At 37.6% G+C, this 57,671-nt stretch carries 53 protein-coding genes (2 of these 53 cut by a window edge); 21 read left to right on the top strand and 32 right to left on the bottom strand.

Annotated features, from left to right (window positions below):
- Together I2F31_RS03320 and I2F31_RS03315 are read left to right on the top strand one after the other, a co-directional pair.
- On the top strand, nucleotides 1-529 hold the 3' end of the coding sequence (locus tag I2F31_RS03320) for an amino acid permease (protein ID WP_195767806.1). The gene continues 935 nt to the left of window position 1, outside the view; only the last 529 of its 1,464 coding nucleotides appear in the window; its start codon lies off the left edge, out of view; it ends in the stop codon at nucleotides 527-529.
- Nucleotides 530-987: 458 nt separating this feature from the next.
- A complete protein-coding gene (locus I2F31_RS03315) occupies nucleotides 988-1,458 on the top strand; it encodes an Lrp/AsnC family transcriptional regulator (protein WP_195767807.1) in 471 nt (156 codons plus the stop codon).
- Nucleotides 1,459-1,501: 43 nt separating this feature from the next.
- Here I2F31_RS03315 and dapC read toward each other — a convergent pair whose 3' ends face one another.
- From dapC to purT, 3 genes are read right to left on the bottom strand one after another with little or no spacing between them, the layout of a single operon-like run.
- Nucleotides 1,502-2,671 carry a succinyldiaminopimelate transaminase gene (gene dapC / locus I2F31_RS03310; protein ID WP_195773466.1) on the bottom strand — a complete coding sequence of 390 codons (1,170 nt, stop codon included), beginning with the start codon at nucleotides 2,669-2,671 and terminating at the stop codon, nucleotides 1,502-1,504.
- A 16-nt stretch (nucleotides 2,672-2,687) separates the two neighbouring features.
- Nucleotides 2,688-5,351, bottom strand: a complete 2,664-nt coding sequence (gene glnD, locus I2F31_RS03305) for a [protein-PII] uridylyltransferase (RefSeq protein ID WP_195773433.1) — start codon at nucleotides 5,349-5,351, stop codon at nucleotides 2,688-2,690.
- Between the two features lie 22 nt (nucleotides 5,352-5,373).
- Nucleotides 5,374-6,576 carry a formate-dependent phosphoribosylglycinamide formyltransferase gene (purT, locus tag I2F31_RS03300; RefSeq protein WP_195767809.1) on the bottom strand — a complete coding sequence of 401 codons (1,203 nt, stop codon included), beginning with the start codon at nucleotides 6,574-6,576 and terminating at the stop codon, nucleotides 5,374-5,376.
- 194 nt (nucleotides 6,577-6,770) lie between these two features.
- On the opposite strand from purT, the gene I2F31_RS03295 reads away from it, so the two are divergent.
- On the top strand, nucleotides 6,771-7,229 hold the full coding sequence (locus I2F31_RS03295; RefSeq protein ID WP_228285042.1) for a hypothetical protein: 459 nt from the start codon (nucleotides 6,771-6,773) through the stop codon (nucleotides 7,227-7,229).
- A 48-nt stretch (nucleotides 7,230-7,277) separates the two neighbouring features.
- Here I2F31_RS03295 and I2F31_RS03290 read toward each other — a convergent pair whose 3' ends face one another.
- From I2F31_RS03290 to brnQ, 3 genes are all read right to left on the bottom strand, one after another.
- Nucleotides 7,278-7,577, bottom strand: coding sequence for a hypothetical protein (locus I2F31_RS03290; protein WP_195767811.1), 300 nt, complete (start codon nucleotides 7,575-7,577; stop codon nucleotides 7,278-7,280).
- A gap of 139 nt (nucleotides 7,578-7,716) precedes the next feature.
- Nucleotides 7,717-7,935, bottom strand: coding sequence for a hypothetical protein (locus tag I2F31_RS03285; protein ID WP_195767812.1), 219 nt, complete (start codon nucleotides 7,933-7,935; stop codon nucleotides 7,717-7,719).
- 282 nt (nucleotides 7,936-8,217) lie between these two features.
- On the bottom strand, nucleotides 8,218-9,513 hold the full coding sequence (gene brnQ, locus I2F31_RS03280; protein ID WP_195767813.1) for a branched-chain amino acid transport system II carrier protein: 1,296 nt from the start codon (nucleotides 9,511-9,513) through the stop codon (nucleotides 8,218-8,220).
- A gap of 224 nt (nucleotides 9,514-9,737) precedes the next feature.
- On the opposite strand from brnQ, the gene map reads away from it, so the two are divergent.
- Nucleotides 9,738-10,532, top strand: a complete 795-nt coding sequence (gene map / locus I2F31_RS03275) for a type I methionyl aminopeptidase (RefSeq protein ID WP_195773431.1) — start codon at nucleotides 9,738-9,740, stop codon at nucleotides 10,530-10,532.
- Nucleotides 10,533-10,688: 156 nt separating this feature from the next.
- The gene (locus I2F31_RS03270; RefSeq protein ID WP_195767815.1) at nucleotides 10,689-11,237 is read left to right on the top strand and encodes a DUF1440 domain-containing protein; all 549 of its coding nucleotides are present in this window, start codon (nucleotides 10,689-10,691) and stop codon (nucleotides 11,235-11,237) included.
- 52 nt (nucleotides 11,238-11,289) lie between these two features.
- Here I2F31_RS03270 and ychF read toward each other — a convergent pair whose 3' ends face one another.
- Entirely contained in the window at nucleotides 11,290-12,381 is a 1,092-nt protein-coding gene (gene ychF / locus I2F31_RS03265; protein WP_195767816.1) for a redox-regulated ATPase YchF, read from the bottom strand.
- Between the two features lie 161 nt (nucleotides 12,382-12,542).
- On the opposite strand from ychF, the gene I2F31_RS03260 reads away from it, so the two are divergent.
- Entirely contained in the window at nucleotides 12,543-13,304 is a 762-nt protein-coding gene (locus I2F31_RS03260) for a glutathione S-transferase (RefSeq protein WP_195767817.1), read from the top strand.
- A gap of 207 nt (nucleotides 13,305-13,511) precedes the next feature.
- Here I2F31_RS03260 and I2F31_RS03255 read toward each other — a convergent pair whose 3' ends face one another.
- Both I2F31_RS03255 and I2F31_RS03250 read right to left on the bottom strand, forming a co-directional pair.
- A complete protein-coding gene (locus tag I2F31_RS03255) occupies nucleotides 13,512-14,510 on the bottom strand; it encodes a sulfate ABC transporter substrate-binding protein (RefSeq protein ID WP_195767818.1) in 999 nt (332 codons plus the stop codon).
- A 210-nt stretch (nucleotides 14,511-14,720) separates the two neighbouring features.
- Nucleotides 14,721-15,887, bottom strand: coding sequence for a cysteine desulfurase family protein (locus I2F31_RS03250; RefSeq protein ID WP_195767819.1), 1,167 nt, complete (start codon nucleotides 15,885-15,887; stop codon nucleotides 14,721-14,723).
- 300 nt (nucleotides 15,888-16,187) lie between these two features.
- Between I2F31_RS03250 and I2F31_RS03245 the strand changes: the two genes are divergently transcribed.
- A complete protein-coding gene (locus I2F31_RS03245; RefSeq protein ID WP_195773430.1) occupies nucleotides 16,188-17,612 on the top strand; it encodes an FAD-dependent oxidoreductase in 1,425 nt (474 codons plus the stop codon).
- Between the two features lie 127 nt (nucleotides 17,613-17,739).
- The gene (locus I2F31_RS03240; protein WP_195767821.1) at nucleotides 17,740-18,012 is read left to right on the top strand and encodes a TIGR03643 family protein; all 273 of its coding nucleotides are present in this window, start codon (nucleotides 17,740-17,742) and stop codon (nucleotides 18,010-18,012) included.
- An 829-nt stretch (nucleotides 18,013-18,841) separates the two neighbouring features.
- On the opposite strand, the gene I2F31_RS03230 is transcribed toward I2F31_RS03240, so the two are convergent.
- The 6 genes from I2F31_RS03230 to I2F31_RS03205 form a co-directional block, all read right to left on the bottom strand.
- Entirely contained in the window at nucleotides 18,842-20,077 is a 1,236-nt protein-coding gene (locus I2F31_RS03230) for an NAD(P)/FAD-dependent oxidoreductase (RefSeq protein ID WP_195767822.1), read from the bottom strand.
- Between the two features lie 9 nt (nucleotides 20,078-20,086).
- Entirely contained in the window at nucleotides 20,087-21,097 is a 1,011-nt protein-coding gene (locus I2F31_RS03225; RefSeq protein ID WP_195767823.1) for an Ldh family oxidoreductase, read from the bottom strand.
- Nucleotides 21,098-22,024: a 4-hydroxyproline epimerase gene (locus I2F31_RS03220; RefSeq protein ID WP_195767824.1), complete on the bottom strand. Its 927-nt coding sequence runs from the start codon at nucleotides 22,022-22,024 to the stop codon at nucleotides 21,098-21,100.
- 376 nt (nucleotides 22,025-22,400) lie between these two features.
- The gene (locus I2F31_RS03215; protein WP_195773429.1) at nucleotides 22,401-23,171 is read right to left on the bottom strand and encodes a sulfite exporter TauE/SafE family protein; all 771 of its coding nucleotides are present in this window, start codon (nucleotides 23,169-23,171) and stop codon (nucleotides 22,401-22,403) included.
- A 14-nt stretch (nucleotides 23,172-23,185) separates the two neighbouring features.
- A complete protein-coding gene (locus I2F31_RS03210) occupies nucleotides 23,186-23,890 on the bottom strand; it encodes an MBL fold metallo-hydrolase (protein WP_195773428.1) in 705 nt (234 codons plus the stop codon).
- A gap of 132 nt (nucleotides 23,891-24,022) precedes the next feature.
- Nucleotides 24,023-24,637 (bottom strand): superoxide dismutase, encoded by a 615-nt coding sequence (locus tag I2F31_RS03205; RefSeq protein ID WP_195767827.1) that lies wholly within the window; start codon nucleotides 24,635-24,637, stop codon nucleotides 24,023-24,025.
- Nucleotides 24,638-25,027: 390 nt separating this feature from the next.
- On the opposite strand from I2F31_RS03205, the gene I2F31_RS03200 reads away from it, so the two are divergent.
- From I2F31_RS03200 to I2F31_RS03185, 4 genes are all read left to right on the top strand, one after another.
- On the top strand, nucleotides 25,028-27,226 hold the full coding sequence (locus I2F31_RS03200) for a TonB-dependent siderophore receptor (RefSeq protein WP_195767828.1): 2,199 nt from the start codon (nucleotides 25,028-25,030) through the stop codon (nucleotides 27,224-27,226).
- Between the two features lie 645 nt (nucleotides 27,227-27,871).
- Complete coding sequence (locus I2F31_RS03195; RefSeq protein WP_213014791.1) at nucleotides 27,872-32,008, top strand: bifunctional nitrate reductase/sulfite reductase flavoprotein subunit alpha; 4,137 nt, start codon at nucleotides 27,872-27,874, stop codon at nucleotides 32,006-32,008.
- A gap of 179 nt (nucleotides 32,009-32,187) precedes the next feature.
- On the top strand, nucleotides 32,188-33,558 hold the full coding sequence (locus tag I2F31_RS03190; RefSeq protein WP_195773427.1) for an ABC1 kinase family protein: 1,371 nt from the start codon (nucleotides 32,188-32,190) through the stop codon (nucleotides 33,556-33,558).
- A gap of 299 nt (nucleotides 33,559-33,857) precedes the next feature.
- Nucleotides 33,858-35,147 (top strand): dicarboxylate/amino acid:cation symporter, encoded by a 1,290-nt coding sequence (locus I2F31_RS03185; protein ID WP_195767830.1) that lies wholly within the window; start codon nucleotides 33,858-33,860, stop codon nucleotides 35,145-35,147.
- A gap of 66 nt (nucleotides 35,148-35,213) precedes the next feature.
- Here the strand turns inward: I2F31_RS03185 and I2F31_RS03180 are convergent, their stop codons facing one another.
- Together I2F31_RS03180 and fumC are read right to left on the bottom strand one after the other, a co-directional pair.
- Nucleotides 35,214-35,696 carry a hypothetical protein gene (locus tag I2F31_RS03180; RefSeq protein WP_195767831.1) on the bottom strand — a complete coding sequence of 161 codons (483 nt, stop codon included), beginning with the start codon at nucleotides 35,694-35,696 and terminating at the stop codon, nucleotides 35,214-35,216.
- A gap of 368 nt (nucleotides 35,697-36,064) precedes the next feature.
- Nucleotides 36,065-37,459 (bottom strand): class II fumarate hydratase, encoded by a 1,395-nt coding sequence (gene fumC / locus I2F31_RS03175; RefSeq protein WP_195767832.1) that lies wholly within the window; start codon nucleotides 37,457-37,459, stop codon nucleotides 36,065-36,067.
- A 194-nt stretch (nucleotides 37,460-37,653) separates the two neighbouring features.
- Here fumC and tusD point away from each other — a divergent pair, with 194 nt between their 5' ends.
- Genes tusD through I2F31_RS03155 form a run of 4 tightly spaced genes read left to right on the top strand, consistent with a single transcriptional unit; the run spans nucleotide 37,654 to nucleotide 39,001 of the window.
- Nucleotides 37,654-38,022 carry a sulfurtransferase complex subunit TusD gene (gene tusD, locus I2F31_RS03170; protein ID WP_195767833.1) on the top strand — a complete coding sequence of 123 codons (369 nt, stop codon included), beginning with the start codon at nucleotides 37,654-37,656 and terminating at the stop codon, nucleotides 38,020-38,022.
- Nucleotides 38,023-38,033: 11 nt separating this feature from the next.
- Complete coding sequence (locus I2F31_RS03165) at nucleotides 38,034-38,384, top strand: hypothetical protein (protein ID WP_195767834.1); 351 nt, start codon at nucleotides 38,034-38,036, stop codon at nucleotides 38,382-38,384.
- A 7-nt stretch (nucleotides 38,385-38,391) separates the two neighbouring features.
- Nucleotides 38,392-38,661, top strand: coding sequence for a hypothetical protein (locus I2F31_RS03160; protein ID WP_195767835.1), 270 nt, complete (start codon nucleotides 38,392-38,394; stop codon nucleotides 38,659-38,661).
- A 25-nt stretch (nucleotides 38,662-38,686) separates the two neighbouring features.
- Nucleotides 38,687-39,001 (top strand): TusE/DsrC/DsvC family sulfur relay protein, encoded by a 315-nt coding sequence (locus I2F31_RS03155; RefSeq protein ID WP_195767836.1) that lies wholly within the window; start codon nucleotides 38,687-38,689, stop codon nucleotides 38,999-39,001.
- A 10-nt stretch (nucleotides 39,002-39,011) separates the two neighbouring features.
- Here the strand turns inward: I2F31_RS03155 and I2F31_RS03150 are convergent, their stop codons facing one another.
- On the bottom strand, nucleotides 39,012-39,473 hold the full coding sequence (locus tag I2F31_RS03150; protein ID WP_228285043.1) for a hypothetical protein: 462 nt from the start codon (nucleotides 39,471-39,473) through the stop codon (nucleotides 39,012-39,014).
- Nucleotides 39,474-39,620: 147 nt separating this feature from the next.
- On the opposite strand from I2F31_RS03150, the gene I2F31_RS03145 reads away from it, so the two are divergent.
- The 4 genes from I2F31_RS03145 to accC all read left to right on the top strand — a co-directional run bounded on the left by I2F31_RS03145 (nucleotide 39,621) and on the right by accC (nucleotide 43,514).
- Entirely contained in the window at nucleotides 39,621-41,033 is a 1,413-nt protein-coding gene (locus I2F31_RS03145; protein WP_195767837.1) for a coniferyl aldehyde dehydrogenase, read from the top strand.
- Nucleotides 41,034-41,227: 194 nt separating this feature from the next.
- Nucleotides 41,228-41,665 carry a type II 3-dehydroquinate dehydratase gene (aroQ, locus tag I2F31_RS03140; RefSeq protein WP_195767838.1) on the top strand — a complete coding sequence of 146 codons (438 nt, stop codon included), beginning with the start codon at nucleotides 41,228-41,230 and terminating at the stop codon, nucleotides 41,663-41,665.
- A gap of 34 nt (nucleotides 41,666-41,699) precedes the next feature.
- Nucleotides 41,700-42,131, top strand: coding sequence for an acetyl-CoA carboxylase biotin carboxyl carrier protein (gene accB, locus I2F31_RS03135; protein ID WP_195773426.1), 432 nt, complete (start codon nucleotides 41,700-41,702; stop codon nucleotides 42,129-42,131).
- Nucleotides 42,132-42,146: 15 nt separating this feature from the next.
- A complete protein-coding gene (gene accC / locus I2F31_RS03130) occupies nucleotides 42,147-43,514 on the top strand; it encodes an acetyl-CoA carboxylase biotin carboxylase subunit (RefSeq protein WP_195767840.1) in 1,368 nt (455 codons plus the stop codon).
- Between the two features lie 44 nt (nucleotides 43,515-43,558).
- On the opposite strand, the gene I2F31_RS03125 is transcribed toward accC, so the two are convergent.
- From I2F31_RS03125 to I2F31_RS03100, 6 genes are all read right to left on the bottom strand, one after another.
- Nucleotides 43,559-43,795: a hypothetical protein gene (locus I2F31_RS03125; RefSeq protein WP_195767841.1), complete on the bottom strand. Its 237-nt coding sequence runs from the start codon at nucleotides 43,793-43,795 to the stop codon at nucleotides 43,559-43,561.
- A gap of 173 nt (nucleotides 43,796-43,968) precedes the next feature.
- Nucleotides 43,969-45,054, bottom strand: coding sequence for a chorismate synthase (gene aroC / locus I2F31_RS03120; RefSeq protein ID WP_195767842.1), 1,086 nt, complete (start codon nucleotides 45,052-45,054; stop codon nucleotides 43,969-43,971).
- A gap of 16 nt (nucleotides 45,055-45,070) precedes the next feature.
- Nucleotides 45,071-46,087 (bottom strand): 50S ribosomal protein L3 N(5)-glutamine methyltransferase, encoded by a 1,017-nt coding sequence (gene prmB, locus I2F31_RS03115; RefSeq protein WP_195767843.1) that lies wholly within the window; start codon nucleotides 46,085-46,087, stop codon nucleotides 45,071-45,073.
- Nucleotides 46,088-46,196: 109 nt separating this feature from the next.
- A complete protein-coding gene (locus I2F31_RS03110) occupies nucleotides 46,197-46,517 on the bottom strand; it encodes a hypothetical protein (protein WP_195767844.1) in 321 nt (106 codons plus the stop codon).
- 52 nt (nucleotides 46,518-46,569) lie between these two features.
- A complete protein-coding gene (locus tag I2F31_RS03105) occupies nucleotides 46,570-47,175 on the bottom strand; it encodes an HAD-IB family hydrolase (RefSeq protein ID WP_195767845.1) in 606 nt (201 codons plus the stop codon).
- A complete protein-coding gene (locus I2F31_RS03100; protein ID WP_195767846.1) occupies nucleotides 47,175-48,371 on the bottom strand; it encodes a DUF1615 domain-containing protein in 1,197 nt (398 codons plus the stop codon). Before I2F31_RS03100 ends, I2F31_RS03105 begins: the two co-directional genes overlap by 1 nt.
- Nucleotides 48,372-48,711: 340 nt before the next feature.
- Between I2F31_RS03100 and I2F31_RS03095 the strand changes: the two genes are divergently transcribed.
- Nucleotides 48,712-48,930 carry a hypothetical protein gene (locus I2F31_RS03095; protein ID WP_195773425.1) on the top strand — a complete coding sequence of 73 codons (219 nt, stop codon included), beginning with the start codon at nucleotides 48,712-48,714 and terminating at the stop codon, nucleotides 48,928-48,930.
- Nucleotides 48,931-48,957: 27 nt separating this feature from the next.
- Here the strand turns inward: I2F31_RS03095 and proB are convergent, their stop codons facing one another.
- From proB to I2F31_RS03055, 8 genes are all read right to left on the bottom strand, one after another.
- Complete coding sequence (gene proB / locus I2F31_RS03090; protein ID WP_195773424.1) at nucleotides 48,958-50,097, bottom strand: glutamate 5-kinase; 1,140 nt, start codon at nucleotides 50,095-50,097, stop codon at nucleotides 48,958-48,960.
- A 17-nt stretch (nucleotides 50,098-50,114) separates the two neighbouring features.
- Nucleotides 50,115-51,332, bottom strand: a complete 1,218-nt coding sequence (gene cgtA, locus I2F31_RS03085) for an Obg family GTPase CgtA (protein WP_195773423.1) — start codon at nucleotides 51,330-51,332, stop codon at nucleotides 50,115-50,117.
- A gap of 112 nt (nucleotides 51,333-51,444) precedes the next feature.
- Nucleotides 51,445-52,371, bottom strand: coding sequence for an EamA family transporter RarD (gene rarD, locus I2F31_RS03080; protein ID WP_195773422.1), 927 nt, complete (start codon nucleotides 52,369-52,371; stop codon nucleotides 51,445-51,447).
- A gap of 66 nt (nucleotides 52,372-52,437) precedes the next feature.
- Nucleotides 52,438-52,992, bottom strand: a complete 555-nt coding sequence (locus I2F31_RS03075; protein ID WP_195767851.1) for a lipocalin family protein — start codon at nucleotides 52,990-52,992, stop codon at nucleotides 52,438-52,440.
- Between the two features lie 35 nt (nucleotides 52,993-53,027).
- Nucleotides 53,028-55,043 (bottom strand): excinuclease ABC subunit UvrB, encoded by a 2,016-nt coding sequence (gene uvrB, locus I2F31_RS03070; RefSeq protein WP_195768148.1) that lies wholly within the window; start codon nucleotides 55,041-55,043, stop codon nucleotides 53,028-53,030.
- A gap of 176 nt (nucleotides 55,044-55,219) precedes the next feature.
- Nucleotides 55,220-57,043 carry an ABC transporter ATP-binding protein gene (locus tag I2F31_RS03065; protein WP_195773464.1) on the bottom strand — a complete coding sequence of 608 codons (1,824 nt, stop codon included), beginning with the start codon at nucleotides 57,041-57,043 and terminating at the stop codon, nucleotides 55,220-55,222.
- A 131-nt stretch (nucleotides 57,044-57,174) separates the two neighbouring features.
- Complete coding sequence (locus I2F31_RS03060; RefSeq protein ID WP_195767852.1) at nucleotides 57,175-57,594, bottom strand: ExbD/TolR family protein; 420 nt, start codon at nucleotides 57,592-57,594, stop codon at nucleotides 57,175-57,177.
- Nucleotides 57,595-57,616: 22 nt separating this feature from the next.
- On the bottom strand, nucleotides 57,617-57,671 hold the 3' end of the coding sequence (locus I2F31_RS03055) for an ExbD/TolR family protein (RefSeq protein ID WP_195767853.1). The gene runs 371 nt beyond the window's last position; 55 of the gene's 426 nt are visible here — the last part of the coding sequence; its start codon lies off the right edge, out of view; it ends in the stop codon at nucleotides 57,617-57,619.

The following is a 57,671-nucleotide window of genomic DNA, read 5'->3' as shown; positions in this document are numbered from 1 at the left end:
AACATCGGCCATGTCATCTGCAAATAGTGGTATTTTTGCGACCAGCCGTATGATGTATGGTTTAGCAGTTGAGCGTGATGCTCCTCAAAAATTTAAACAGCTTTCTAAGCGAAAAGTACCTATTTATAGCTTAATTTTTTCTATGGCTTGTATTGTCGTTGGTACAAGTATTTTATTTATTATTCCTAATGTGATGACTGCTTTTACCATTTTTTCATCATTAAGTACCATTTTAATGATTTTCTCATATGCGATCATTCTTATTTCTTATCTTGCATATCGTAAAAAAGCACCAGAACTGCATGAATCATCACAGTACAAAATGCCAATGGGTATTTTGATGTCATGGTTAACATTGGGCTTTTTATTGTTTGTTACTGCAATTTTAAGCTTAGATCATGATACACGTGTGGCATTGTATTTTTCACCTATTTGGTTTGGTGGACTCTATGTGGCCTATAAGTATCGTAATAAAAAAGATGAAGAGCGTAATTGGATTTTAAAACATGGTAAACGCGTAGAAAAATAATTATAAATGTATCTTTGAAATGGCCTATTTATATAGGCCATTTTTTATGCTCTGATGAAAATAAATGCCTTAAAATATTAATAAATTCATAAAAAAAGTCTAATCTTATTTAAATGTGAGAAAAAATATAAATTATCTATTTGTATGTAGAAAATTTTTTAAAAATCGGTAAAAATGAGCAAAATGAAGGAAAATAATTCGAAATGACTTACGTTATATTATGAATCAGGGTGTAAGAGGGATCGAGAAAACGGTTTATGGTATTGGGAGATGCCATAAGCTTGACCCAAAAGGTCTGAACTCGGCTTTTAGAGAAAACGAATTACCCATTTGTTGGATAATCTACAGCGTACAATGCGGTAGATGCTAAAAGTAAACAATGTGTTTTCCCTTGACTCCAAAAATAATAATCGTAATCTAGCCATCGAAATATTTTTCACTGACTTAAAGGGAAAAATATGCAATTAGACCGCTTCGATAAACAAATCCTTGAAATACTCACCCACGAAGATTTAAACCTCAATGAATTGTCTGAACGAATTAATTTATCGATTAGTTCGGTACATCGTCGTATTAAAATACTGATTGAATCTGAAATGATGACAGGCTTAAAACGCGAGATTAACTACAATAAATTGGGTTTTAAACTACATATTTTGCTACAAGTGTCACTCAGTAAGCATGATAGTGAAACATTTGACCATTTCTTGGCTGAGCTTGAATCTATTCCTGAAGTCATCAACGCTTTTCTGGTGACAGGGCAAAGTGCTGACTTTATTGTTGAGCTTGTCGCAAAAGACATGGACAATTACAGTGAGATTCTACTTCGACGTGTTGCTAAAATAGAAAATGTGACTGCGTTACACTCTAGTTTTGTGATTAAAAAATATAATGTATTTAATTGCCAGCATATACTGAGTCGAGTTTAGTCATAAAAAAGCAGAGGAATAACCTCTGCTTTTTTATTGGAAATTATAAAATGCTTTTTAAGCGTTGAATGACTTGTTCACATTGTTGTAAGTCTGCCACTAACGCCATACGGACATGGTTTTCACCAGGATTTCCTTCAGATGTATCTCTTGAAAGATAACGCCCTGGTAACACTTTAATATTGGCCTGTTGTATGAGTTGCTGTGCAAATTTCTCATCATTATCGACCTGTAACCAGTAGTAGAATCCTGCATCTGGTTTCACCAATGGTAATAGATGGCCTAACTCGCTTTGAAATAATTGAAACTTTTCTCTATATAATGCACGGTTTTCGGCTACATGCTCTTCATCTGACCACGCTAGTGTAGATGCAATTTGGTGTTGAACAGGCATGGCAGCACCATGATAGGTTCGATACTTTAAGTAAGGTGCTAAAACTTTGGCATCACCTGCAATAAACCCTGAACGCATACCTGGTAAATTTGAACGCTTAGAGAGTGAGTGAAATACGACACAATTTTTATAGTCGTCACGGCCCATTTCAGCACATACTTCGAGCAGGCCAACAGGAGCCTGTTCAAACCATAGTTCAGAGTAGCATTCGTCTGATGCAATAATAAAGTGATATTGGTCAGACAATTGAATAAGCTTTTTGAGCTGTTCACGGGGCATTACCGCACCCGTTGGATTACCCGGTGTGCATATAAATAAAATCGCCGTCTTTTCCCATACTGTGCTTGGTACAGCATCAAAATCGCCTAAATAGTCATTGTCTTTTGTACAGTTAACGAAGTACGGTGTTGCCCCTGCCAGTAAGGTTGCCCCTTCATAGATTTGATAAAATGGGTTTGGCATGACCACATAGGCATCATCATCTTTATTTATAACGGCTTGCACAAAAGAAAATAGAGCCTCTCGTGTACCAGAGACAGGAAGTACCTGCTGTTCTGCACTGATGTTTTTTAAATGAAACCGTTGTGTTAACCAACTTGCAATTGCTTGGCGTAGTTCAGGTAGGCCTTTACTGGCAGGATAGCTAGATAAGTGCTGAAAGTTTTGCGCCAAGCTGTCAATGACAAATTGTGGTGCAGGGTGCTTAGGTTCACCAATAGACAGTGAAATGGCAGACAATTGTGCAGGTGTAATGTCTTTGAAAAGTGCATTGAGCTTTTCAAAAGGGTATGGGTGAAGGCGTTCTAACAGTGTGTTCATAAATCGACTACTAATTTTACGGTGTTGGATTGGTAACTTGGTTTGATGCTTCATCTAAAGCAGATTTAAGCTGAAAAGCAAAATGTTCTGACTCTTCATCGGACAGCATGACGCCATTTTTTTTAGTCACATAAAAGATATCTTCGACTTTTTCCCCGAGGGTGGCAATTTTGGCGGAGTGGATGTCTAAACCTTGCATCATAAATAAACCACCAATTTTAGCCAGTAAGCCTGGGTGATCTAATGTCGAAATTTCTATTTTATGCTGTTTGAGCGACTCATCAAGCCGTATCGTGACTGTATTTTCAATATTAAAGTGTCTGAGTTGTCGGGGAACGCGTCTTTGTAATAGGTTAGGGTACTCATCTACATGATTTAAAGCCTCAGAAAGTGCCTTAATCAGTGTTTCTTGACGTTGAGGTTCATTAAGCAAAGTGCCAAAGCGGTCTAAAACAATATATGTATCTAAACTGAAGTCTGTTTTAGAGGTAATAATACGGGCATCTTGTACATCAAGGTTCATACGGTCAAGTACAGCAACAGTCGTGGCAAATAGATTTGGTTTATCTTGCGTATAGATAAAGATTTGTACCGTATCTTGTGCTGTTTTACGGTGTGCTCTGAGTTTAACAAGCGGTTGATGATTTGTTTCATGTTCTAAGATGGCATGTGTACACCACGCAATATCATCCACAGATTCTTTTAAGAAATACTCATCTCCAAGTTCTTGCCATACTTTTTCAACCCGTTGTAAGGAAAAATCCTGTACTAATTTTTCACTGGCATAGAATTTCGTGTCTTCAATCAGCATTTGGTAGTCTACAGGTCTGTCTATGCCTTTACGAATCACTTCACGGGTTTGCGTATACAGTTGACGCATTAAAGAGGCACGCCATGTATTCCAGAGTTTGGGGTTAGTGGCATTAATGTCTGCCACAGTCAGAGTATATAGATAGTCTAGATGATCCATATCTTTAAGTTTTGAGGCAAACTCTTGAATCACGTCTGGGTCTGAAATATCTTTTTTCTGTGCAGTGAGTGAAATGAGTAAGTGGTTTTCAATGAGCCATGCAATCAGGTTGGTATCTTCAGGGCTGATACCATGAAACTCACAGAACTCACGAGCATCTTGTGCACCTAAAATACAGTGATCACCACCACGACCTTTAGCAATGTCATGAAATAGTGCTGAAATCATAATAATGTCACGCTTTTTAAGACGTTGATACACAGAGCTTACCACAGGGAAATCTTTGGCAAACTCAGGTTCTTTAAATCGTTCTAAATTGCGTATAAGAAAGAGGGTATGTTGGTCTACCGTATAGATATGAAACAGGTCATATTGCATAAGGCCCATAATCTGACCAAACGCAGGCAAATATTTACCTAAAATACCATAGCGACGCATATGGGATAAAGTTTCATATAGCCGTTTTGATGATTGTATGATTTTTAAGAACAGTGCTTTATGTTCAGGTTGTTGTCTAAAGTTTTCATCTATATTTTTAGCGGCTAAAACCAATAGACGTAATGTACGTGCTCGAATGCCTTTAATTTCTGGGTGAATGGCAATCAAATAAAAGATTTCTAAAATGGCACTTGGGTTTTCAGAAAAGACTCTATGGTGCTGTACGGCAATTTTGTGGTCGGTAATGGTAAAGCGTTCATTGAGTACTTGAACTTGCTTGGTGTACTCTTTCACCCTTGGTTCAATCACAGATTGATTGAAGAATGCCAATAATACTTCATTTAGTGTAGCGACTTGCTGTGCTTTACGGTAATACCGACGCATAAACTGCTCAACGGCATAGTTTGCAGATTGTCCCTCAGCATGGCTATAACCAAATTTACTGGCGATTTCTCGTTGATAGTCAAAAAGCAGTCTATTTTCATCTCGCTTGGTAAGACGGTGTAAGTAGTGTCTTATTTCCCAGTAGAACGTTTCTGCTGCCTCTAAAACTTTGAGTTCAAACTCTGAAATAAAGCCCAAATGGACAAGATCATATATACGATTAACACGGAAATGTCGTTTAGCAATCCATGCAATTTGGTTCATGTCTCGAATGCCACCCGGCGCATTTTTAATGTCTGGTTCTAGATTGCTTTCTGTATAGTTGTATTGTGCATAGCGTTTTTTCTGCTCTTGCATTTTGGCATCAAAAAACGCCCGATCTGTCCATGTTTGATTGACAATCTTTCTAGGCCAGCGTGCAAAGCGATCATCACCTACAATTAAACGTGATTCTATGAGTGATGTGGCAATGGTAATGTCTTGACTGGCTTGTTCTACACAAGATGTGGCTGTACGCACACTTACACCCGGTTTAAAGCCTGTATCCCATAAAGAGGCAATAAATGTGGATACAGCTTGTTCTTGTAGGGTGTCGAGCTCATGTTCAGAGAATAGCATGATGTCTACATCTGAATAGGGCAACATTTCTTGTCGCCCATAGCCACCCACAGCAAACAAACAAATCTCTGATTGCTCAAGACCTGCTTGTTGCCAAAGTAGACGTAGGCTTTCATCTATAGCATTTGATCTGGCCAATACAATATGTCGAATACTATTTCCCTGTTCAAAAAATGCATCAAACTCTTGTTCAATGTGTTGGTGCCACTTTTGAATTGAGGCATGGCCTTCATGGCTTGCCATATAGTCGGAAAGAGAAGTAATCTTCATAAATGATTGGCCTTATTGTTGTTTATGCTTTAACAGTAATTTTTTGTGCTGCATCTCTTGCAATACGTCGAGCATCTTCAGTATTTGTGGCACGTGCAGTCACAACACCCATGCGGCGTTTTTTAAAGCCTTCTGGCTTACCAAAAAGTCTAAGGTCTGAGTCTGGGTGACTTAAAGCTTGCTCTAGGTGTTGATAGCTTAGATTACTACTGTCTACACCTGCATATACAACGGCACTGGCTGCCACGCTATGTTGTGTGGTATTGACAGGTAATCCTAAGATTGCACGGGCATGGAGTTCAAATTCACTTTGAAATTGTGAGGCAAGAGTAACTAGCCCTGTGTCGTGTGGACGAGGAGAAACTTCACTAAACCAAACATCATCACCTTTCACAAACAGCTCTACCCCAAAAATACCGCAACCGCCAAGAGCTGTTGTTACTTTTTCAGCAACCTCTTTGGCTTTCGTTAAGGCTTGCTCAGTCATGGCTTGAGGTTGCCAGCTTTCAATATAATCGCCGTCTTGTTGTTGATGCCCAATCGGGGCACAGAAGTGAGTTTCAAGTGCTTGAGTGGTTGGGTTTTTCGCACGTACAGTCAATAGCGTAATTTCAAAGTCAAAATCAATTTTAGATTCAATAATCACTTTACCTTGGTTAATACGAGCAGTTTCCATAGCATATTGCCAAGCTGCGTCGACTTGATCTGCACTTTTGACATAAGATTGGCCTTTACCTGAAGATGACATAACAGGTTTAACAAAGTTAGGATAACCAATTTCATCACATGCTTGTCTAAAGCTTTCTAATGAGTCTGCAAAGCGATAATTTGAAGTTGGAATAGCCAACTCTTCTGCGGCTAAACAACGAATACCCTCGCGGTTCATGGTTAAGCTTACGGCCTTGGCAGATGGAATAATTGTAGCTGTATGATTATTTTCAATATCAATGAGTAAGTCTGTCGCAATCGCTTCAATCTCAGGCACAATAAGTTGTGGATTTACTGTGTCAATGAGTGCTTTTAGTGCTTTAGGGTCTGCCATATTAAGTGTATGACTATAGTGCGCAACTTGCATTGCAGGTGCATGATCGTAGCGGTCTGCCGCATGAACTTCTACACCAAGGCGTTGTAGTGAAATGACAACTTCTTTACCCAACTCACCAGAACCCAGTAGTAAAACCTTAAATGCGGTGGGTTGTAATGGTGTACCAAGTGTAACGCTCATGGACTTTTCCTTTGTTTGTTGTTGTAACACTAAGGGTAAATATACTAACCCAATTCAGATTATTTGAATAATCTATTATGAATGTTGTCTGCTTGACAATCGAACAACTCGTATATAGTTGAGGCAATTTCATTAATCTTATAGCATAGTCAGATACGCCGTGATGATAAGAGATGAGACATATGTGGGTGACAATGCGACAGATAACAATATTGACAGTAGTGGCATGTGCTGTAGCACTTACAGGGTGTAATCAAAAAGATGAACCTAAAGTCGTGATTAAACCTGCACCGAAATTAACTAAAGATGCAACCCAGTACGCTAAAGAAAGTTGGGTCTTAATGACCAAAATAGATGATGCTTTATTAGCAGGGCATTTTAATCAAAATCAGATTGATGATGATGTCCGTAAACCATTACGTGAGCTAGGTAATCGTTGGATGATCAATGTAAAAATGGGTGACTCTGTCGCAGAAGGTAACTTTGCTTTATGTCGTAAAGCAATGGTGAGCTTAGATACAGTAGCACGTACAATACAGGCACAACAAACTGGGCAGACATTAGATGATGCCAAACGCATTTATTTTAGAGATAAAGCATTATGTAAAAATGCTTTAGATCACCCAGAGCTTGGCAATAGCAAAGACCTATAATCATGTAAAAAGGAAGGCCTAGGCCTTCCTTTTAATGGATAGCAGTCATTAAACCTTTGGTTTTTCTACTTTGTCTTTTTTTACTTCAGTTACTTTAGCCGCTTTTTCTTTCGCTGTTTCAGCTTTTTTCTCAGCCTTCTCTTTTACAGCTTCAGTTTTAGCCTTAGTAACATCTGCTTTTTTCTCCTCAGCTTTCTTTGCAGGCGCACCACTTGCTAAAACACATTTACCACCTTTATGGTGTGGGCCTTCACCACCTTGAATGGTTGTACCTTTAGGGCAAGCAAATGCAGTAGCACTGAGGGCAGAAAGACTTAACGCAATGATAGAACATGTAATTTTTTTCATTCTGAGCCTATATTTATCAATAAAGGTAATATTACCTAACCAAAGAATAAAGAAGTTTTGATTGATTGAGCAAGCCTATAAACGTAATAGTTATAGGGCTTGCTGTTGTTTTTTTGCTCAAATTAATGTTGGTTTAATTTTAATATGATTTTGATTTTCTAGCTTTTAAGTCAAAAATTGCCCATATCGCAAATGCTACACAAGACAACAGTGCATATAGAAAATGAGTTATTTCTAAATTGCCTTGAATTGTACCTTGAATTGCTAGGGTTAACATCAGTGCACACGTTGTAAGTACATAAACCGTAAAGTTGGGATATGTTTTTACATTGTTCATTTGTGTTTTGATTGAATTCATCGCATATTCCTCCAGCCAAAAAAAAGTGTCGTGTACTATTATAGTGAGAACAATGCAAAATTTACTACCATTATTTTGTTAAATAAATATGACAATCAGATCAAATAATAATTTACAGGGTGGCTTATACTTTTTTAAGTAAACCACAAAAGGTTTTTTGTCTTACAATAGCTGCTTTAAATCACTTGGTAAAAGGTGTATTAATTGTTGATATTTATTGTTTTTTATCATTAATAATGGTGAATTTTTATAAAAAAAAGGAGGCATAAGCCTCCCTTTACATTAAGATTTTTTTATCTTATTAAGCACAAGGGCAATAACAAAAACAATCACACAAGGAATAAGCCAAGCAAGATTTTGTTCCGAAAGTGGTAATTTCTGTAATATATCCGGTACAACATGTTGAAAACGAGATGCTTTAATACCTTCAATCACTCCAAAAATAAAAGCGACTGTTGTAACAGGAATAAAAATACGTGTAGGGTTGGAGAATATTCCTGTAAAAAAGCTTAAAAGAATAACTACAATTGCAGGTGGGTAAATTGCTGTCAATACAGGAACAGAAAAAGCAATTAATTGATCTAAACCTAGGTTTGAAATCAGAAATGCAAAAACCACTAAAATAATAACTAATGTTTTATAAGAGATTTTAGTAAGTTGGTGGAAATAACTGGCACACGAACATGTTAAACCAATAGCAGTCACCACACAGGCTAAAATAATTAAAGCGGTTAAAAATACTGTACCCGATGAACCAAATGCATGCTGTACGTAAGCATTTAAAATAACAGCACCATTGGTTGCATTAGGCGTAAGCGGGTAGCTCTGAACACCTAAGCGGAATAGGCATAAATACAGTGCAGTTAATCCAACGCCTGCAATCATACTTGCAATGACAGTATATTTAAAAACAAACTTAGATGCTGTTACACCACGAGACTGTACTGCCTGTACAATCACAATACCAAACACTAATGCGCCCAAGGTATCCATGGTTAAATAACCATTGACCAATCCTTCAGACATTGGACGGTCTACATAATGGCCTGTTGGTGTAGCAAAGAAATGCAGTGAAATAAACAAGGTGCTAATACACAATACACTTAAAGCAACCAGTTTTAACGGAGCCAGAACATATCCAATCGTGTCTAGAATCTTATGAGGATATAACGACACAATGGCAACGATTGTAAAATAGATGGCACTATATATGAGTGTAGGGGTAACACCATGGCCAAAATGAGGCTCTATACCAATGGCATATGATACTGTTGCTGTACGTGGTGTCGCAAATAAAGGGCCCACAGCCAAATAACAAGTCACTGTTAAAATTAAACTTGCGATTTTGCCTAGTGGAGAACTTAATGCTTCTATTGATCCACCCACACGTGCTAATGCAATAATCGTAAGCACAGGTAGACCCACTGCAGTAATTAAAAAGCCAAATGCAGCAAGCCAAACATGCTCACCAGCTTGCTGAGCAACAATAGGGGGGAAGATAATATTACCCGCACCAATAAATAAGGCAAAGGTCATAAACCCCAATGCCAAAATATCCTTGAGATTTAACTGCGTCATAAAGTTGCCTGAATTTTAAAAATTGCTTAATTCTAGTGCAAAATACAAGATTAAACATTAAATTGGTATTTTTTTGGTTAATTTTGGTGCAATAAGCGTTTTTATAAAATATATATTTTATAATTTGTTCTGTTTATTTAGTGTTAAAATAACAACTCTAATGCTTTTAGGTTTATTGCCGTAAAATAGCCTAAGTAAATTTATACATTTAAAAGTGGAAAAACATGTTCAACAACAAAGTAAACATTAAAAGTACTGATGATATTGACAAATTAAGAGTGGCTGGCAAGTACGCAGCCGAAGTACTTGAAATGATTGCAGAGCATGTCCAACCAGGCGTATCTACTGCTTATTTAGATGACTTATGTTATGACTTTATTGTGCAGCAACTTAAAGTCATACCTGCCAATATTGGTTATTGTGGTTATAGCAAAACTACATGTATTTCAAAAAATGAAGTTGTATGTCATGGTATTCCATCAGAACAAGAAATATTAAAAGAGGGCGACATTATTAATATTGATGTTGCCATTATTAAAGATGGTTATTATGGTGATACCAGTAGAATGTATTGCGTAGGGCAGGTCAAACCTGAGTATAAAGCACTTATTCTAACGACTTACGAAGCCATGCTTGCAGGTATACAGCAAGTAAAACCTGGTGCAACGCTCGGTGATATTGGATTTGCAATACAAAGCGTTGCTCATAAGAAAAACTATAGTATTGTTCGTGAATATTGCGGACATGGTATAGGAAAAGGCTACCACGAACAGCCAAATATTCTACATTATGGGCAAAAAGGGCAGGGGCTAAAGTTAAAAAAAGGAATGGTATTTACTATAGAACCAATGGTAAATATGGGGAAAGCTGCTGTCAATGAACTCAATGATGGTTGGACCGTAGTGACTAAAGATAGATCTTTATCTGCACAATGGGAACACATGGTCGCAGTCACTGATCATGGCTTTGAAGTATTAACACCTTGGCCAAACGGTACTGGTGATTTTCCAAATATTTAAAAATACACCTATAATAAAAACTCCTTATTGTATTGTTTCAAATGATAAGGAGTTTTTATTAGAAACACCAAAATAGCCTAAGTAAATTAATAATTTTAAGGTAATAATAAGAAAACGAATATAAGTTACAAAACAACACATGAAAAGGAAGTAAGTGTGCTAAAAAATCAATCAAACCAAAAAGTACTTATTATCGGTACTCTCATTGCAGGCTTTATCAGCTCACTAGTAAAATGGGGATCTGAAGTAAATATGCCACCTCGTATGGCAGGTGAAATTTCCCCTCCTGCCGCTCATATCGATGCTTGGCTTGGACCACTAGGAATAAATGCACATAATTTAGATTATATGTATCAGGGACATTTAGTTGGTGGGGCAGTGACACTCTATCACTGGATATTTAGCTTTATTTTTGCATTTGTTTATATCTTTTTATCTGCTTTTTTTCCAAAAATAAGAGCACTATATGGAATAATATACGGCGTAGTCATTACAATTGTTATGCACGGATTCCTTATACCAGCATTAGGATTTAGACACTTAGCATATGATGGTAATGTGGTCGGTTGGCTTTGGAATTTAAATGCCTATGAGTTTCTTAGCGAGATCTTAGGTCATATATATTGGTCATTTTCTATTGAGGTATCATTGGTTTTTGTTTTAGCAATATTACATAGACCAATTCGGGGAAAGTGGGTAAGTTAAAGTCCCATAAAAAAAGAGCTATCAAGATGATAGCTCTTCAAATTTATTAAAATTAAACGTTAAAACGGAAATGCATCACATCACCATCTTTAACAATATAGCTTTTACCTTCCAAACGCCACTTTCCAGCATCTTTTGCACCTGACTCACCATTAAATTGAATAAAGTCATCGTAAGCAATCACTTCTGCACGAATAAAACCTTTTTCAAAGTCTGTATGAATAACACCTGCTGCTTCTGGGCCAGTTGCACCTACTTTAACTGTCCAAGCACGGACTTCTTGAACACCTGCCGTAAAATAAGTTTGTAAACCAAGTAAACCGTAACCTGCACGAATAACCACATTTAAACCTGGCTCTTCCATACCCATTGCTTCTAAAAACTCTGCGCGGTCTTCATCTTCTAATAAAGAGATTTCAGCTTCAATTTGGTTACATAAAGGGACAACAATGGCATTCTCTTTGGCAGCCAGTTCACGTACGGCGTCTAAATATGGATTATTTTCAAAACCATCTTCAGCAACATTGGCAATATACATGGTTGGCTTTAAAGTCAGAAGGCCATAACCACGAAGAAGTTTATAGTCATCTTCAGATAGATCTGCTGCACGAGCAGGTTGACCTTCATTAAGTAATGGTAAAATCTTCTCTAGCACTGTTTTTGTAGCAATCGCATCTTTATCGCCACTTTTTACATTTTTTGCAAGGCGAGTAACCGATTTAGTCACTGTTTCTAAGTCAGAAAGTGCAAGTTCCGTGTTAATTGTTGCAATATCATCAAGCGGATCAATTTTTCCATTAACGTGAATAACATTCTCATCTTCAAAACAACGTACAACATGAGCAATAGCATCTGTTTCACGAATATTTGCTAAAAACTGGTTACCTAGGCCTTCACCTTTAGATGCACCTGCGACCAAACCCGCAATATCAACAAATTCCATTGTTGTTGGTAAAACACGTTGAGGTTTTACAATGGCTGTTAATTTTTCTAATCTTGAGTCTGGTACAGGAACAATACCTGTATTTGGCTCAATGGTGCAAAAAGGGAAGTTTTCAGCAGCAATTGCCGCTTTCGTTAAGGCGTTAAAAAGTGTTGACTTGCCAACGTTTGGTAAACCAACAATACCACAATTAAAACCCATGAAGTGCTCACAAAAATGTTATATCAATTGAGCCTAATTCTACCTCAAAGTCAAAATAAAGTCAGGAATAAGTGTTTTTATGATAATTTTATACGCAATTTTTCTGAATTACTTATAATATGCTAAATAAAACTCGTCAGAGTAATTAGGGTAAATCATATATGCGTATTTTGTATCAATTTCCACTCTCGCATTTTTGTGAAAAAGCACGTTGGGTTTTAGATCATAAAGAATTAGACTACGTTGCCCATAACTTAACACCAGGCGTACATCGTTTTTTTACTCAACGCAAAGCTGGGGTCAATACCTTACCTTTACTCAACGATAATGAACGATGGATTGTAGACTCTACAGAAATTGCAATATACCTAGATGAGTTTTATCCTGAAAATAACCTTATTCATCATAACCCGACACTGAAACGTTATATTCTTCGTACCAATGATCTAGCCAATGAGCTTGGTATTTATATACGGCGTTGGGTTCTTAATTATATGGTATTACCACACAATGAATCGGTAGATATTTTAATTGGTGAAAAAGGTTATCTACAAAAATTTAAAAGATATAGTAAACCCGTACTTTCAGTCGCATTAAAAAAATACTTTCAACTCAATACAAATGATTTAATGGATGTTGAAAAACGTATATTAGAAATCATTTTTATGTTAAATCAACAGCTTTTAGAAACGAATACAGGTTATATAGTGGGTAATAATTTAACGCTTGCTGATATTTCTGTATGTAGTATGGTTGCACCAGTGCTAAATATTGAAGGTACACCTTGGGAAGTTGAACAGTTTGGCCATAACGAAGATGTATTTAGCCTAAAAGAAAAAATACTCGCTCTACCTTTAGGACAATATGTTCAGCGTATCTATGAAACTCAACGTAATGCTAGGGTAGACTGGCGTGGGGTATAGAAAACGCATTATACTTTCTTATACAAAAAGAAAGACTGTAATGTGGTTCAATTTTGATAAGTGTTTAGCTCTCATCTTAAAAATAAGAGTATGTAAGATAGGAATCCCTCCCTAGAATAATTATATCAATCATAAATTATCTGAAATTATAATCAACGGCGTAAAAAAAGCACCATACAAGATGATGCTTTTTCAATAAGTGACGAATTACTTTTTGTAAATCTGATCAAAAACACCGCCATTGGCGAAGTGAATCTTTTGAGCATTAGCCCAGCTACCAAATACAGAGTCTATTGTGAATAACTGTAACTTTGGAAATTTATAAGCATACTTTTGTGCAACTTCTTTATTACGTGGTCTGAAGTTATATTCAGCAGCTAAGTTCTGACCAAGAGGTGAATATAAGAAGTTTAAATAACCTTTTGCGATTAAACGGTTGCCATTTTCATCCACTGTTTTATCTACAATAGCAACAGAAGGTTCTGCCAAAATTGAAATAGATGGGTAAACAATCTCAAACTCACCCTTTGGTAAGTTCTTTTGAGCCAATAATGCCTCATTTTCCCATGTTAAAAGCACATCACCAATATTTCTCTCTGTAAATGTTGTCATAGATGCACGTGCGGCTGAATCTAAAACTTTTACATTTTGATAGATATCGGTAACTAGCTGACGTGCTTTAGTATCGTTTCCACCTGGTTGTTTAAGTGCATACCCCCAAGCGGCAAGATAAATCCATCGTGGTGCTCCACCTGTTTTAGGGTTAGGAGTAATCACTTCCACTCCAGGCTTTGCTAAGTCATTCCAATCTTTAATATGTTTTGGATTACCTTTACGCACTAAATAAACAATCGTAGAAGTGTATGGTGCAGAGTTATTTGGAAATTGTTTCTGCCAATCTTTACGGATGTATCCTGCATTAGCAATTTCATCAATATCATTGGCTAGAGCAAGTGTTACAACATCTGCTTTTAATCCTGTTGCCACAGCACGTGCTTGTTTTCCAGATCCACCATGTGATTGTTTAAAATCAATTCTCTGACCTGTTTTACTATACCAATATTCACCAAATGCTTGATTATAATCTTTATAGAATTCACGTGTTGGATCATATGAAACATTTAAAAAGCTTTTTGTTTCAGCAGCAATCGCTGATGTTGAAGACAAAATAACGCCTAAAACACCAAGTAAAAATAGTTTTTTCATATATAAATCCATGATTTAAGCTAATAACATGCCAATCGTTGAAATCGAAAGATTTAAGGCATTCTGCTGTAATAAATACAATATAAGTTTATAAGAATGTCAAATTATAGAGGATTCTCTAAAATTACCTAACAACAATACAATATAAACTTATATACGTACTTAATATGTTTAATCACAAAATGTGCTTTAGCTTAAACCATCGGAGTATTATATAAATGTCACAATTTGCGTTGTGTCCTGAACATGTTTCAAGTGCTCAAGTAAATCATCGATATTTTTTTCAGTGGTATATTTACCAAAGCTAAAACGAATTGCATTCTTAGCATGGGTTTCTGTACGGTCTATCGCCAGTAAGACATGTGATGCACCAGCTTTACCTGAGTTACATGCTGAACCACTTGAAACAGCAGCAAATGTTTTCACGGCGTTAATGAGTACAAAAGGATTATCTTCTGTAAATGAAACATTTAAATAATTAGCAACGCGTTGTTCTAAATCACCATTCAAAACAATACTCGTCATTGCCTTTAAACCATCAAATAGCTTCTGTTGAAGTAATTTAAGTCGCTCTTGCTCTGTATCTAGGCTTAGCTTCGCAATTTTAAATGCTTCACCCATACCTACAATTTGGTGTGTCGCAAGCGTACCAGAACGACAACCTTGCTCATGGCCACCACCATGTATTTGTGGCTCAATTTCGAATGTTTTTTGATGGTTTACATATAAAGCCCCAATTCCTTTAGGGCCATATACTTTATGTGCAGAAAGGCTTAATAAGTCTATATTTAATGCATGTACATCTATATGTAATTTACCTGCCGCTTGTGCCGCATCTACATGAAAGAAAATATCTTGCTGTTTTGCAGTTTCACCAATAGATTTTATATCTGTAATTGTACCAATTTCATTATTTACCATCATGAGGGAAATAAGCAACGTATCTGGACGAATTGCATCTTTTACAGCATCAGGCGTAATTATTCCTGTTTCTGCATTTGGTTTAAGATAGGTCACTTCAAAACCAAGGCTTTCTAATTTCGCACAGCTGTCTAAAATGGCTTTATGCTCAATTTGACTGGTAATAATATGTTTCCCACGAGAAGCATAACGCTCTGTCACACCTTTCAAGGCCAAATTATTGGATTCTGTTGCACCTGATGTCCAAATAATTTCATCTGCAGTTGCACCAATAAGAGATGCAACATCACTTCTAGCTTGTTCTACCTTTTGTCGTGCCTGTTGCCCAAAAGGGTGTCCATTTGAAGCAGGGTTACCAAAAGTACCTGTAAATGAAAGGCTCTGTGCCATCTTTTCTATTATCTCAGGGTAAACTGGTGTTGTTGCAGCATAATCTAGATAAATTTGCTGTTTCATATCCCTAAACTCTCCAAATGAATTTTTATGATTTAAATATAACAAAAAGTGATAAGCAAGCATAGTCGTTATGCTAAAGAAGCGCAATATATAGTCTCGATATCGCAAATGTTATCTAGTTCTTATTATTTCATATTTTTACTCAATCTATTCAACATCAGAAATAAATAAAAAGTCATATTTAAATATATATAATTGAATTAGATTTTAGGTTATTTTAATAGTCATTACCAATGACATTCTTTTCAATACAAAGCATCACTTCTAATTAAATTATGGAGCTGTATAATAGTGGTTAATATGAAAAACTTAGATGATCTAGAACAACGAATACAAGAAGACTTTATTCATTTAAATATCCCCAAAAAATCATGGGTCATTTCAAACAATTGTTTAGACAATAAAAAAGTTGATGTTGTGATTGTTGGTGCAGGAATGTCAAGTTTGGCTTTAGCTTTGGCATTACGTACAGAAGGGGTTCAAGCTATAATTTTTGATAAATGTAAAGAAGGCGAGGAAGGGCCTTGGAAACAACCAGCTCTCATGCAAACGCTCAGATCACCTAAACAAGCGATTGGCCCTGCATTAAACTTCCCATCTTTAACCTTTCAGGCATGGTTTAAGGTTCAATTTGGACAAAAAGCTTGGGATGATCTTGATAAGATTCCACGGTTACAATGGCATGACTACCTACAATGGTTTAAGAAAGTTACAGAACCTAATATCATTTATGAGCATGAGCTTATTGATCTAAAAGTTGAGAAACAAGGTAGTCAGTTATATTTCCAAAATACTGAGAAGGTCGAAACATACTTTGCATCTCATACAGTACTGGCGATGGGTATTGATAGCTTTAGTTCACCGAGTATTCCAAAATTTATGGAAGGTGTTTCGCAGAATTTATGGGAACATGCATATGACGGCACCGACTATAACCGTTTTAAAGGCTTAAACATTGGAGTCATTGGTTATAGTGCAGGAGCAATGGATAGCTCTGCTACAGCGTTAGAGCATGGTGCAAAAAGTGTTGAAATACTATGCCGTTGCAAAGATCTTCCAAGAGTAAATCGTGGTAAGGTTGCAGTTAACTCGGGTTATTTAAACTCGTACCCATATTGGTCGAATGAACAAAAATGGGACTTTAACTATTATTTGAAACAAGAGAAAACTCCAGCACCTCACGGTAGTACACTCAGGGTATCTCGCCATAAAAATGCATATTTTAATTTTGATGAACACGTGGTTTCTGTTAAAGAAAACAACAGTAAAATTTCTGTATATACACAAAAGCATACATTTGTATTCGATTATTTAATTCTAGCTACAGGTTTTTCCCTAAACTGGTCTAAGTATGCTTGGTTAAACTACATAAAAGAGCATACTCAACAATGGAAAGATGTATATATATCGAGTAAGTTACCAGACGAAGGTCTTGCTCAGTCACCATATCTAACAACAAATTTTGAGTTTATTGCTAAAGAAAATCACCTCAAGTCAGGTTTTTCTAGACTATATTGTTTTAATTACAGTGCAGGTATGAGTCAAGGGCCATTGGTTGGTATGATTTCAGGCATTGAGCAAGGTGCTCCTCATTTAGCAAAAACCATTTCGGCTAAAATATATTTAGACGCTTTTGATCAGCATATTAAGGATATTAAACTCAGTGATGACTTAGAGTTAGATGGTAGTGAATGGGAACCCGCTTTACCTTATGTTACAAGATAATTTTAGGTTTTTTAATCAACACTTGTTGTACCCGCTCACATTTAATGCTTTACTATTGTGCATAGGCCAATTATATTCACTCTAGCAAAATAACTCATATATATAAATAAAGTAGGAGGGGCATACTATGAAATCTATAAAAAGTTACTCTATAGATGAAATATCTAGAATTATTGAAATGGCGTGGGAAGATAGAACACCATTTGAAGCAATTGAGTATCTATTTGGCTTAAATGAATCTGAAACTATAAACTTAATGCGTGCTCATATGCAGCCTGGAAGCTTTCGCTTATGGAGAGAACGTGTAACGGACCTAAAAACAAAACATTTAAAGCTAAGATCTCCAGAAGTAAATAGAGCATACTGCTCAAGACAGCATAGAAGATCGAATGTGGATTAAGTAAATATTGACGCATAGATTAAAAAAAATTATAAATAGTTTAGTCAAAAGCCTATCTGGAAAGTGATGGAAGGGTAGGCATATAAAAAGTCTAAATTAGATCACGACTTAGTTGTTTCTTATCAACATCTAAACAAGTTTTGGAGCATTGTAAATATACACCTAACAATTATTTAATTAAATAGTTTATATATCTAATTTCATAATCTTAATTATTTTTTATTCATATTTTTAATATTGTTGGTCTATTCCCATTTACACACCAGTTTAAACCTGTATTTTTTGCACCTTGAAGATTTATTATCTATATCACCAACAACAATAGTTTGATTTTTATCTAATTTCATGGCACTAATAGCTATTTCAAGGCTGTTCTGGCTAAATTAGACCAAAGAGGCTGATAGGGATGTTTAGTACGCTTGCTTAGAACGTGGAATCCATAGGTCTACAGGAATATGAAAGCCGAATCTGTTACTGAGTTTCTCATGAGCTAATGTAGGGCCAAATCCAAGCAAATGTTCAGAAATTATCGCTATTGAATTTCTGTATTAACTGAGTAATTTGACTGGTAGAAAGATTCAGCATCTATATTTCATATCTAGTTTATGATGGGTTTACCATCATAAACTAGATACTTTTATTGGTGAGAATATAGACACTTTAATTGGGTTCTAATAACTTCATTTCGCATAATTGGTATTATGTTAAATAAAGTTATGCAAGTACTAGGTGCCCAACCATCTACCTACATACGATATAAAAGCTTTTCTAACAATACAAACATATTTGTGGCTATAGCGACTTTTTTTTAAATAAAATTTAACTTTTCTTAATTAAAGCGATCAATACTATACATAGAAACATCAACTTCAGATTTTTCATTAAAAATCATCTCTTTAATCAACCGTGCTGTAATCGCACATTGTGTTAAACCTAAATGACCATGACCAAAAGCATAAAATAAACGATCGCTATACTGTGAGCGACTAATAATTGGTAAGCTATCAGGTGTACTTGGACGATGTCCTGCCCAAACACTTCCTTTTATATGCTTTAAGTTTGGAAAATACAATTGGGCTAACTTAACCAAAGCACCTGAACGTTTATAATTTGGCACATTATTTAAACCACCAAATTCTGCTGCACCACCAATACGTAAGCCACAACTTAATGGTGTCATTACAAATTTTCGTTCAGCAAAAACGATCTCGCGTGCTATTGTAATGTCAGGGTTTTGAATCGTGGTATTGTAACCTCTTTCACTTTCAACATAACACTTTTCACCAAGCAGCTTGGTCAATTCGGATGACCAAGCCCCTGTAGCTAAAACAACTTTATCTGCTTCATATCGTGCATTTTTTCCTTGTACATACATACTATTTGATTGTTTTTGAATAGATTTAACTTCATCTTGAATAAACTGGACATCATTTTTAATGAGCCAAGCCCTGAGTTGATCTACAATGTACTTAGGGTCTGTCACATAGCTTGCATTAGAAACAAACATGCCATGTTTCACTCGTTCACCTAAAGCAGGTTCATACTCTCTTGTTTGATCAGCAGATAAATACATTGCATCTACTCCTGCGTTTTGTCTTAACTGCCACATAGCTTGGTCTTGCTCAAAACCTGTATCAGTCTCATAAACTACTAATGCCCCTTTTTGTTTAAGCTCACTTACTACACCAATCTCTGTAAACATCGGAATCATGTCCACATATGCATTTTTATTCAGTGTAGCTAAGGCATGATGTGAACGAAGTGCATGTTTTGGCTTACTAGCAAGATAAAACTGATAAAGCCAAGGCAGTAATTTTAAACTATAGTTTGGACGAACAGATAAAGGACCCAATGGGCTCATAATCCAAGCAGGAACTTTCCAAAAAACACCCGGCACACTTGCGGGATTCACTTCCATCACAGCAATAGAACCTGCATTACCAAAAGAAACTTTATCCCCTGCAGCATCACGATCAATGACCGTAACAGAAACCCCTGCTTTATGCAGTGCATAAGCAATCGAAAGCCCAATAATTCCCGCACCAACAATAGTTATATTTTGCATAAAACACTCTCAACTTTCGGCTTTTAATGCCAGTAATTCTTGGTATAAGCCATCATTAATGTTTAATCCATGCTGTAAATGATGTTGTCTATTTTTATAGCGCCTTTGCGAAGGTAGTCTTAAATTTTGATCTAATATCTGCTGAAAGATGAACTCTGCACGATCGAAATGATCTTGTACTAAACCGCCTAAAAAGCTTTCAGGATCTAAAGCAATAATTAATTCACCATGGTAAGGTAAAGACCCTGTATTTTCATCATAAGCCAAAGACTCATGACTCGTTAAATCTGCAATCAGTGGCCCTGAAATTAACTCAATCATTGTGGCTAAAGTGGCTCCTTTGTGCCCACCAAAAGCCAACATTGCACCATGACTGAGAACCTCTTGAGGGTCTGTACATGGCTTACCCTCTCTATCGACTCCCCACCCTTCAGGAATAGATTTTCCTTCCCTTAAGTGCAGTTGAATTTCACCTCTTGCCACAGCACTGGTTGCAAAATCAAAAATAAATGCCTCTTTATTTTTTCTAGGCCAACCAAAAGCCATGGGATTTGTACCAAATATTCCTTGTCGACCACCTTCTGGAGTAACCCATGCATGGCTTGGTGTAAATGCAAAAGCAACCAAACCTGCATGTGTTAATTGCTCTACTTCAACCCATAATGCAGAAAAGTGAACGCAATGGTTAATTGCCATGGCTGCAATGCCTTGATTTTTCACTTTGTCGATCAAGTACGGTAAACCATGTTTAAAAGCCAAGGGAGAAAATCCACCTTTCGCATCGACCTGAACCAAGCCTGGCTTTATATCTTTTACAATTGGCTCAGCTGTTGCAGACACTTTTTTGTTATGTAACGTCTGAATACAGCCGAGTATTCGCCAAATACCATGTGAATGACAACCATCTATTTCTGCAGATACAACTGTCTGCATGATTTCTTGTGCATGGTCTGAGGTAAATCCCTGATCCTTTAATATGTAATATATAAATGTTTTTAAGTTGGGAATGTCTATATGCATTTAAATCCCCCAAATAAAGACATCGTTATCCTCCAATATTAAGGTCGTTTCGGCACTGATTGATGCAGAACCACGAATAATAGGTTGTATACCAACCTCAAGTGGCTCGTAATAGGCTTCAAATTGACTACCAATAATACTGGCTTGCTGCCATAATTGATTTGGTTCTAACTTCTGGTCTGCCGCCAAACAGGCCAACTTAGCACTTGTACCCGTGCCACAAGGTGATCTGTCATACTCACCACCAGGGCACAATACAAAACTCCGACTATTCGCCTGTGTATCTGCTGTGAACAGTTCTATATGATCTATGACTGCGCCATTTTCTCCAAAAATATTTTGGTTTTTTAATTCTTTTTGAATCATTAAAGCAAATGTCGTTAGCTTTGGAATATTGTCTTTATCTATCTGCAAATGATGTTCATTGACTAAAAAGAACCAATTCCCACCCCAAGCAATATCACCTTTGATTTCACCTAGTTCTTCGCTATAAAATTTCACGTCTTTTTTATATCGCCAAGATGGAACATTCCGTATGCTCACAGAACCATCTTCATGCAAAATTGCAGTAATATCACCAACTGGGGTCTCTATTTTGTGTGTGCCTGTTGTAATTTTACCAAGGTAAGCCAGTGAATGTATTAGGCCTATCGTGCCATGACCACACATGCCTAAATAGCCTGTATTATTAAAGAAAATAACCCCTGCACTTGCCGAAGGGTTTACTGGCTCACAGAGTAACGCCCCTACAAGCACATTATGACCGCGAGGTTCTAATATTGTGGCTTTTCTATAATGATCATACTGTGTAGATAAACACTTGAGTCGATTTTGCATAGATCCTACACCCAAGTCAGGAAAGCCATTTATAATTAAACGCGTTGGCTCACCGCCTGTATGTGAATCAATAATTGATATTTTTTGCATATCGAATACTCTAATTTATTTTCATAGTACTTAGAAGAAATAGCTTTTTTGAGGCTGTCTCTCCTATGATTTATACGTTTTACTCATGCTATTAATCAGTCAATTTTTAAATAAAAATCCATTTCTCTTTAAATTTCTCAGACATAAATAGCATTTGTCATGATCTATTTTGCTTAATTGCGATATCAAGCAATATATTCTCTTAAATATGCATTAATGTATATGGTATACAATATGTAAATATAAAGCATAAACTATGCCAAGCAATATCACTTGGCTATTTCTTTAAAATGAATGATATATATGAAATAACGTGAAAAATTGGCGATTTATTTTCTAATTTTGCACAGACTTAAAGCACAGATGAACTAAAAAGTTACATACGATATAATGTAAGAATTGCAATACAGGTCAGCAAGAGTGCAAATACTTTATGAATAACCTGCTCAGGAATACGATGTTGTAAGAACCGACCAACAAACATACCAATTAACGCCGTAGTCACAAAAATGGGCGTGATATCTAAAGGGTAATGATATCCAGATGAAATCTGTGTCATTAATGTGATGGATCCCACCAAACAAATAATCATTAGGGATGTAGCAGATATACAACATAGAGACAAATTAGATATTTTTTTGAGTGTAGGGACTAAAATAAAACCGCCACCTACCCCCAATAAACCTGTAACCATTCCAAGTAGCATTCCTAGGCCACCTAAATAAAACCTTGTTTTTGTATTCCAAATAAATCGGCCTGTTAATCGATGGGTATGACATAAGTTTAATGAACGAATCGGTTTCTTAGTAAAGTAGCGAAATGCTGAAATCAACATAACAATACAAAATAAAATGGTGATGTAATATATTGGAATAATCTTGCTTAAACTAACACCAATGTATACAGATGGAATAGACAACAAAGCAATCCAAATTGCTGCCCTATAACGTACAGTATGTTGCCATAAGCCTTGTATTGTTCCTGCTCCAGATGCAATGGTTGTTGCGATAAGTGCAATCGGTGCAGCTTGCGAAACACTCCAAGACTGAGACCACATCAGTAAAGGAATAGCCAATACGCCACCACCTGCACCTGTAAGCCCCAATACAATACCAATAAATATCCCTTCACAGGCTAATAAAAACATAGCGATCTCTTAAATTAATCGCAATCGCTTGTTTGTACTCTACCACACAGCTTATTGGCAGGTAGTGCTTGGTCTATTTGAGCAGGATATGCCAGATCTAAATTCGCCATAATGTGAATAAACTCTTCTTGGCTGATATGTAATGCCAGTCTTGGGTTATATTCTTTTTCATGTCCAATACTTGATGAAAAGTTACCTTTGTAATCATGTGCAGGATAAACAATGGTTTCGCTTGGTAAAGTAAATAATTTTCTATGTACGCTTTGATATAGCTTTTCAGCAGAACCGCCTTGAAAATCAGTTCTTCCACAACCATTTATTAGTAAAGTATCCCCTGTAAAGACATAGCCTTTTGCATAATAAGATGTACATGCATTGGTATGCCCTGGTGTCGCAAGGACTTGTAATAATTGTTGCCCAAAACGAAAATCGCAACCATCTGTAATAAAAACATCTGCACACTCTACCCCAGAATTTTTATGCACCACAGACTTAGCAGATGTTAATGTTTTTAATGTATGAGAGGCTGTAATATGGTCTGCATGTATATGCGTTTCAAAGATATATTGTAAATTCGCTTGTTGTTGTTTTATTTCTTCAAGATACTTTTCTATATCGCATTGCACGGGATCGATGATAATCGCTTCTTTGCTTTCTTCACACATTAAAAAATAGCTATATGTAGAACTTTTAGGTTCAAAGAACTGTTTGATATACATGTTAAAGCACTTCTTTTATATGATATTTATATATACTTATAACATATTTAGATATAAATAAACAACCCAGACACAATGACATAAAAAAACGGCTTACATTGAAGCCGTTTTTGAAGTTTCAAATAAACTAACTTATTTTGCTAGAGCTTCTTTATAACGACGTGCAACTTCTGCCCAATTAACTACGTTATAGAATGCTGCAATGTATTCAGGACGACGGTTTTGATATTTAAGGTAATATGCATGCTCCCAAACATCTAAACCTAGAATAGGTGTATTACCGTGCATTAATGGAGAGTCTTGGTTGCCACTGCTTTCTACAACCAATTTATTTTCAGGAGTAACACTTAACCAAGCCCAACCACTACCAAAACGCGTTAAAGCCGCTTTAGTAAATGCTTCTTTAAATGCCTCTAAACCACCAAGCTCTGCATCAATTGCTGTAGCAAGTTCACCTTCAGGTGCTCCACCACCTTGTGGGCTCATGACTGTCCAAAATAAAGAATGGTTTGCATGACCACCACCATTATTTTGCACAACACCTTTCAAGTTTGCAGGAACGTCTGCAATTTTAGCTACAAGTGTTTCAACAGGAAGTTGTTCCCACTCTGTACCTTCGATAGCAACATTAATGTTATTAATGTACGTTTGGTGATGTTTAGTGTGGTGAATTTCCATAGTTGCAGCATCTAGATTTGGCTCTAGTGCATCATATGTATATGGTAAAGATGGTAATGAGTAAGCCATTTTTATGTCCTTATTAAGTATAAATAATTTCATGAATAACAATACGATAAACCGAAGCTTATTTCAATATAAAGCATTACTTCTATTTAAGACTTTAGCGTATACCATTTAAAGATACTATAGTATTTTATTGACAGTATGTAATTCAATAATGCATAACCATTCAAACTTAATTAAAAATTAAAATTAACCACTCAAAACGAAAATTTAACATATATAATTTAACAATCAATAATTAAATATTAAAATTTAAATATCAAACACTTATATTTAAATTTAATACAAAAAAAATATATATCTAAACATCATCCATATTATTTTTTATAAAAATGATTATCATTTGCAGAATAAAAACACCAACCTAACAACTGTTGTAAAAGGAATCTTTACATGCAACATACACAAACGTTCAAAAGCAAACTGCTTGATCAATCTATACGCCGTATATTGTTATCTTTAATCGTATTATCTCCTGTATATAGTTTTGCTGAGACAACCACACTGCCAGAAATAAATGCTCATGCGAAAACACAAGACAATAAAAAAAGTTACACCATAAAGAAAAGTAGCAGTGCAACAAAATTGGATTTATCTTTAAAAGATACACCTCAAAGTGTTACGGTAATCACACAACAACAAATCAGTGATGAAAACTTACGTGATACTTATGACATTTTAACCCAAACACCTGGGGTTCAAGCCGTACGTTATGGTGCAAAAGGGGCTATTGGTAATGGTGGTGAATATGCAATGTACTATGCACGTGGTCAACAAATTATTAACTATCAAGTTGATGGCGTAATGACCGCACCGCCTGTAAACTTTAAATCCGGCTCTTCATTAAGCGGTTTAGACTCATCTATTTTTGAAAATGTAACTGTAATTAAAGGAGCAACTGGATTAACCAATGGTGCGGGACTACCTAGTGCAAGTATTAATTTCAACAGAAAGCATGCAAATAGTACCGAACCTACAGGCTATGCAAAAGTCAGTTACGGCTCGTGGAATAATGTAAGATCAGAATTTGATGCTCAAACCGCTCTAACACAAGATGGAACAACACGCGGCCGAGTTGTAGCTGCATATGAGCAAGGTGATTCTTGGAAAACATGGGGCAATTATAGAAATGCGACACTGTATGGAGTTATAGACCATGACTTTAGCGAGCAAAGCCATCTATCGGTTGGTGCTATGCTCAGCCGAAATCGTAGTGATGGTTTAAGCGTCCATGGTCTAGATATGTATGGCTATGACTACTCTCTTAACCCATACTCACCAAGTTTTAATGCAGCACCTCGCTGGGCATATAGCCAAGTAGATTCAGTCAATGCATTCGCCTCATTTAATCATACCTTTGATAATGACTGGGCATTACACATAAATTATAACTTCTTACAACAACATATCGATGCTATTTTTGGTGTGATTGGTACTTCACCAAAATATAACTCAGATTATGCAAACTTTACTTCTAATAAAACAGATTTAAACCCCACTGAAAACTCGCTTGATGTGTCTGTAAATGGAAAGTACCAACTATTTGGCCAAGAACATGATTTAATGTTTGGCAGTAGCTATCAATATATCCAAAATAATGGTGATACTTATAAAGCGAATTACACAACAACTTCGGTTAAGCCATCTACATGGAATGGTTATGTTACTGCTCCGACATTTACCAAAAATGGTGAACAGAGACTTAGTTACCAACAGGCTGGCTATTATTTAGCAACACGTATCAATGCAACTGATAAATTACACCTGATTTTAGGTACACGTTTATCTGACTATATTTCAAAAAGCTATACTACATCTGCTGGGTCATCAAAGGTGAGTAATTACCACCGTGTTACGCCGTATGCAGGTATAACCTATGACCTAACAAATAACCTCACTGCTTATGCAAGTTATACCAATATTTTCTTACCACAGTCATACCGTAATTATGATTATAAGTTGCTAAATCCACAGCAAGGCAATAATTATGAAGCAGGTTTTAAAGCTGCATTTTATGACAACAAACTCAATGCAAGTATCGCTTACTTTGAATCTAAAATGGACAATGTTGCGCTTACGGCAGGAAAATATACATCTTCTGACAGTGCAGTCAGCCAAGGTTTAGTTACTGCTGGATCTTATTATTATCAAGGTGCAAATGGTGTAAAAACTAAAGGTTTTGAAGCCGAGTTAAGTGGTGAAATTACGCCACGTTGGAATATTCAAACAGGCTATTCACATGCTTTAAGCAAACAGGCTGGTGTGCGTGTCACAACAGAGCTTCCTGTCAATCAATTTAAACTGTCTACCACTTACAGTTTACCAGGCATATTTGACGCCGTGACAGTTGGTGCAACAACACGTTGGCAAAGCAAGTTTTACTATACAGGCAGTAACAGTTTACAAACCGCGGCCTATACTCAAAAAGGTTTTGCCTTACTTGACCTGATGGCTAAATATAAAATTACCTCTGATTTAAGTTTAGGTTTAAACATAGGTAATGTTACCAATGTAAAATATCGATTAAATTACTGGGCTAATACTTATGGTGACCCAACAAGCTATACTGGTTCTTTAACTTATAAATTCTAAGCTAAGCTAATCTGCTTAAGAAAATTCTCTTTTCTTAAGCAGAGTTTTTTACCTATTTAACTTAAATTTTAGATGATAATGTTCTTTTAAAGTTGAAATATAAGAATACTAAATTAAATGATATTCGCTTTTTACTAATTAACCCGAATCCTGTTTACGGAATTTACTGTTTTATATGTTTTTATATAAAATAAATACTTTCCTTTGCAGTCTAGTCTAATGAATAGACTGATTTCCCTTAAAAAAGCTCTGAGTGACTAAAAGTCTATGCTATATAATTCCAATATTTGATCGAAATACCATAAGCAAATGATTTTAAAATAAAAATATCAACCTTAAAGTTTCTATAAAAGGGATCTTTACATGCAACATATACAAACGTTCAAAAATAAAATGCTTGATCAATCTATACGCCGTACTTGTAGTTAAATTGCATTTCCCCTTTGTAGCTCTAATCCTCTCTTTGCATCGATACTCTGATCCATAATTTTGTCTGACTTGGCATATTATTTGCCTTCTTTTAAACGTATCAAGTACATCACTTTGCAGCCAACGATGCCTGCTCGTGTTTATTCGAACTCATAAATTTCTCAAAATTTATGAGTCTCAAATTTTCATTTGCATAGACTGAGCAAGGTAATCATTATGGTTGAATCTATAAAAACTGTTTGTCCATATTGTGGTGTTGGTTGTGGCATGATTTTACATGTTAAAAATGGCAAAATTACTAAACTATCAGGCCATAAAGAACACCCTACCAACTTTGGTCGACTGTGTACTAAAGGGGCTTCAGCACATCAAGCCTTACGTCAATCTGGACGCATGGAAAAAGCATATATTCGCAAATTACGCACAGATGAGCGTATTGCAAATACCAGTGATATCGCAATAACTAAAACAGCTCAACGTCTTCGCGAAATTATTGACCAAGATGGTCCAGATGCCATTTCTTTTTATGTTTCAGGGCAAATGTCAATCGAGGCTCAATATCTTATAAATAAACTTTCTAAAGGATTTATTGGTACAAATAATATTGAGTCAAATTCTCGCCTGTGTATGGCAAGTGCTGGAAGTGGTTATAAACTTTCTTTAGGTGCTGATGGTCCTCCTGGCTCATACCAAGATTTTGATCATGCAGATGTATTTTTTGTTATTGGTGCAAATATGGCTGATTGCCATCCGATTTTATTTTTACGTTTGATGGATAGAGTCAAAGTTGGTGCAAAATTGATTGTTGTTGATCCACGACGTAATAGCACCGCAGATAAAGCTCACCTTTTTATGCAGATCAAGCCAGGTACAGATTTAATCCTACTTAATGGATTATTACACTTACTATGGAAAAACAACCATATTGATCATGACTTTATTCATGAATATACCGAAGGTTGGGAGCAAATGCCTAATTTTTTGGAGGAATATACACCCGACTATGTTTCTAAGAAAACAGCAATTGAAGAAGAAAAAATTCGACAAGCAGCACAATGGATTGGTGAAGCAAAAGAATTTATGAGTTGCTGGACAATGGGCCTTAACCAAAGTACTCATGGCACATGGAACACCAATGCGATTTGCAACTTACATTTGGCAACGGGAAAAATTTGTCGTTTAGGTAGTGGACCATTTTCTTTGACGGGCCAGCCCAATGCAATGGGGGGACGTGAAATGGGATATATGGGGCCAGGTCTTCCTGGTCAACGCTCTATTTTAGTTGAAAAAGATAGAACATTTATCGAAGAACTCTGGCATATCCCTAAAGGGACTTTAAAAACAACTTTAGGCAAAGGTACGGTCGACATGTTCGAGCGTATGCAAACAGGAGAAATTAAAGCATGCTGGATCATCTGTACTAACCCTGTTGCAACCATTGCCAATCGTACCAATGTAATCGAAGGCTTAAAAGCAGCAAAGTTGGTTATTACTCAAGATGCATTTTTAGATACTGAAACCAATCGCTATGCAGACATTATGTTACCTGCTGCTTTATGGGCTGAAGCAGAAGGTGTAATGATTAACTCCGAACGCAACATGACACTTATGCAAAAAGCAATTGAGCCACCAGGTGAAGCCTTACCAGATTGGCAAATTATTAGTCGTATTGCATGTGAAATGGGCTACGATCATGCTTTTAGTTATCATTCAGCATCAGAAATTTTTGATGAGATCTGCCAGTGCAGTAATTTCAAAACAGGTTATGACTTACGTGGAGCAAGCCATACTCGTTTGAAAGAAACACCTCTACAATGGCCTTGCCCGCCCTTGGATGCATCTGATGGAGATGAAAATCGTCATCCTATTCGTTATTTGAATAATGGTGTTAGCCAGCCATTATTAACTATAGAACAACAAAAACCACGTTTAATTTTTCCAACTGAACGAGCCAGAGGTATTTTTTTTGCCCGTCCGCACCTAGATCCAGCAGAAATGCCAGATAAGGACTTTCCATTTGTTTTAAATACAGGTCGCTTACAACATCAATGGCATACCATGACCAAAACAGGGAAAATTCCCATGTTAAACAAACTAAACTCAGGGCCATTTATAGAGATACACCCTGAAGATGCCGAAGACTTAAATATTAAAAACAAACAACCAGTAGAAATTCGATCACGACGAGGTAAAGCGGTTTTACCTGCAGTTGTAACAGATCGGGTACTTGCTGGAAATTGCTTTGCCCCCTTTCATTGGAATGATTTCTTTGGCGAAGATTTGGCAATTAACGCCGTAACCAACGATGCGATTGATCCTATTTCTCAACAGCCTGAATTTAAAGTATGTGCAGTTGCACTGACGCCTGTTGCCGCAACAGAGACATTATTGATTGCCGATGCACTCAAACAACAAAAAACAAATATTCAGCAACCAACCAACTCAATACCGACAATCACACAGAATACAAATATGTCACCCATAAATATTTTTGCCCAAAGTATTGGCCTTGAAACATCAGCAACTCCCTCAATGAGTGATGCCGAGAAAATCTATTTATCAGGTTTTATTTCCGCATTACAAAATCTACCCGTAGCTGCTGAGAGTATACCAACACTTCCTGCTCACGCCCCTATTTCTGATCAAACAAAATTATGGCTCAATGGCCTATTAACAGGGTTATATTCACGGACATCTACATCTACGTCTAGCGCAAGTTCAGATGGTTCTAGCGTATCAGAAAAAACTAAAATTACCCTAATTTGGGCTTCACAAACAGGAAATAGTGAGACTTTAGCAGAAACATTTGCTGAGAAAATCAAGCAATCCGGCTGTCTTGTAAATCTACAAGAAATGAATGACTTCTCAATTACTGAATTAAATAAAATACAAAATTTATTATGTATTAGTAGTACTTTTGGTGATGGAGATGCACCAGATAATGGACAAATTTTTTGGAATAATTTAACCAATCAAAAAGATATCCAATTAAACCATCTTAATTATAGTGTCTTAGCTTTAGGTGATCCTAATTATGACCAGTTTTGTGGGCATGGTAAAAGACTTGATCAAAAACTGGCTGAGCTGGGAGCTTCTCGTATCGTTGATCGGATAGATTGTGATACCGATTTTCAAGAACCAGCTGAACAATGGTTAGATCGTATTCTTACTACATTTAAACATAATGAAAAAACCAACGCTCCGTTATCACCAACACCAGAAACATCCAATTTAAATATTCCAAGTAAAGCCACTCCATTTTCTGCAAAATTGATAAAAAATATACGATTAAATCAGGAGGATTCAAATAAAGATATACGGCTATTTGTCTTTGATATTGAAAATTCAGGCATTATTTACGAGGCTGGTGATGCATTGGGAGTCTGGCCACAAAATTGCCCTGATCTTGTAAATGAGTTATTAAATGTCACTAAACTAGATGGTCAGCACATTTTATCTATCGACTTAAAAGATATCACCTTAAAACAAGCACTCACAGAATCTTTTGAGATTACTAAGCCACAATTCAATGCCTTAAAATTTATTGCAGTAAAGGGAAATTATCAATCTTTACAAGATTTATTAGACTGTCCAGATAAAAACAAGTTAAAACAATGGCTATGGGGAAAGCAATTAGTAGATATTCTAAAAATATACCCTGTTCAATTATCTATCAATGAACTCATTAGTATTTTGCCGAAACTACAACCACGGTTATACTCAATTGCATCAAGCCCTAAAGCATACCCAACACAAATACACTTAACAGTTTCAGTAGTACGATATAAACACCAAGGTATATCTAGAAAAGGGGTATCTTCAACTTTTTTATCAGATCGTGCTGAACAAGGTACTGTTCCGATTTTTGTTCAAAAATCAAAATCATTCCATCCACCTATTGACTCAGAAACACCCTTGATTATGGTTGGACCAGGTACAGGTATTGCCCCCTTTCGAGGTTTTTTACAAGAACGAGATCTCCGTGGCGATACAGGAAAAAACTGGCTATTTTTTGGTGAGCAAAAAATAAATACCGATTTCTACTATGAAAATGAGCTGAGAGACTTTCACAATAGAGGTATTTTGACTCGTCTGGACTTGGCTTTCTCACGTGACCAAGAACAAAAAGTTTATGTACAAGATCGTATGCGTGAGCATGGTGCAGAGTTATGGGAATGGTTAGAGCAAGGTGCTTATTTTTGTATATGCGGTGATGCTAGTCGTATGGCAAAGGATGTTGATGCAACGTTGAAACAGATTATTTGCCAATTTGGTGATAAATCACCTGAGCAGGCTCAAAATTATCTTATTTCTATGAATAAAGATAAACGTTATTTAAAAGATGTTTATTGAGGTAGATAGTGAAAATTTTGAATATTTAATTTCTACTTAAATTACTTAGGCTATTTTTATTGTATCATGTGGTGATTTATTGGTATGTGACAATATTTTTTAATTACGATAGTTTTTGGTATGATTGTATGATTACGTTTATCATTCAATAAACATCAAGCCGAAAAAGGATTTTCTCTATGCCTGATCAAAAAGATATATTAAAAAATCTAAAAACATCTTCTATTGATCGCCGTCTTTCTATCGCTAAAGCATCTTTTTTAGCGGGAACACGTTGGGCAACATCAAATGCGACTTCTTTTTTTGCAAGCGATGAGGAAAAAGAACGTAAACGTAAAAAAGTACTCACAGAACAAGCCAATTACCTCGTGTCAGAAATTGGAAAACTCAAAGGCTCTATTGTAAAAATAGGCCAAATGATGGCGTTGTATGGTGAACACTTTCTGCCAAGAGAAGTCACAGATGCTTTAAATACTTTAAACAATCAAACCATTGCAGTGGATTGGAATGCTATTCTTCCCCACCTTACAGAGCAATTAGGTCATAAAATAAATGATTTAGAGATAGACCCACAGCCTATTGGTACAGCCTCACTGGCTCAGGTACATAAAGCAACGCTAAAATCGACAGGTCAAGTGCTGGTATTAAAAATACAATACCCAGGTGTTGCGAGTGCTATTGATTCGGATATGAATCTATTTAAACAAATGCTTCGACTGACTCACCTTCTCCCTCAAACGAGAGAGTTTGATCAATGGTTTGAAGAAGTACGAGACATGATGCATAGAGAAGTCGACTATACATTAGAAGCAAAAACGACATTACGTTTTGCAGACTACTTAAAAGATGATATTCGCTATGTTGTCCCTCAAATTATTGAAGAATACTGCACAGACCAAGTGTTATGCATGAGTTATGAGTCAGGTTTACCTGTAAATAGCCCTGCTGTTTTGTCCCTATCACAACAAAGACGTAATAAAATTGGTGAAGCATCATTAGAAATTGCCGTAAAAGAGCTCTTTATTTGGGGAGAAATGCAAACTGACCCCAATTTTGGTAACTATTTGGTTAGGCTTGCTGAAGAAACAAATGAAGATATAGATAAAATTGTTCTTTTAGATTTTGGTGCAATCCGTCAGTTTGATCATGAAATGCTTACTTTGGCGCATAGTTTAATTCATGCAGGCTACCTACATGACTTAGATCAAATGGTTAATGCAATGAAGGGTTACCCTTTCTTCGATCAAATTCCATCAGATATAAAACCAGACATGGCTAAAGTGTTTTTACTTGCAACAGAGCCTTTTAGTAGTTTAAGTAATAATCCAGATATTCCTGAAGGTGTTATGAATAGCCAAGACCAATATGACTGGAAAAAGAGCCAGCTACACCAACGTGTCATGCAACGTGCAAGTAAGTCTATGGCTTCTCGTTACTTTAGTGTACCACCTAAAGAGTTTATGTTTATTAGTCGTAAATTTATTGGAACTTATACATTTATGACGGTGATTTCTGCCCAAGCAAATATTCGTAAAAGTTTAAATTTTTAATATTTTTTTAGTCTTAATTGGTAAATTACTTAGGCTATTTACCAATTAAGACTAAAGTATGATGTCACCTTTTGCCCATAGACTTTTTTAAAACAATCATATTGTTTATAGTTTAATAAAAATAAGTTACTGAAAAATATATTTATTTATATAAAATCTTACAACTCAATCAAAATAAACAAAAAGTCAATGTTTTAATCATTTTAATATTTGATAGTTATTATTTCGACTTTGAATATCTTTTTAAAGTAAAATCGATCTAATTTCATCTTTAAATGTAAACTCTTTGGGATTCACCAATGGATACACAAACACATTCTCCCGATAAAAAGCCAAAATTTTATCAAGTCTTATATATACAAGTTATATTTGCAATTACCCTAGGTATTCTTTTAGGACATTTCTACCCTAGCATAGGTGAAAGCCTTAAGCCCCTTGGTGATGCATTTATTAATATTGTAAAAATGATTATTTCACCTGTTATTTTCTTAACTGTGGTTACAGGAATCGCAGGTATGAAAAACATGGGCAGTGTTGGTCGTGTAACAGGTAAAGCAATGCTTTACTTCATTACCTTCTCTACTCTAGCATTATTTGTTGGGATGATTGTTGCCAATGTCATCCAACCAGGTCATGGTTTAAATATTAACCCAGCAACACTACAAGCAGACAAAGTGAGTTCATACGTTGAAAAAGCACATGACTCAACAATTGTTGGCTTTTTAATGGGTATTATTCCAAAAACACTAATCAGTCCATTGGTTGGTGGCGATATTTTACAAGTGCTTGTTGTAGCAGTGCTGTTTGGTCTTGCACTTGCATCAACAAATGATAAATCACAACCGATCATTGACTTTTTAGAGACCCTAACCGTACCTGTATTTAAGCTTGTTGGTATGCTCATGAAGCTTGCTCCAATTGGTGCATTTGGTGCAATGGCATTTACGGTAGGTAAATATGGTGTTGGATCTATTGGTAATTTAGCTTTACTCATTGCCACTTTTTATATTACTTCTGTTTTATTTATTATTATTGTTCTTGGCGCAGTTGCACGTTATAACGGATTTTCAATTATTGCGCTTGTTCGCTACATTAAAGATGAACTGTGGTTAGTCCTTGGTACAAGCTCATCTGAAGCTGCTTTACCAAACCTTATGCGTAAAATGGAAAATGCAGGTTGTGAAAAGTCTGTTGTTGGTCTTGTTGTTCCAACAGGTTATTCATTTAACTTAGATGGCACGAATATATACATGACAATGGCGGCACTCTTTATTGCTCAAGCATGTAATATTGACTTAACCATTGGGCAACAACTTACCCTTTTACTTGTAGCTATGATTAGCTCTAAAGGTGCTGCGGGTGTAACAGGTGCAGGATTTATTACTTTGGCTGCAACGCTTTCAGTTGTACCAGATGTACCTGTTGCAGGGATGGCTCTTATTTTAGGTATCGATCGCTTTATGTCTGAATGCCGTGCTTTAACCAATATTATTGGTAATGCGTGTGCAACAATTGTTGTTGCCCGTTGGGACAACTCTTTAGACAAAGAACAACTTGATACAGCACTTAATTCAAATAAAAATGCTTAAGTCATATATAAAAAAAGCCTAGTAAAAACTAGGCTTTTTTTATATCTAATAGAAACAATACTTAGGCTATTTTATGGTTGCTTTAATAACATCATCAGAGACATAGCCCTGCCATAATTGTCTAAGTGTTGGCAAATAAAATTTCTCACCAATATCAACCAATTCAGCATCTATAGCCGCATGTAATTGGTGTAAAAATAAATAATCTTGTTCTACCGTCGTACGATTTTTATAAGAAGCCACTTGTTGCCTTACTCGTTTCACAATTTGATCTGCAAATTCACGGTTTTTATAACGAGATAAAGCCGCTAGACGTATCTCAACAACACCCCAACCAGAAACCAAAAGCTTAAATATTTCAAAATCACGGCGTGTTGATTCCCACTGCATTTCTTCTAAATTATTATCTGTAGGCAGTACAGGCAGCAACAACTCCATCACACTTGGAAATATTTTCTTAAAGTTAAGTATAAATTTGACCGCTTGAGTACCTGGGTAGTCTTTAAACTGCACCTGTTTTTTGGTATCTGTGAGATAAACATCAAACATAGAAAATCATCATAAAGCAAAAATACTATTGTAAAACATAAGGGACAGAGCGCCACAGTTTTTTTATACGATTTTTCACCGACAATAATGTCATCTAAATTTATACAGATATACCGTATTTTCATCGTGGGGTGAAAACTTTCTACTTTTGGTTATCACTGAATTGTTGAAAATGAACTTTAAACACTAAAGGTTTCTAATGAAATTGAGTTCACCCTATGTGTTGAACGTATAACTGACAATATGCACCTCACTCATAGTAAAGATACTCACAAACCTTTTATTTATAAAGCTTAAATTCATTAAAACAGTAAGCTAAACATGAATAAAGCACCCTTTAGCTTTAAGCCAAAAGATGCTAAATACGGCTATTTCACATTAGCAGATACCATATTTTCAGGTCTCACCACGGCGTCAAACTGTTCTGCTGTAACAAGGTTAAGTTCAACCGCTACTTGCTTGAGTGTTTTACCTTCTTTATAGGCAGTTTTTGCCACCTTGGCTGCATTTTCATAACCAATAATTGGATTAAGCGCAGTCACAAGCATTAATGAATTACGTAAAAAGTGTTCAATTTTATCTTTGTTCGGTTCAATACCTACTGCACAGTGGTCATTAAAGCTATTACACGCATCGCCTAGTAAGCGAACAGACTGTAATATATTAAATGCGATCACAGGCATAAAGACATTTAACTCAAAGTTACCCGATGCACCTGCAATATTAATGGTCGTATCATTACCTAACACTTGTGCCACCACCATAGTCATGGCCTCACTTTGTGTCGGATTCACCTTACCAGGCATAATACTCGAACCAGGTTCATTTTCAGGAATACGAATTTCACCAAATCCACAACGTGGACCACTGGCCAACCAACGCACATCATTGGCAATCTTATTTAAACTCACAGCCAATGTTTTTAAAGCACCTGATGCAAACACCACAGCATCTCTTCCTGCTAATGCCTCAAACTTATTTTCCGCTGTTCTAAATGGCAAGCCTGTAAGTGTTGCTAAATGCTGTGCTGCCTTTACTGCATACTCAGGGTGAGCATTTAAACCCGTACCTACCGCAGTACCGCCCAGTGGAAGCTCATATAACCCACCTAGTGCGTGTTCTAAGCGGAGTAATGCATGATCTAATTGTGAAACATAACCACTAAACTCTTGCCCTAATGTCAACGGCGTTGCATCTTGTAAATGCGTACGGCCAATTTTCACAATCGGTGCAAATGCTTGTGCTTTCGCATCTAAAGTATTACGTAAGCTCGTCACCGCAGGAATAAGTAACTCATGTATATGCAAAGCTGTTGCCACATGTATCGCTGTCGGGAAAGAGTCATTGGTTGACTGTGCACGGTTTACATGATCATTTGGGTGAACAGGGTTTTGTGCCCCTAAAGGTTGCCCCAACTTCTGATTGGCAATATTGGCAATCACCTCATTACAGTTCATGTTACTTTGCGTACCAGAACCCGTTTGCCATACCACCAATGGAAACTGTGCATCCCACTGCCCTAGAATGACTTCATCAGCTGCACCAATCACTGAGTGGGCAATCTCTTGCGGAATTTGTGCTAACTCTGCATTGGTGATTGCGGCTGCTTTTTTTACTAGCCCCATACCACGAATTAAAATACGTGGTAAATGCTCTGAACCAATTTTAAAGTTCTGCAAACTACGCTGTGTTTGTGCCCCCCACATCGCATCACTCGGTACTTCAACATCACCCATGGTGTCATGTTCTATACGCATATCCATTATTTTTGACGCCTCATCGCCACGTTTTTAATCAATGGCACTAGTAATAAAACATTCAACAGATATAAACAAGAATCATTTCGTTGTTTTTAGTGAATTTTTAAACAATGATTCACAGAAAAAATGGTTCAGACAATGACGGATTCTATACAGCGTTTTATACTAACCATATTGAATCATGACACTTCTACTCAATGAGCACACTTATTTTAGTTACCGCACCACCAAGCTCTATCTTTGCATGGCATGCCTTGGGTTTAGCACAAGCCCTTAAACAAAAAGGTGCACCTTTTTCAGTATTTTTTTATCAAGACGGTGTTTATGTGGCGAATGCATTAAATTGGGTGCAAGATGATCAACGTCATTTGACTCATGCATGGCAAGCACTAGAGATTCCTCTACCCGTTTGTGTGAGTGCAGCATTACAACGAGGCATTACCGACCTAGACAATGCAACACGCCATCAGCTGAATATATCAAATCTTGCTACTGAGTTTAAATTAGTGGGTTTGGGTGACCTTACAGATGCACTCGGTCAAGCCGAACGTGTGATTCAATTTTAAGGAGCAACCAGATGAAAAAAATACTTGTTGTACTTAATCAAGCCAACATCACCCAATTACAAACACTAGAGAGCTTATCTGCTACTTTAGTCTTCGCAACCTTTGGCCACGAGGTCAGTGTACTACTACAAGATGCGGCAATTAGCCTACTTGGCCCTAAAGCACAATTCAACACACAACAACATGCCTTTAAATTTGCAAGCAATTTGGTTGAAAGCTTTGAGCTATACGACATTGAGCATATTTATATTGAGCAACAGCAAACAGACCATCCTTTTGCACAAAACACTCAGATAAATGTTCAGCCAATTGTCTTTGACGCAACATTTATTCATTCCTTTGACCAAGTCATTTATTGGTAATCTAACTATGCAAAGTTCAACACTCTTTTTAGTTCAAAGTAGTTATGCAAATACAGAAAAACAATTACAGCGTCTAAATGCACTGCTACAAACTGACGATGCCATTGTTATTATGGGAGAAGCCATCTTACATGCTCATCTCATACCAACAACACACAAAGTTTATGTATTAGACAGTGAAAAACAACTCTTAACCACTGATATACCCCAAGTCATTGACTATGCCACATTTGCAGCCCTCACCTTGCAACACAGCAAAGTCATACGTATTGCATAAACAACCGTTTAAAGATGAGCATCAAATGAATTTACAGCTTGAGTTAGACCAAGACGGTCACTTAATTGACCACAACACATGGAATGCCGAGGTTGCACAACAACTTGCCAATCGCCTAGATATTCAACTCGATGCTTGGCATTTTACTGTGCTTGAACATATACGTGCATTTTACCAACAATATGACCATGCACCCAGTACACGGCCACTGATTAAATTTTTAATGAAACAAGATCCAAGTATTAACAATGCACTTTTACAACAACGCTTTAATACAGGACTTGTCGCACGAGAACTATGTAGAATTGCTGGCCTACCTAAACCTGCCAACTGCTTATAAGCAGATTGGGCTACGGTAGAATACGTCTTAGCCCAACAACACAGCTACGACTTTCATTTGAACCACAAAACTGAATATTATTGGCATCTTGCCAACGGACATAATACTGCAACACTTCATTACTTGCAGGCATCGTTTTACCTGAACAATCGGGCTGTGAGTTATTAGATGTGATTTGTAAAGCCAAACCAGCAACAGGGCCATTGTCTGCAGAAGGTTGATACTCATACAGTCCTGTTGACCATTCTTGGTCACTATTAACCACCACCTTATTATTTTCTTTAAAATTATAGTATTCAACACATTGAGTATTTGGAATGGTCATTCCCCATAGCCCAGAAATAACAGGACGTTGCACAATGGTAATTTCACCATCGGCTTTAACTTTACTTTTAGTGACCGCACTCGGTTCAGCAGCCAATACCGACATTGAACCTAAAAGCAATACGGTTGCCATGAATAATTGCTTCATATAAGCCTTTTATATTAAAAACCAATCTATTACCGAAAAGTTAGCATAAATTGAGATGAAATATTGTTTATTTTTATATACATGATTGATCAACATGGTATTTCGTTTCATAGTACTATGAAACCATAACATTTCGGTGAGACTGGCATGCAAACACAACTCGCAACAAACCCATTACAACAACACTTCAAACAACAACAAGATGCTTATGCCAAACAGCCATATCCGAGTAGCAATCAACGTAAAGCGTGGTTAAAACAACTGCTCGTACAATTACAACAGCACGAAAGTGAGTTTTGTCAGACCATCAGCCAAGACTTTTCCCACCGCAGTATAGATGAAACACGTATTGCAGAAATTATACCGAGTATGTCTGCCATTAAATATTGTATTAAACATCTAGAACAATGGATGCAACCGAGCAGTAAACGTGTTGGCTTACTGTTTCAACCTGCAAAAGCCTATGTTCTGCCACAGCCCTTAGGTGTGGTTGGTATTATTGTCCCTTGGAACTATCCTATTTATTTGGCCATAGGAACACTCTGCCAAGCTTTAGCCGCAGGTAACCGCGTCATGATTAAAATGAGCGAATTTACCCCACAGTTTTCACAATGCTTTCAAGCAATGATTACAAATTGCTTTCCAAGTGATTTAGTCCATGTTGTTACAGGTGATACAGACATCGCACAAGCATTTTCACAACTGCCATTTAACCACCTCCTATTTACAGGCTCTACCGCCGTTGGCAAACACGTTATGCGAGCCGCCTCTGAACATCTTACGCCTGTCACCTTAGAGTTAGGCGGTAAATCACCCGCACTGATTGCACAAGATGCAGACTTTGATGAAGCCATACAACGTATTGCCTTTGGTAAAACCATGAATGCAGGGCAAACCTGTGTTGCACCAGACTATGTATTGGTACATGTCTCGCAAGAACAACAGTTTATTGAAAAGTACCTTTTGGCATTACAACAATTTTATCCAGAAATAGAAAAAAACCCAGACTACACCGCCATCATTAACCAAAAACAACTTGATCGACTAGAACACTATCTTGAAGATGCCAAACAACATGGTGCAATCATACACACCATGGCAGGCAAAACATCAGGTCGTAAATTAGCTCATTGTGTCATTCAATCCCCCAATGCAAACATGACCGTCATGCAAGAAGAAATTTTTGGGCCAATACTGCCTGTTATTGGTTACAGCCATATTGATGAAGCGATTGCATACATTAACCAAGGCACTCGCCCTCTAGCACTCTATTATTTTGGCTTTAACAGCACACAACAACAATACGTTTTACAGCACACACACAGCGGTGGTGTATGCTTTAATGAAACGCTGATGCATGTGGCACAAGAAGACTTACCTTTTGGAGGCGTTGGTGCATCTGGTATGGGGAGTTATCACGGCGTAGAAGGCTTTAAAACATTTAGTCATGAAAAATCTGTCTTTGTCAGACCGAAACTGAGTTTTATGAAAATGATTTATCCACCGTACGGACAATGGCTACAAAAGAAACTCTTTAAGCTGTACTTTAAAAAACCTTAAAGCTTGAATCAAAAATTGGCACTTTTTAACATTGCCTATTACTGCAAAAATTAGCAAGATATGCGCAATATTTTATATATCACCCAATATCTGATGCCATAAAAAAGCAGAAAACAAGACAGATATTGGATTGAATCAACAAACATTGCAAAGAACTTGCAAAAAATGGCGATCTGCTAATCAGGACACATAACATGCATTCTCATATTCTTGTGATACATGGACCAAACCTTAATCTGTTGGGTCAAAGAGAGCCTGAAGTCTATGGTCACCTCACCCTAAATGACATTAATCAAACATTGGTACAACGTGCCAAAGAACAATCTTGTCAGCTGAGCCATTTTCAAAGCAATGCAGAGTTTGAAATTATTAATCAAATTCATCAAGCAGCTCAACAAAATATCCAATTTATTATTATTAATCCGGCAGCCTTTACCCATACATCAGTGGCTATCAGAGATGCGTTATTGGGCGTGAACATTCCATTTATTGAAGTTCATCTTTCAAATGTACATGCCAGAGAACCATTTAGACACCACTCTTATTTGAGTGATAAAGCCAAAGGTGTGATTTGTGGCCTTGGGGCTTATGGTTATACCGCTGCTTTAGATTATGCAATTTCAACCCTTTAATTTTCCACTTATTTAAACCAGGAATATTCATATCATGGACATTCGCAAAATCAAAAAACTGATCGATCTTATGATCGAATCTGACCTACAGGCTATTGAAGTTAAAGAAGGCGATCAATCTATTGCTTTAACACGCCGTAGCCCTGAACCTATTTATACCAATGCAGTAGCAACACCAGTTAGTGCACCTGCACAAACAACAGCAGCACCTGCTGCAAAAGTTTCACGTGGTAGCGTTGAAACAGCACCTATGGTTGGCGTATTTTATGCAGCATCTAACCCAGGCGAAAGCCCATTTGTACAAGTGGGTCAAACTGTTTCTGCAGGTGAAACACTGGGTATTATTGAAGCCATGAAAATTATGAACCCTATTGAAGCCACTCAAAGCGGTGTTATCGAAGAAATTTTGGTTAAAAATGGCGAAGTGATTGAGTTCGGTCAACCATTATTCCGTTACCGCGCATAATTACGGAGTGTGACTATGTTGCAAAAAGTACTTATTGCAAACCGAGGTGAAATCGCCCTGCGTATCACTCGCGCTTGTAAAACACTCGGTATTAAAACTGTTGGCATTTACTCAGACGCAGACAAAGACCTCATGCATTTACGTTTTGTAGATGAAGCCGTCTGTATTGGCCCTGGTGCAACCAGTGAAAGTTACCTCAACATTCCTGCACTGCTTACCGCAGCAGAAGTGACAGGTGCAGATGCCATTCACCCAGGCTATGGCTTTTTATCTGAAAATGCAGAATTTGCAGAAATGGTTGAAAGCTCAGGTTATATTTTTATTGGCCCAAGACCTGAACATATTCGCCTGATGGGAAATAAAGTCTCTGCCATTACTGCTATGCGTAAAGCAGGTGTACCTACGGTACCCGGCTCACAGCATGCGGTAACACCAAGCAATGCAAAAGAAGAAGCCGCAAAAATTGGCTTCCCCCTCATTGTAAAAGCTGCCTCTGGTGGTGGTGGTCGTGGTATGCGTATTGTAGAACGCATTGACACCCTACTTGAGTCTGTACAAGCAGCACAGCGTGATGCGGAAATGTGGTTTGGTGATGATACGGTCTATATGGAACGCTTCTTACAAACACCTCGCCACGTTGAAGTACAAGTATTAGCAGATGGTAATGGCCATGCGGTGCATTTATATGACCGTGACTGTTCATTACAACGCCGTCATCAAAAAGTATTAGAAGAAGCACCTGCACCAGGACTCCCTGAGCAAGCACGTGCAGACATCTTACAAGCCTGTGTTACTGCATGTGAACTTATGCAATACCGCGGTGCAGGTACGTTTGAGTTTCTATTTGAAAACGATGAGTTCTTCTTTATTGAAATGAACACACGTGTGCAAGTGGAACACCCTGTCACAGAAATGGTCACAGGGGTGGATATTATTGAGCAGCAATTACGTGTTGCAGCAGGCTTAGGCTTAAGCATTCAACAAGATGACATTCAAGTACAAGGTCATGCCATTGAATGTCGTATTAATGCCGAAGATCCAACCACGTTTATGCCATCGCCGGGTAAAATTGAAACATTTTATGCACCAGGTGGTGCAGGTATTCGCTTAGACTCGCATATCTACCCTGGCTATAAAATTCCGCCTTACTACGACTCAATGATTGCGAAGCTGATTGCACACGGTAAAGACCGTAAAACGTCTTTAGCGCGTATGCGTCAAGCACTCGATGAAATGATTCTTACAGGGGTGAAAACCAATATTCCATTGCATAAAGACCTCATCTTGCAAGATGAAGCATTTTGTGAAAATGCGATGGATATTCACTATCTAGAAAAGCACTTATTACAACAGTTAGTTACCCCAACTGACGCAAAAAAATAAGTGCATAAAAAAAGGAAGTGTTTACACTTCCTTTTTTTATTTCATCATACTGAAATAACTTTAATGACAATGGTCTGTGACTCTACCGCATCAGTATCATCATATATTTTTTTTCGGGTCAGCTCTTTAGACAATACCTTAAACGATCTGTTTTGATATTCAATGTGCGTTGCAATCTCATCAAAGTAGTGACTCGGTGCATCAATTTCATCTTCATACAATACATGGCCTAACTGATATTCTTTACTTTTTAACAAAATATATTTGACCACGGTTTTCATGTGTCACTTCCTTTCTTTATCTAACATGCTTTTCTCTTAGTTGTAACAGCTTTTATTATAATGTCAAAGCTTATCCATAAGATTTCAATAAGATGTTGCAAATTTAGCCATACATTCAAAGACATAAAAAAGCGTCACATGCTTGTGACGCCTTTAGATAACACAAAATAGGCTTAAATAGGTTCAAATGGTGCAATAACATCAGCATTTTGAGCACGGTGGCGTAAAAAGTGATCCATCAACACAATCGCCATCATGGCTTCTGCAATTGGTGTAGCACGCACACCCACGCATGGGTCATGACGACCTTTTGTCAACACTTCAATATCTTCGCGTTGTAAATTAATGGTTTTACCGTTAGTGGTAATACTCGCTGTTGGTTTTAGTGCAATGGCGGCACGAATGGTTTGTCCTGAAGAAATACCTCCAAGTACGCCACCTGCATGATTCGCTAAAAAACCCTCACTTGACAACTCATCACGTGTTTCATGACCAAATTGGCCTGCAACAGCAAAGCCATCACCAATTTCAACGCCTTTTACCGCATTAATACTCATTAAAGCATGGGCAAGGTCTGCATCTAAGCGGTCAAATACAGGTTCACCCCAACCCACAGGCACATTTTCAGCCAAAATTTCTAATTTAGCACCACAGCTTGTACCTTGTTCACGTAGTGATGTGACAAGCTTTTCAAAACGTGGAACGGCGTCAATATCACCACAAAAAAATGGGTTTTGTGACACTTGTGACCAATCTAAAGTATGTGCCACTTCGTTACCAATTTGCGTCACATGACCGCGAATCAGTACATTAAACTTTTCAGCCAAATACTTCTTTGCAATCGCTCCTGCCGCCACACGCATGGCCGTTTCTCTAGCACTTGAGCGTCCACCACCACGGTAGTCACGAAAACCATACTTGTGGGTATAGGTATAATCAGCATGACCCGGTCTAAAGGTTTGAGCAATATTGCCATAGTCTTTAGACTTTTGGTCTGTATTTTCAATTAAAAGACCAATTGATGTCCCTGTGGTTTTTCCTTCAAATACCCCAGATATAATTTTGACTTGGTCAGGCTCTTTACGCTGTGTAGCAAACTTTGAAGTCCCCGGTTTACGGCGATCTAGATCTTTTTGTAAATCTTCTTCAGACAAACTAAGCCCAGGTGGCACACCATCTACAATGGCCATTAAACCTAAACCATGTGACTCGCCACACGTGGTTACACGAAATAGCTGACCGATTGAATTTCCTGCCATCATCACACTCCTTTGTTTATACTGCAATAGATGCTTGAAAGGTTTCTTTGTATTGACGACATTGTGCTGCTGTTAATGCAAAAATACCTGAGCCACCTTTTTGAAATTTCAACCAATGAAAATCAACATGGTTAAAGTTTTGACGCATCGCCCACTCTGAGTTACCCACTTCAATCACAATGAGCCCATCTTCAGTTAAATAGTCTGCAGCTTGTGCAAGCATTTTACGGACTAAATCTAAACCATCTTGTCCTGCGGCCAAAGCCATTTCAGGCTCATGTAAAAACTCATCAGGCAAATCTGCCATGTCTTCGGCATCTACATAAGGTGGATTACTGACAATTAAGTCGTATTGGTTTTCAGCAGGGATCTTAGCAAACAAGTCTGACTCAAGCAGTGCCACTTGATATTGCTTACTATGGTGTTCCACATTGAGTGCTGCCACTTCTAAAGCATCACGAGATAAATCTGTAGCATCTACTTCAGACTCTGGGAATGCATCTGCAAGTGCAATAGCAATACAACCTGAACCCGTACACATATCTAAAATACGTTGTGGTGTTTTCAGTGCTTTGCTTTGTTCTGGCAATGCATTTAAAGCCTCACGCAGTGTGCCATATTCATCTAAGAAATACGGTGCAAAACGCTGATCTATCAATTCTGCAATCGGTGAGCGTGGAATTAATACACGTTCATCTACATAAAATGGTTTCTTGCAGAAATAAGCAAGATTTAATAAGTATGAAGTTGGAATACGCTCATTTACACGGCGTTCAAACAATGCCAACACTTCTGTTTTTTCACTTGGAAGGAGTTTTGCATCTAAAATTTCTGCGTTGGCTTCCCAGTCGAGTGCCAATGTTTGTAAAACCAATGCTGCACTTTCTGCAAAGAAGTCTTCTGTGCCCTGACCAAGATGTGCATCATACTGACGCAATACCGTTACCCCAAAGCGAATAAAGTCTCGTATTGTTGTTAGGTGTTCAGCGGCTTCTGCTAGGCTTTCTGAGCTAATGGTCAAACGTTGATCCACGCACTACTCCATCAATATAGATAAAAATATGCGCTATTCTAACGTGTTTTATCTATATTGATAATGCTTAAAGCCATACATGACCAAATAAAGCCAACATAATGTAGGACTAGACTGTAAACCCAACATAACGTTTATAGTCCGCCACACCTAAACTCATCTTATAAATGGTTAAGCAAGCTAAAGATGACCCTTGTATGTGTTGCCATACATTGAGCTCCTGAGCATGTATATCATCCACACTCACCGCTAAGGTTTGCTCAAAGTCATCTGCAACATATTCAAAGCCTAAATCTAGTGCAATAAATGCCGTATGCTCACACGGCTGTATATACTGTGTTTTAGACCAATCAAGCACACAGTGCTGACAACTTGGGCATAGAAGATCAGGCTGTGTTTGCTGCTCTAAATCTATAATGGTATATGACACGGGTGATTTCCTCATATTTTTTAATCACGTTCTACTACCCTTCAAGCTATGGCTAGCGTAGTACTGGCAATGGGTCTTGCCCATACATACAAGGCTGTGTGGCAATAGATAACATTGCAGCATCTTCAAGGGTATTCCCATACGCATAAATGCGTGAATAGGTGCTGAGATCATAACGTTGTTGTATACGGCGTTTTTTTTCTAAGCCACTGCAATCTGCTGTTTTATAAAACCCAGTCAGTTTGCCATGTTCGCTTTCAACTTCAGAGCTAATTAAATCTACCCCTAAATGCTCACATAGTGGTTTTAAGTAAATATCTAAAGACGCAGACACCACAACCACATCATGCCCTAATGCTTGGTGCTGTTTAAGCTGTGCCAAGAGTTGTGGGTTTAAATGTTGCTGTAATACCCGTGTATAGCTGATGGCATCATGTTGAACATGGTCTACAGGCTTAGCATGAAACATATTGTAATAGAGTTTTTTACGCATTTTATCTGCAGGATATAAGCCCAAATAATAATGGTTGATCCACGGTAAAATCGATAACCCTGTTTTGAGTACATAGCGTGCTTTAAACGTATAAAAAATGAACCCTGTAAAGCTATCTTTTAAATACAGTGTGCCATCAAAATCAAACAGTGCTAAAGCCTTCACTAACGATTAGACCTCACACGTTGCATACACGACAGGTAACGGCTGTTGACCTTTGAGGCATACCAATTGGTATTATAATCTTGACTGAGTTTTGGCCCAGAAATCACTACCTCAGGCATAATCGCATATGCCAAAGCACGACCAAACTGTTGTTGGTACAGTGCTCTTACCTCGTTATAGGTCTGTGTTTTTTCAAAATCGAGTTGCTTTTCTTGTTTTAAATCACTTCGCACCTGTTTGGCTGAAATTTTTACAGCATGGTCTGCAAACAAGCGATTAATGGCAAGTTCGGACTGACTTCGTTCAGACTGTATATTTTCATTTTTATCGTACAGCAATAAATCACCGTCCAATGAAAGCTTAATTTTGGTGAGTTTACTCAAAGCCTGTTGAAATGATGCATTACGGCTTGAATACATTCCCGAGTTATAATCAGCAAAACGGTAAATCGGTTTAGCATAGCCTGCCTTATACAGCATTAAACGATGTATTCCATAGTATAAACCGCCATATTGAGTATATAAGTCATCTCTTAGCTCATAGATATTGGCATGATTACGCTGATGGTCTTGTGCATAGTTAATCAGTACCTGCATAGACCCCAATGTGGTAATTGGGTTCATACGCTCACCAATGTCTTGACCTATGAGTTTTGCTGCACCCGTAATGGCACTCACATGATAATGTTTGGTCATATAATCAAAAATCTGACGATACAATAGATCTAGATCTTGTTCAGTTTTGACTTTTTTCATTTGGGCCAAATAGCTATTGTCTGCACTTGGCTGTGTTTTGAGTACATTTAAGAAATACTTAGCAACAGGCTCACCAAAACGCTCGCCCAATTTGTCAGAAAATTTTTCTTCCAAACGACTATTGACCTCTTTCACCGCTTTATCACCCAAATGAGGGACTTGTGGATTGGCAACAAAGTTCGACTCTTGGTCTACAATCGCAATCACACTACATACATTGGTTTTGGTTTTTTCAATCGTGAGCGTATCCATAATACTGTAAATATCTTTAGCCCAAGAGGCACGATCATGCACACGCGATGGGATCAGGTTTTTTATGTTTTTTTCAGTTAAAATTGGCGTATCCTCATCTGAAGTCACATTATTTTTACCACACGACACAACACCAGTACACAACATAATGACCGTACATATACGAAAAAATTTAGAAGAATGTTGCATAGTAAAACCTGACAAAGACCTAAAAAAAAACCATTGAGCAATGGCTTCGAATTGTAAGGCCTTTTCATATGAAAGTATATTTTTTAACACGTAATTCTAATGATTTCTTAGTTCTTAAAAAGCATTTTTCATACAACAAAATCAGCAGTAATTTTTTAAAAAATAATGTGTTATTGCTCACTTTACCCCACAGTAGAATTCAGTTATATTTTAAAAGGAATTGATCTTATTTAATACTGTATAAACAGATTCAAATAAAATATATGAATCACCCTCAATTCAAAAAATCGTAGACTATATATTGTCGTTCCTTCCATACAAAAACTTAATGTTAGCCACCATGAAACTGCACTTTTGCCCTGAAAGACAAAAAATTTTTATTCAATATGAGCATGACAATACCCTACATGAAAAAGATGTCACTTATGACAACCTCCTACTGACAGGTGCATTTATTTCAATGTGTCATGAAGGTGCTGTGACCGTACACGGGCAAGATGGTGAACCAATTTTTGATATAGAAGTAAACTATCATCCTAAAAAGAAAAACGCCGTATAAAACGGCGTTTGTTCTCCAACAGTCATATTAGTAAATGACCATCTGATCTCGATGTATCATTTCTAAAGAACGCAATACATCTGCACCCAATACCTGCTGCACTTTGTCTGTGGCCAAACCCTTTATGGTTTCTGCATGCTTAGCACTGAAATTCACACGCCCTACAGCAACCCGTTGCCCTTGTAAGTCAACGCACTCCACCACATCACCACGCTCAAAATGCCCTTGCACGCCTTGTACACCTACGGGCAATAAACTGCGATGTTGTGCTTTAATGGCTTTCACTGCACCATCATCAAGTAATAAACGCCCTGCAGTTTGTAAATGAGCGGCCAACCATTGCTTACGGGCAGCAATTGGGTCACCATCTACGACAAACAAAGTACCAAGCTCTTCGCCTTGCATTAAACGCACCAAGACTTGCTCACTGTCGCCACTGGCAACAATAGTGTCACACCCTGAACGGGCAGCAAGTCGTGCGGCACGTACTTTAGTCACCATACCACCACGACCTAATGCACCACCATCCCCTGCCATACTAAACAGTTCGTCATCCAGTGCTGGTACAGTTGATAGCAGTTTTGCATCTGGGTTATGACGTGGATCTGCATTAAACATACCTTGCTGATCCGTCAAAATCACCAATAGATCTGCATTGACTTGACACGCCACCATAGCAGCTAGCGTGTCGTTGTCACCAAACTTAATTTCATAGGTCGATACTGTGTCATTTTCATTGATCACAGGTATCGCACGCCAATCAATCAGATGTTGCAAAGCATCACAGGCATTTAAATAACGTCTACGATCACTTAAGTCGTCGTGTGTAAGTAAAACTTGCGCTGTTTTAATGTCGTGTTGTTCAAGCACACTTGACCATGTTTGCACCAATCCCATTTGGCCAAGTGCTGCACAGGCTTGTAAGCTTGGAAGATCTGTGGGTCGCTCGGCAAGTTTCATACGCACCACACCTTCTGCCACCGCACCCGAAGAGACCAAAATAATTTGGTGTCCTGCTTGGTGTAATTGTGCAATTTGGTGTGCCCAATGAGAAATTGCTTGTATGTCTAAACCTCGCCCATTTGCTGTGAGCAAAGACGAGCCTATTTTAACGACTATACGGCGACAACGTTCTAATTGACGTTGTCCATCTACGACCTTAATCATGATCTCCTCAATCGTACTTAACGTACGTAATACACTTCCATTTCGCCATCATCTTCATCGTCGTCTTCGTCATCATAGTCATCACCTAAATCAGCCATACGCTGTGCTTTACGCATTTCACGATATGCCTCTTTAGCTGCCAATGTTTGCTCACGTGTTTCAACTTCTAATTGATCACGGAATGCTTTCATTGAAGCTGCATATTCAGGGTCTTCTGACTCACGCTCTTGTTGTTGTTCAATTTGATCCATCAAATAATAAACAACATCTTTTGTACCTTCAGACATTAAACCTGATGTTTTAAATACAGGCCCTTCCCATGCAAGCTCAGACAGAATATGTTCACACCATTCATCTTTTGCACTGTCTTCAAGCTGATCAAGCTTATTAAGCACCAATACCACAGGTAATTGTGACAACGTCGGTGAGAATTTTTCGAGTTCTTTTAAAATTGCTTTAGCATTGTGTACAGGGTCTGAGCCATCTATCGGCTGTACATCGACAATGTGTAATAAAATACGTGTACGTGCCAAGTGTTTTAAGAAGCGAATACCCAGACCCGCACCTTCAGCAGCACCTTCAATAAGACCAGGAATATCCGCCATGACAAATGAGCGATGACGGTCTGCATCGACCACACCTAAATTAGGTACCATGGTTGTAAATGGGTAGTCTGCGACTTTCGGTTTTGCAGCAGATACTGCACGTATAAAGGTAGATTTACCCGCATTTGGCATGCCGAGTAGGCCAACATCTGCCAACACTTTAAGCTCAAGGCGAATTTCACGAAATTCACCTTTTACACCTGTCGTAAATTTACGTGGGGCACGGTTAGTTGATGATTTAAAGTGCGTATTACCTAAACCACCATCACCACCTTTTGCAACCAAATAGCGCTGGCCACTTTCAACCAAGTCACCAATAATATCGCCTGAGTCTGTGTCTACAATGGTCGTCCCTACAGGTACGCTCAGCACGATGTCTGGAGCTCCACGGCCTGCACAGTTCGCACCAGAACCATTTTTACCACGCTCTGCACGAAAACGGCGTGTATAACGGTAGTCAACCAATGTACTGGTGTTATCATCAGCTTGAATATAGACATTTCCACCACGACCACCGTCACCACCATCTGGGCCACCAAAAGGTACAAATTTTTCACGGCGAAAACTGGCGACGCCATTGCCTCCGTCGCCAGCCTCTACGGTAATGACTGCTTCATCAACAAAACGCATGCGCCAATCCTCTAAATATATAAAACAACTGTGTATTGTCGCATATTGTACCTGATTTCACACAAAGGTATATGTACTATTCTTTCGGTATACGCATACTATTTACACGAATCTATGTTTTTTCAGCAGATTTTTCAATTTTATTGAGCCATAATTTATGTTGCTGATGCTTTTTGTAAAGATGTAGTACACCCTCAATAATTAAAATCACGACAGCAAGCCAAATGGGTGCATAACCCCAAATTTGAGCTGTCGTTAGTCGCTCACCTATTGCCAATGAAGCCAGTGCAAGCAATACAGGCTCTAAATAGCTAAGCAGACCAAATAGCACCATAGACAAGTAACGACTGGCTAAAATATAAGAACCTAACCCAAGTGCACTGAGTATACCTAAACCTGCAATGACCAAAAACAATTGAGGTTGATCTATAAATGTATGCCAAGGCTGTGCCCAAGTAGATACAAAGTAAAATGCCACAGGTAATACCAGTACGTTGTCAAACCAAAAACCGCCCAAATGGTCAGTCTGTATGGCTTTTCTCACAAAAAAGTAAGCAGAGTACCCCACAGCAACTAAAATGGTTTCCCATGCAATACTGCCCACTTGCCAAATTTGGATTACAACCCCAACCAAAGCAAACAGGGCAGCAGTTTTTTGTAAACACGAGACTTTTTCTTGATAAGCTATTGAGCCGACCAAAACCAAAACTAAAGGCAACAAGAAATAGCCCAACGATACTTGCATACCACGGCCATGCATGGGAGCCCATAGAAATAGCCAAAGTTGTAGACCACCTAAAGCAGCTGTCAGCATTAAACCAAGTATCAACTTAGGGTCACGGCGTACACGCAAAGCCACTTCTTTAATACGCTGTATGTCTTTAGTAAAACACATAAATAGCGTTAAAAATGGTAGCAATGAAATCATACGCCAACCAAAAGCCTGTGAACCATCAAATAAATTCAAAAGTTGCGTGTAAAAATACAATACACCAAACATACTTGAGGCAAGTACAGAAAACACAATCCCTTTAACCACACACCACCCCATTGCTCAGATAAGAATTTATATTGAAATCATTTTGATTGCTTTTAAGTGCCCAAACTAATGTTCAGTTTGTAGCGTTGGTTTAAAATCTGAAACATCATAACCAATTTGTTTTGCATATTCTAAATAAGTTTGCCACACGTTATTAGGAATATGTGGAGTTCTCGCCAGCAACCATAAATACTTACGCGCAGGGTCTCCGACCAGTGCAGTCTGATACTGCTCATCTCGCTTTAATATCCAATAGTCACCACGCCCTACAGGTAACCAACGAATGGCTTTGGGTAAAAAGCTGACCTCTAATTGGCTATTATAGGGGGCATTTAAAATATAAGCTTCGCCCTCGGCAACACTTCTTTGCTTGTCTTGAGTGGTACAGCTATTTTCTACACTCAGCGTACCTTGTGGTGTTAGGCGATAATGTGCCTGTACATCTTGCACACAACTACGTTGAAAAAACATCGGCTTACGGGCAATCTCATACCATGTACCAAGGTATTGACTCACATTCACCGAATCCACCGCACGTATAGGTGGTATCGTATTTTCCGCCATCACAGCATGACACTGTAATGACAATAACATTGCAAAGAAAGCATATTTAAGGGTCATCAACATCACCTCATAATCAATACATAGATATGATACTACTGCAATGCATGCGATTTTAAACGTGAAATTTCATCTCGTAACCGCGCCGCATTTTCAAACTGTAGTTCTTTAGACGCTTTCAGCATGTCTTTTTCAAGTTTGGCCAAATGCTTGGCCAAAACTTTGGGATTGGCCAGCATATATTGTTCATCTGCACTTAAAATATCACTTTCCGTTACAACATCAGTGCCATCATCTGTAATATCTTCCCCTGCATCTAGCTCTTTCACCACCTGTCTAATGGTGCTTCGTGGTGTAATGCCATGCTCAAAGTTAAATGCCATTTGTTTTTCTCTACGGCGTTCGGTTTCATCTATGGCTTTTTGCATTGAATCTGTAATACGGTCTGCATATAAAATGGCTTTACCTTTGACATTACGTGCTGCACGACCAATGGTTTGTATGAGTGAGCGTTCCGAACGTAAAAAGCCTTCTTTGTCTGCATCGAGTATGGCAACCAACGACACTTCGGGCATGTCTAAACCTTCTCGAAGCAAATTAATCCCAACCAATACATCATAAATACCACTACGTAGATCATGAATGATTTTCACACGCTCTACCGTATCTATATCTGAATGTAAATAAGCCACCTTGATGGAGTATTCTTTTAAATACGACGTGAGATCTTCAGCCATACGCTTGGTTAATGTCGTAATGAGTACTCGCTCATTATTTTCACGGCGTATATTAATTTCAGATAAAACATCATCGACTTGAGTCAGTACAGGACGAATTTCAATTTCAGGGTCAACCAAGCCTGTTGGACGTACCACCTGCTCTGCAATTTGCTCTGCTTTTTCCAACTCATACTTAGCAGGCGTTGCACTGACAAATAAGGTCGTAGGAACAATTCTTTCCCACTCTTCAAATTTCATAGGGCGGTTATCTAAAGCACTCGGTAAACGAAAACCATAATTGACCAAGTTTTCTTTACGAGAGCGGTCACCTTTATACATTGCACCAATTTGCGGGACACTTACATGTGACTCATCAATAATCAGTAAGGCATCTTCTGGAATATAATCAAACAGTGTTGGTGGTGCTTCACCTGCTCTACGACCAGACAAATGCCGAGAATAGTTTTCAATGCCATTAGAATAGCCAAGCTGTTGTAACATTTCTAAGTCATAGCGTGTACGTTGCTCTATACGCTGTGCTTCTAGCAGTTTATTTTCGGCAGTAAAGTGTGCAATTTGTTCACGCAGTTCTTCTTTTATGGTTTCAATGGCACGATGTAAATTGTCTTTCGGGGTAACGTAATGGCTTTTAGGGTAAATGGTCACACGTGACACTTTACGTACCATTTTGCCATTTATTGGGTCAAACCAACGGATTGAATCAACCTCACCATCAAACAATTCTATACGTACAGCATGTTGGTCTGATTCTGCGGGGAAAATATCAATAATTTCACCACGTATGCGGTATGTACCACGTAAGAACTCTAACTCATTACGCATATACTGCATTTCAACCAAACGGCGAATAATTTCATCTCGGTTCACTCTATCGCCTTCCACCACATGCAATAGCATTTGCATATATGCTTCAGGGTCACCCAAACCATAAATTGCAGAAACAGATGCCACAATAATGGCATCTTTTCGCTCTAGTAATGCACGGGTTGCAGACAAACGCATTTGGTCTATATGGTCATTTATGGCGGAGTCTTTTTCAATAAAGGTATCTGATGACGGTACATATGCCTCAGGCTGATAATAGTCATAGTAACTGACAAAATACTCTACAGCATTATGTGGAAAAAAAGATTTAAACTCACCATACAACTGCGCAGCAAGGGTTTTATTATGTGCCATGATAATGGTCGGACGTTGCGTTTGAGCAATCACATTGGCCATGGTATAGGTTTTACCTGAACCTGTAACACCCAGAAGTAACTGATTTTTTAGACCACGCTCAATACCCGAGACAATTTTTTTAATCGCTTCTGGTTGGTCACCTGCAGGTTGATAGTCTGTTACAAGATCAAACGGTTGCTCGCTCAAAATATTCTCTCAAGTTATTGTGTTAGCTATGGTGGGTGTATATTGGGCTTATACCTCTACGAATCAAGCATAAAGTGCCTATTTGTTTATTACAAGACAACACCCGAAATGACACAAAAAAAGCCCTCGCATTTAAATATATGCGAAGGCTTTTATTTTAAGAACAGTAACGAACAAGCTTACTCAACCAAGAAGCCACCTGTTTGTTTTTTCCACAAATTGGCATATACGCCGTTGTGTTCAAGAAGTTCGGCATGTGACCCTTGTTCAATAATATCACCATGGTCTAACACAATAATTCGATCCATTTGTGCAATGGTAGAAAGTCTGTGTGCTATGGCAATCACGGTTTTATCTTGCATAAGCTCAGTTAGGTTTTGTTGAATGATGCTTTCTGCATCTGAGTCTAAAGCACTGGTTGCTTCATCTAAAATTAAAATCGGAGCATTTTTTAGTAAAACACGTGCAATCGCAATACGTTGACGTTGACCACCAGACAGCTTCACACCTCGCTCACCTACTTCAGCCTCCAAACCAACTCGACCTTTACTATCAATTAAAAATGGTAAGAAATCCTCAATATGTGCTTGTTTTAGCACCTTTTGAATATCTTGCTCAGAGGCATCTAAGCGACCGTATTTAATGTTGTCTTGAATAGAACGGTGCAACAATGAGGTATCTTGAGTAACTAAGGCAATATAGTGTCGAAGGCTTTCTTGTTGAACTTTAGAAATATCTTGACCATCAATTTTAATTGCACCACTTTTTACATCGTAAAAACGCAATAGTAACTGAATAAGTGTCGATTTACCCGCACCTGAACGGCCAACCACACCAATTTTCTCACCCGCTTTAATGGTAAAACTCAAGCCGTTAAACACTTCTTTTTTATGATATGCAAAGACCACATCATCAAATTTAATCTCACCACGTTTGAGTTCAAGTGGCTTGGCATCATCAACGTCTGTAATCATCACAGGTTTACTTAAGGTCTTTTTACCATCTTGGATTGTACCTACATTTTCAAACAGCCCTGCCAATTGCCACATAATAAACTCACTTAAACTACTGAGTTTTAAAATCATGGCTGTTGCAGCTGCAATCACACCCACACCAATTTGGCCGTGTTGCCATAAATAGATGGCTGTACCAAGTACACCAATAAAGAGCACTGCACTCATAAGTTTTAAACATGTTTCAAACCCTGTGGTGAGTCGAAACACTCTTAAAATTGCATTCAGAAAACTGTTCATCGATGCTTTACTATAATCAAGCTCTTGCTGTGTATGTGCAAAGAGTTTGACTGTTTGAATATTTGTATAGGTATCGGTGATCTGACCTGTAATGAGTGAGCGTGAATTTGCACTATTATTTGCGGCTTTACTCAGTTTAGGTACAAAGTAAAAAATCGCAACAATAAAAATAGCAAGCCAAATAAATAACGGTACGAGTAACTGTGGTGATGTTGCCGCGAGTAAAATACTAATCGACAAGAAGTACACTGAGATATTAATAATCACATCAATGATAATAAGGAAAAAATCTCTGACTGCCTGTGCAGTTTGTAATACTTTTGAAGTCAGCTTTCCTGAAAATTCACTGCTAAAAAAATCCAAACTTTGTTGTAAAAATATATTATAAAAGCGCCAGCGTAATCGCATCGGAAACAGTGGCATTACAATTTGATGTTTCACCATAGACAATACAGAAACAACAGCAACATTGAGCAATAACAACATGACCAATTGAATCAGCTGCACTTTATAATCTTTTAAAAAATGAGCAGGTGTACTGGCATTAATCCAATTAATAATATCGCCCATGGCATTAAATAAATACGCCTCTAACGCTGAGGTGATTGCAGTTAATACTACAGCTATCAGCAGGTATTTTCTGACTCCATCAGTACACTCCCATAAAAATGCAAAAAACTTTTCAGGCAATGGTGTGTCTTTATATTGGTCGGGGTACGGGTTAACCCGTGATTCCAACCAGTCTAGCAACTTACTTTTCATTATTTTTCCTAGTTTTATCAAAATTTTATATTATAAAAAGTACTATACAAACGTAGCATCACTGTATGAAAAAAAGCCCCTATGACAGGGGCTTTAAAATATGATCATTGGTTCATGATTTACTCACCATTCATAATACCCATATTTTTCACACCTAGTCGCTGTGCAGCAGCCATAACCAATGCTACATCTTTGTAAGAAGCTTGTGCTTCTGGCTTAATATGCACTTGGTCTTGTTCAGTCTGTTTAGAAACAGCAGTCAATCTTGCTTCTAATGCAGTTTTGTCCGCAACACGCTCACCATTCCATAAGATATCACCATTTGGCTTAATGTTAATTGTAACAACCTCTGGTGGTTTCTCATTCGTTGGTGGCGATGGTGCAGGCATATTAATGTTAATTGCATTATTTGGAATTGGAATCGTGATAATGAACATAATGATCAAAACCAACATGACATCAATTAATGGTGTCATGTTAACTTCTAACATTACATCACCATCATCATCTGAGCTACTTGGGCTCGGCGTCATTCCCATAACATTCTCCTTTCAATTCACCCTAACCACGTGCAGGTGGTTGAGTAACAAATGATATTTTTATGATGCCAGCTTGT

The organism is Acinetobacter rathckeae, assembly GCF_015627125.1.
GTDB classification, from domain to species: Bacteria; Pseudomonadota; Gammaproteobacteria; order Pseudomonadales; family Moraxellaceae; genus Acinetobacter; species Acinetobacter rathckeae.
This window is presented reverse-complemented; position numbering and strand designations above follow the sequence as displayed.

Coding starts and splice junctions, on each gene's coding strand:
- accB (WP_195773426.1), top strand. CDS start 41,700: ATGGACATTCGCAAAATCAAAAAACTGATCGATCTTATGATCGAATCT.
- proB (WP_195773424.1), bottom strand. CDS start 50,097: ATGATTAAGGTCGTAGATGGACAACGTCAATTAGAACGTTGTCGCCGT.
- map (WP_195773431.1), top strand. CDS start 9,738: ATGTTCAACAACAAAGTAAACATTAAAAGTACTGATGATATTGACAAA.
- I2F31_RS03295 (WP_228285042.1), top strand. CDS start 6,771: ATGCGACAGATAACAATATTGACAGTAGTGGCATGTGCTGTAGCACTT.
- I2F31_RS03250 (WP_195767819.1), bottom strand. CDS start 15,887: ATGAAACAGCAAATTTATCTAGATTATGCTGCAACAACACCAGTTTAC.
- I2F31_RS03230 (WP_195767822.1), bottom strand. CDS start 20,077: ATGCAAAATATAACTATTGTTGGTGCGGGAATTATTGGGCTTTCGATT.
- I2F31_RS03165 (WP_195767834.1), top strand. CDS start 38,034: ATGAAAAAAATACTTGTTGTACTTAATCAAGCCAACATCACCCAATTA.
- aroQ (WP_195767838.1), top strand. CDS start 41,228: ATGCATTCTCATATTCTTGTGATACATGGACCAAACCTTAATCTGTTG.
- I2F31_RS03095 (WP_195773425.1), top strand. CDS start 48,712: ATGAAACTGCACTTTTGCCCTGAAAGACAAAAAATTTTTATTCAATAT.
- I2F31_RS03145 (WP_195767837.1), top strand. CDS start 39,621: ATGCAAACACAACTCGCAACAAACCCATTACAACAACACTTCAAACAA.
- I2F31_RS03240 (WP_195767821.1), top strand. CDS start 17,740: ATGAAATCTATAAAAAGTTACTCTATAGATGAAATATCTAGAATTATT.
- fumC (WP_195767832.1), bottom strand. CDS start 37,459: ATGGATATGCGTATAGAACATGACACCATGGGTGATGTTGAAGTACCG.
- I2F31_RS03315 (WP_195767807.1), top strand. CDS start 988: ATGCAATTAGACCGCTTCGATAAACAAATCCTTGAAATACTCACCCAC.
- I2F31_RS03215 (WP_195773429.1), bottom strand. CDS start 23,171: ATGTTTTTATTAGCCTGTGAAGGGATATTTATTGGTATTGTATTGGGG.
- I2F31_RS03290 (WP_195767811.1), bottom strand. CDS start 7,577: ATGAAAAAAATTACATGTTCTATCATTGCGTTAAGTCTTTCTGCCCTC.
- tusD (WP_195767833.1), top strand. CDS start 37,654: ATGAGCACACTTATTTTAGTTACCGCACCACCAAGCTCTATCTTTGCA.
- I2F31_RS03260 (WP_195767817.1), top strand. CDS start 12,543: ATGCGTATTTTGTATCAATTTCCACTCTCGCATTTTTGTGAAAAAGCA.
- I2F31_RS03245 (WP_195773430.1), top strand. CDS start 16,188: ATGAAAAACTTAGATGATCTAGAACAACGAATACAAGAAGACTTTATT.
- I2F31_RS03100 (WP_195767846.1), bottom strand. CDS start 48,371: ATGCAACATTCTTCTAAATTTTTTCGTATATGTACGGTCATTATGTTG.
- brnQ (WP_195767813.1), bottom strand. CDS start 9,513: ATGACGCAGTTAAATCTCAAGGATATTTTGGCATTGGGGTTTATGACC.
- I2F31_RS03185 (WP_195767830.1), top strand. CDS start 33,858: ATGGATACACAAACACATTCTCCCGATAAAAAGCCAAAATTTTATCAA.
- I2F31_RS03195 (WP_213014791.1), top strand. CDS start 27,872: ATGGTTGAATCTATAAAAACTGTTTGTCCATATTGTGGTGTTGGTTGT.
- I2F31_RS03205 (WP_195767827.1), bottom strand. CDS start 24,637: ATGGCTTACTCATTACCATCTTTACCATATACATATGATGCACTAGAG.
- I2F31_RS03060 (WP_195767852.1), bottom strand. CDS start 57,594: ATGGGAATGACGCCGAGCCCAAGTAGCTCAGATGATGATGGTGATGTA.
- I2F31_RS03210 (WP_195773428.1), bottom strand. CDS start 23,890: ATGTATATCAAACAGTTCTTTGAACCTAAAAGTTCTACATATAGCTAT.
- ychF (WP_195767816.1), bottom strand. CDS start 12,381: ATGGGTTTTAATTGTGGTATTGTTGGTTTACCAAACGTTGGCAAGTCA.
- I2F31_RS03200 (WP_195767828.1), top strand. CDS start 25,028: ATGCAACATACACAAACGTTCAAAAGCAAACTGCTTGATCAATCTATA.
- glnD (WP_195773433.1), bottom strand. CDS start 5,351: ATGAAGATTACTTCTCTTTCCGACTATATGGCAAGCCATGAAGGCCAT.
- I2F31_RS03160 (WP_195767835.1), top strand. CDS start 38,392: ATGCAAAGTTCAACACTCTTTTTAGTTCAAAGTAGTTATGCAAATACA.
- cgtA (WP_195773423.1), bottom strand. CDS start 51,332: ATGCGTTTTGTTGATGAAGCAGTCATTACCGTAGAGGCTGGCGACGGA.
- I2F31_RS03220 (WP_195767824.1), bottom strand. CDS start 22,024: ATGCAAAAAATATCAATTATTGATTCACATACAGGCGGTGAGCCAACG.
- I2F31_RS03150 (WP_228285043.1), bottom strand. CDS start 39,473: ATGAAGCAATTATTCATGGCAACCGTATTGCTTTTAGGTTCAATGTCG.
- I2F31_RS03125 (WP_195767841.1), bottom strand. CDS start 43,795: ATGAAAACCGTGGTCAAATATATTTTGTTAAAAAGTAAAGAATATCAG.
- I2F31_RS03180 (WP_195767831.1), bottom strand. CDS start 35,696: ATGTTTGATGTTTATCTCACAGATACCAAAAAACAGGTGCAGTTTAAA.
- purT (WP_195767809.1), bottom strand. CDS start 6,576: ATGAGCGTTACACTTGGTACACCATTACAACCCACCGCATTTAAGGTT.
- I2F31_RS03255 (WP_195767818.1), bottom strand. CDS start 14,510: ATGAAAAAACTATTTTTACTTGGTGTTTTAGGCGTTATTTTGTCTTCA.
- accC (WP_195767840.1), top strand. CDS start 42,147: ATGTTGCAAAAAGTACTTATTGCAAACCGAGGTGAAATCGCCCTGCGT.
- aroC (WP_195767842.1), bottom strand. CDS start 45,054: ATGGCAGGAAATTCAATCGGTCAGCTATTTCGTGTAACCACGTGTGGC.
- dapC (WP_195773466.1), bottom strand. CDS start 2,671: ATGAACACACTGTTAGAACGCCTTCACCCATACCCTTTTGAAAAGCTC.
- I2F31_RS03155 (WP_195767836.1), top strand. CDS start 38,687: ATGAATTTACAGCTTGAGTTAGACCAAGACGGTCACTTAATTGACCAC.
- I2F31_RS03190 (WP_195773427.1), top strand. CDS start 32,188: ATGCCTGATCAAAAAGATATATTAAAAAATCTAAAAACATCTTCTATT.
- I2F31_RS03075 (WP_195767851.1), bottom strand. CDS start 52,992: ATGACCCTTAAATATGCTTTCTTTGCAATGTTATTGTCATTACAGTGT.
- I2F31_RS03225 (WP_195767823.1), bottom strand. CDS start 21,097: ATGCATATAGACATTCCCAACTTAAAAACATTTATATATTACATATTA.
- I2F31_RS03285 (WP_195767812.1), bottom strand. CDS start 7,935: ATGAATTCAATCAAAACACAAATGAACAATGTAAAAACATATCCCAAC.